This is a genomic window from Streptococcus sp. S5, assembly GCF_034134805.1.
GTDB classification, from domain to species: Bacteria; Bacillota; Bacilli; order Lactobacillales; family Streptococcaceae; genus Streptococcus; species Streptococcus lingualis.
The window spans coordinates 286,859-344,529 of the sequence record NZ_CP139419.1 but is presented as its reverse complement, the minus strand read 5'-3'; the positions used below and the strand labels follow the sequence as shown (position 1 = coordinate 344,529).

The 57,671-nt window shown below is 42.6% G+C and carries 37 protein-coding genes, 1 other RNA gene and 2 pseudogenes (1 of these 40 cut by a window edge); 6 read left to right on the top strand and 34 right to left on the bottom strand.

Annotated features, from left to right (window positions below):
• Positions 1–101: 101 nt before the first annotated feature.
• The 6 genes and pseudogenes from SM123_RS01645 to SM123_RS10250 all read right to left on the bottom strand — a co-directional run.
• Positions 102–884: an alpha/beta hydrolase gene (locus SM123_RS01645; protein WP_320909677.1), complete on the bottom strand. Its 783-nt coding sequence runs from the start codon at positions 882–884 to the stop codon at positions 102–104.
• 70 nt (positions 885–954) lie between these two features.
• Positions 955–2,616, bottom strand: a complete 1,662-nt coding sequence (locus tag SM123_RS01640) for a ribonuclease J (RefSeq protein ID WP_320909676.1) — start codon at positions 2,614–2,616, stop codon at positions 955–957.
• Positions 2,617–2,819: 203 nt separating this feature from the next.
• The gene (locus SM123_RS01635) at positions 2,820–3,362 is read right to left on the bottom strand and encodes a hypothetical protein (protein WP_003003091.1); all 543 of its coding nucleotides are present in this window, start codon (positions 3,360–3,362) and stop codon (positions 2,820–2,822) included.
• 743 nt (positions 3,363–4,105) lie between these two features.
• Positions 4,106–4,870 (bottom strand): ABC transporter ATP-binding protein, encoded by a 765-nt coding sequence (locus SM123_RS01630; protein ID WP_070662224.1) that lies wholly within the window; start codon positions 4,868–4,870, stop codon positions 4,106–4,108.
• A complete protein-coding gene (locus SM123_RS01625; protein ID WP_003008955.1) occupies positions 4,867–5,733 on the bottom strand; it encodes an ABC transporter permease in 867 nt (288 codons plus the stop codon). The genes SM123_RS01630 and SM123_RS01625 overlap by 4 nt, the downstream gene beginning before the upstream one ends.
• Positions 5,734–5,895: 162 nt before the next feature.
• Positions 5,896–5,970, bottom strand: a pseudogene (locus tag SM123_RS10250) (LPXTG cell wall anchor domain-containing protein); the annotation flags it as partial.
• A 306-nt stretch (positions 5,971–6,276) separates the two neighbouring features.
• Here SM123_RS10250 and SM123_RS01620 point away from each other — a divergent pair.
• A complete protein-coding gene (locus SM123_RS01620; protein WP_320909675.1) occupies positions 6,277–10,164 on the top strand; it encodes a glycoside hydrolase family 66 protein in 3,888 nt (1,295 codons plus the stop codon).
• A gap of 435 nt (positions 10,165–10,599) precedes the next feature.
• On the opposite strand, the gene SM123_RS01615 is transcribed toward SM123_RS01620, so the two are convergent.
• The 5 genes from SM123_RS01615 to SM123_RS01595 form a co-directional block, all read right to left on the bottom strand.
• Positions 10,600–23,991: an SspB-related isopeptide-forming adhesin gene (locus SM123_RS01615; protein WP_320909674.1), complete on the bottom strand. Its 13,392-nt coding sequence runs from the start codon at positions 23,989–23,991 to the stop codon at positions 10,600–10,602.
• Positions 23,992–24,226: 235 nt separating this feature from the next.
• Positions 24,227–24,721, bottom strand: a complete 495-nt coding sequence (locus tag SM123_RS01610; protein WP_320909673.1) for a beta-class carbonic anhydrase — start codon at positions 24,719–24,721, stop codon at positions 24,227–24,229.
• Positions 24,722–25,007: 286 nt separating this feature from the next.
• On the bottom strand, positions 25,008–26,342 hold the full coding sequence (gene radA / locus SM123_RS01605) for a DNA repair protein RadA (RefSeq protein WP_320909990.1): 1,335 nt from the start codon (positions 26,340–26,342) through the stop codon (positions 25,008–25,010).
• Positions 26,343–26,362: 20 nt separating this feature from the next.
• Positions 26,363–26,830: an isochorismatase family protein gene (locus SM123_RS01600; protein WP_320909672.1), complete on the bottom strand. Its 468-nt coding sequence runs from the start codon at positions 26,828–26,830 to the stop codon at positions 26,363–26,365.
• A 9-nt stretch (positions 26,831–26,839) separates the two neighbouring features.
• A complete protein-coding gene (locus SM123_RS01595) occupies positions 26,840–27,286 on the bottom strand; it encodes a dUTP diphosphatase (protein ID WP_320909989.1) in 447 nt (148 codons plus the stop codon).
• Positions 27,287–27,713: 427 nt separating this feature from the next.
• On the opposite strand from SM123_RS01595, the gene SM123_RS01590 reads away from it, so the two are divergent.
• Positions 27,714–31,073 carry a SpaA isopeptide-forming pilin-related protein gene (locus SM123_RS01590; protein ID WP_320909671.1) on the top strand — a complete coding sequence of 1,120 codons (3,360 nt, stop codon included), beginning with the start codon at positions 27,714–27,716 and terminating at the stop codon, positions 31,071–31,073.
• Positions 31,074–31,233: 160 nt separating this feature from the next.
• Here the strand turns inward: SM123_RS01590 and SM123_RS01585 are convergent.
• Together SM123_RS01585 and SM123_RS01580 are read right to left on the bottom strand one after the other, a co-directional pair.
• A pseudogene (locus SM123_RS01585) lies at positions 31,234–32,581 on the bottom strand (IS3 family transposase).
• A 74-nt stretch (positions 32,582–32,655) separates the two neighbouring features.
• The gene (locus SM123_RS01580; RefSeq protein WP_320909670.1) at positions 32,656–33,345 is read right to left on the bottom strand and encodes a gamma-glutamyl-gamma-aminobutyrate hydrolase family protein; all 690 of its coding nucleotides are present in this window, start codon (positions 33,343–33,345) and stop codon (positions 32,656–32,658) included.
• Positions 33,346–33,617: 272 nt separating this feature from the next.
• Here SM123_RS01580 and SM123_RS01575 point away from each other — a divergent pair, with 272 nt between their 5' ends.
• Positions 33,618–34,634, top strand: coding sequence for an NAD(P)H-dependent glycerol-3-phosphate dehydrogenase (locus tag SM123_RS01575; protein WP_049516434.1), 1,017 nt, complete (start codon positions 33,618–33,620; stop codon positions 34,632–34,634).
• A 45-nt stretch (positions 34,635–34,679) separates the two neighbouring features.
• Positions 34,680–35,588, top strand: coding sequence for a UTP--glucose-1-phosphate uridylyltransferase GalU (galU, locus tag SM123_RS01570; RefSeq protein ID WP_049491186.1), 909 nt, complete (start codon positions 34,680–34,682; stop codon positions 35,586–35,588).
• Positions 35,589–35,749: 161 nt separating this feature from the next.
• Here galU and SM123_RS01565 read toward each other — a convergent pair whose 3' ends face one another.
• From SM123_RS01565 to SM123_RS01505, 13 genes are all read right to left on the bottom strand, one after another.
• The gene (locus SM123_RS01565; RefSeq protein ID WP_049486371.1) at positions 35,750–37,696 is read right to left on the bottom strand and encodes a C69 family dipeptidase; all 1,947 of its coding nucleotides are present in this window, start codon (positions 37,694–37,696) and stop codon (positions 35,750–35,752) included.
• A gap of 449 nt (positions 37,697–38,145) precedes the next feature.
• Positions 38,146–38,823, bottom strand: coding sequence for a rhomboid family intramembrane serine protease (locus tag SM123_RS01560; RefSeq protein ID WP_049486372.1), 678 nt, complete (start codon positions 38,821–38,823; stop codon positions 38,146–38,148).
• A complete protein-coding gene (locus SM123_RS01555; protein WP_049486373.1) occupies positions 38,807–39,346 on the bottom strand; it encodes a 5-formyltetrahydrofolate cyclo-ligase in 540 nt (179 codons plus the stop codon). The genes SM123_RS01560 and SM123_RS01555 overlap by 17 nt, the downstream gene beginning before the upstream one ends.
• A gap of 109 nt (positions 39,347–39,455) precedes the next feature.
• A complete protein-coding gene (locus SM123_RS01550; protein WP_320909669.1) occupies positions 39,456–40,589 on the bottom strand; it encodes an N-acetyldiaminopimelate deacetylase in 1,134 nt (377 codons plus the stop codon).
• Between the two features lie 52 nt (positions 40,590–40,641).
• Positions 40,642–41,340, bottom strand: coding sequence for a 2,3,4,5-tetrahydropyridine-2,6-dicarboxylate N-acetyltransferase (dapD, locus tag SM123_RS01545; protein WP_003016885.1), 699 nt, complete (start codon positions 41,338–41,340; stop codon positions 40,642–40,644).
• A gap of 65 nt (positions 41,341–41,405) precedes the next feature.
• A complete protein-coding gene (locus SM123_RS01540; protein WP_320909668.1) occupies positions 41,406–42,314 on the bottom strand; it encodes a hypothetical protein in 909 nt (302 codons plus the stop codon).
• A 14-nt stretch (positions 42,315–42,328) separates the two neighbouring features.
• The gene (locus SM123_RS01535) at positions 42,329–43,018 is read right to left on the bottom strand and encodes a hypothetical protein (RefSeq protein ID WP_320909667.1); all 690 of its coding nucleotides are present in this window, start codon (positions 43,016–43,018) and stop codon (positions 42,329–42,331) included.
• 5 nt (positions 43,019–43,023) lie between these two features.
• Positions 43,024–43,731 carry a hypothetical protein gene (locus SM123_RS01530; protein WP_320909666.1) on the bottom strand — a complete coding sequence of 236 codons (708 nt, stop codon included), beginning with the start codon at positions 43,729–43,731 and terminating at the stop codon, positions 43,024–43,026.
• 107 nt (positions 43,732–43,838) lie between these two features.
• Positions 43,839–44,927, bottom strand: coding sequence for a hypothetical protein (locus SM123_RS01525; protein WP_320909665.1), 1,089 nt, complete (start codon positions 44,925–44,927; stop codon positions 43,839–43,841).
• Positions 44,928–45,192: 265 nt separating this feature from the next.
• The gene (locus SM123_RS01520) at positions 45,193–46,542 is read right to left on the bottom strand and encodes a glucose-6-phosphate isomerase (protein ID WP_320909664.1); all 1,350 of its coding nucleotides are present in this window, start codon (positions 46,540–46,542) and stop codon (positions 45,193–45,195) included.
• Positions 46,543–46,967: 425 nt separating this feature from the next.
• Positions 46,968–47,053: signal recognition particle sRNA small type (ffs, locus tag SM123_RS01515), an RNA gene on the bottom strand.
• A gap of 41 nt (positions 47,054–47,094) precedes the next feature.
• The gene (gene tadA, locus SM123_RS01510; RefSeq protein WP_049474207.1) at positions 47,095–47,607 is read right to left on the bottom strand and encodes a tRNA adenosine(34) deaminase TadA; all 513 of its coding nucleotides are present in this window, start codon (positions 47,605–47,607) and stop codon (positions 47,095–47,097) included.
• 219 nt (positions 47,608–47,826) lie between these two features.
• Entirely contained in the window at positions 47,827–49,119 is a 1,293-nt protein-coding gene (locus SM123_RS01505) for an adenylosuccinate synthase (RefSeq protein WP_070665062.1), read from the bottom strand.
• A 319-nt stretch (positions 49,120–49,438) separates the two neighbouring features.
• On the opposite strand from SM123_RS01505, the gene hslO reads away from it, so the two are divergent.
• Together hslO and dusB are read left to right on the top strand one after the other, a co-directional pair.
• Positions 49,439–50,311, top strand: a complete 873-nt coding sequence (gene hslO, locus SM123_RS01500) for an Hsp33 family molecular chaperone HslO (RefSeq protein WP_014714025.1) — start codon at positions 49,439–49,441, stop codon at positions 50,309–50,311.
• On the top strand, positions 50,298–51,275 hold the full coding sequence (gene dusB / locus SM123_RS01495) for a tRNA dihydrouridine synthase DusB (protein WP_003012894.1): 978 nt from the start codon (positions 50,298–50,300) through the stop codon (positions 51,273–51,275). Before hslO ends, dusB begins: the two co-directional genes overlap by 14 nt.
• 477 nt (positions 51,276–51,752) lie before the next feature.
• Here dusB and SM123_RS01490 read toward each other — a convergent pair whose 3' ends face one another.
• From SM123_RS01490 to SM123_RS01455, 8 genes are all read right to left on the bottom strand, one after another.
• Positions 51,753–52,439, bottom strand: coding sequence for a YoaK family protein (locus tag SM123_RS01490; RefSeq protein WP_003015113.1), 687 nt, complete (start codon positions 52,437–52,439; stop codon positions 51,753–51,755).
• A gap of 129 nt (positions 52,440–52,568) precedes the next feature.
• Positions 52,569–53,345 carry an NUDIX hydrolase gene (locus SM123_RS01485; RefSeq protein WP_320909663.1) on the bottom strand — a complete coding sequence of 259 codons (777 nt, stop codon included), beginning with the start codon at positions 53,343–53,345 and terminating at the stop codon, positions 52,569–52,571.
• Positions 53,346–54,128 carry a nicotinamide riboside transporter PnuC gene (pnuC, locus tag SM123_RS01480; RefSeq protein WP_320909662.1) on the bottom strand — a complete coding sequence of 261 codons (783 nt, stop codon included), beginning with the start codon at positions 54,126–54,128 and terminating at the stop codon, positions 53,346–53,348.
• Positions 54,129–54,138: 10 nt separating this feature from the next.
• Positions 54,139–55,200 (bottom strand): AAA family ATPase, encoded by a 1,062-nt coding sequence (locus SM123_RS01475; protein ID WP_320909661.1) that lies wholly within the window; start codon positions 55,198–55,200, stop codon positions 54,139–54,141.
• A gap of 164 nt (positions 55,201–55,364) precedes the next feature.
• Positions 55,365–56,090, bottom strand: coding sequence for a hypothetical protein (locus SM123_RS01470; RefSeq protein WP_320909660.1), 726 nt, complete (start codon positions 56,088–56,090; stop codon positions 55,365–55,367).
• A gap of 319 nt (positions 56,091–56,409) precedes the next feature.
• Entirely contained in the window at positions 56,410–56,817 is a 408-nt protein-coding gene (locus tag SM123_RS01465; RefSeq protein ID WP_070587783.1) for a DUF4430 domain-containing protein, read from the bottom strand.
• Positions 56,795–57,283, bottom strand: a complete 489-nt coding sequence (locus SM123_RS01460; protein WP_118096111.1) for an ECF transporter S component — start codon at positions 57,281–57,283, stop codon at positions 56,795–56,797. The genes SM123_RS01465 and SM123_RS01460 overlap by 23 nt, the downstream gene beginning before the upstream one ends.
• 9 nt (positions 57,284–57,292) lie before the next feature.
• Positions 57,293–57,671 carry the final stretch of an ATP-dependent Clp protease ATP-binding subunit gene (locus tag SM123_RS01455; RefSeq protein ID WP_049485777.1) on the bottom strand. Its footprint extends 2,051 nt past the window's final position, so the window shows 379 of its 2,430 coding nt (coding positions 2,052–2,430); its start codon lies off the right edge, out of view; it ends in the stop codon at positions 57,293–57,295.

The following is a 57,671-nucleotide window of genomic DNA, read 5'->3' as shown; positions in this document are numbered from 1 at the left end:
AGCGGGACTGAAATGAATAAGTGACCTTTCTAGCCTTTCTTGCTATATATATGAAAAAAGCCAGAACAAATGCTCTGACTTATATCCAATCTATTTGTATCTTATTTTAGTCTTTCTTCTAATTCAAAGTCGATTGGTAGGGTTTGTAAAAAGTGCTCCAACTCACGTTCCCAATAAAACCATTCGTGCTTACCTGGGCTGTGGGTATAGGTGACATCCAAGCCTAACTTTTCTAGTTCCTTGACTTCAAAATTATTGGCTTCATAAAGGAAATCCTGCTCCCCACACCAGATCCATAGTTTGGTCTTCTTATCTGAAAACTTCTTGGCAGCAGTCTCTAGCGAATAGGAACTGGTCGTCCAATCCTCAATCTCTCCAAAAATTCCCTTCCAAAAAGCTGGTTGTTCCAAGTCATTGTTTTCAAAGTCTCTATCATGAAAACTCAAAGCCCCAGAAAAACTAGCCGCATGAGAGAAACGATTTGTCTTGAGAGCCAAGAGCATTGATCCATAGCCGCCCATGGATAAGCCGGCAATAAAGGTTTTCTCCCGTTTCTTAGTCATATTCGGGAAGAAGCGAGAAAGAGTCTCTGGCAATTCTTTCGCAATGGCCGTGTAGTAGTTGTAGCCATACTGGGTATCGGTGTAAAAGCCATTATTGGTGTTGGGTAGGACCACGATCAGATTGGTATTGCGCAGGATGCGCTCCACATTGGTCCGCTTCAACCAAGAGTGGTGGTTGCCATTCATCCCGTGTAAGAGATAGAGAACAGGAATATCCGTATCTGCTGGATCTTCCACGCGCGATGCATCTGGATAAAGGATAGACACGCCCCACTCCATCTTCAAGGCTTCTGAATAATACTCAATCTGCATAACTGCCATTTGATTTCCTCTTTCTACTGTTAAAAACACTCGGCAAGCCTTCGGCCGCCAAGCGTTTCCATTTCTTCTATTATTTCACTTCCATCACAACTGGTAGGATTGCTGGACGACGTTTGGTTTGTTCAAATAAGAACTTAGACAAGTTGTCACGAACCAGCCCTTTCAACTCACCCCAGTCAAAGCTATCTTGTGTCAAATAGTCTGCAACGCTTTGGTTGACCAAGTCGCAACTTTCACGAAGAATATCCCGGCTCTTCTTGACATAGACAAAACCACGGGTGTGCACGCGCGCTTTGGAAATAATTTTCTTCTCTTTGCGATTCACCGTGATCGCCACGATAAAGATCCCGTCTTCTGACAAGACCTTGCGGTCACGAAGGACAATATTGCCCACATCACCAATGGCATTCCCATCGATCATGACATCTCCTGCTGAGACGCTACCGGCAGGAACGAAGTCACCTTTTTCATACTCCATTACCGTTCCGCGTTTTGGAATAAAGATGTTTTCAGGCAAGATACCGACTTCCATCGCTACTCGCGCATGGGCATCCAATTCGCGGTATTCCCCTTGGATCGGGAAGAGGTATTTAGGACGAAGAAGGTTGATCATCAACTGCAAGTCCCGTGCGTTTCCGTGACCAGACACGCGCAAGCTAGACGTGATCAATTTGACAATGCCACCTGCTTGGTAGACCATGTTTTCCACACGAGCCACCACAGCTTCTTTGGCAATTGATGGCGTTGTAACGATGTAGACCAAGTCTCCATCTTTGATTTCCACATAGCGGTGACGACCAATCGACATCTTGCGCAAACCGTTGATCGGCTCACCCATCCGGCCTGTTTCCAAGATGATCAATTCATGATCTTCAAAACGGCTCATTTCTTTTGGCTTGATCAAGAGTTTTTCGTTGGCAAGAGACAATTTGTTCAAGCGAATAGCTGTGCGGACGATGTTTTCCACATCAAACCCTGTCAAGACCACTCGACGGCCAGTCTCAGCCGCAGCATCAAAGACCTGCTGGATACGAGAAAGGTTGCTGGCTACCGCCGCTACGATGACACGACCATCCCAGTCTGCAATCGTATCTAAGATAGCATCGCCCACTTCTTGCTCACTGGCAACTTGAATATTACTATCCGCATTAGCCGAATCACTCAAGAGGGCAAGCACACCTTCGCGTCCAATCTCAGCTAGGCGAGCAAAGTCTGTCGCGTACGACTCGCTGGCAGTTTGGTCAAATTTAAAGTCTCCTGTGTAGACGATATTGCCCTCAGGAGTGCCAATCACAATCCCGATACTTTCAGGGATGGAGTGGGTTGTTTGAAAGAAAGAGACGACGGCATCGCCAAAATCAATCTCAGAATTTTGATCAATAACATGGAAGTCGTTGAATTTCTTCACACTGTCATTGCTTTTGACAAAGAGTTTAGCCAACTCAATGGTCAATTCTGTCCCGAATACAGGAACTTTGGCTTCGGCCAAAAGATAAGGCAAGGCCCCAATGGCATCCGCGTGACCATGGGTCAAGAAAACACCCGCAATGCGGTCCTTGTTTTCAAATAGATAATCCATGTTGGGGATAACGACATCCACCCCAAGTTGCTCATTTTCTGGATACTTCAAACCTGCATCCAAGACAAAAATTGAATCGTTCACTTCGGCAACGTAGAGATTTTTCCCATTTTCTCGAACACCGCCAAGAGTGACTAATTTAATACTACTCACTGTTGTCTCCTTTAGTGTGTTTATTTTAATACTTACGGTCCTTGGTCGCCCAAGTCGAATTACAGCTTTGCAAATACTTGCATATCCACTCTATTATACAATTTTTTTCTCTTTTTTTCAAAAAGCTTTCCACAGCAAAAAAGTCCTCTCATCTGAAGTAGATGAGAGGGCTTCTAGGCGCCTATTTTTAGGGGGAAAAGACCCTAAAGATGGTAATCTCCCCGTTTATTTTCAATGATCCGCATGGCTGCCTTGATCACATGAAACTTGCCTAACAATTCCTCTAGGCGCCTACTATTTCGCTCGCTCAATTGGCCGTTCTTGACTGCTTGGGACAGGCGATAAAAATCATCCAAGTCCTCCCCAATGTTTTCAAACAGCTCTTTGGCTTCCTTGAGTCGGTAGCGATTGACTAGGTGGTTCACATCTTTTTTGAAGGAAGCGACATTGTTTTCGTGAATGTCCGTATAGGCTTCCTCTTCTTCCTTAGATTCTTGGTAATTAACCGCCTTAAAGCAAGTGATGAACTCCCGACTTTTGATATTGCAGACAAAGATGACGCCATCACTGGCTACATAGGCTTCTGTGTTGGCGGGTTGAACCACATTACTATCATAAGGAGAGAGGGAGGAGAGGTGTTGGTTGATCCACTTATTCAAGTGCTGATCATCTACGCCAAAGCGCTCAAAAGCTCTTTGCCGAAAATGGTCCCGACAACTATATTCTTGCGCATACGACAATCCCATACTCTCACCTCCTCCTGAGTATTTTATAAAAATGGCCTCCAGTCTTACGGGACTAGAGGCCTGGTCTGCTTCACTGACTTGGTGCAATTAACCTTTTGGCTAACAAAACAATGTTTATGATGTTGATTTCATTTAATAGTATTTGTGTAAAATACCAGAGGTTTTCTTTGCTATCCTAAATCCAAATGATTAGTTTTCGACTGGACGCATCGAAGTTTGAAAACCTTTACAAAAAGCTTCTACCTACTATTTCCACGTTTTCTTATGTCTCCGGACAAACTAAGCAGGTTTGCCCGACCGTCCAACCGATCCGACACACACGACATGACTGCTCTTTTACGATAAGAGCATGAACAGATATCAGCAAAACAGGCCTAAAACGAAGTAACCTAAATTTTAACTCGATAAGGCATTGGTATCAATCCCTTCTTTATCTTTCTAACTATATTATACTCACCTACCTAAGTGATTGCAAGCGATTTCAGCTGAAACTAGTTCCTATTTTTATGCGGTTTTATAGATGATTTAAGGAAAAGAGGCTGGGACAAAAGTCCTAGCCTCTCAATTATTTTTGGATTGTCGAGCAAGACGCAGTGGTTGAGTGGGCTCTACTACGCTGATTTCATCAGCTTTTACAGCCCTACTCAACTGTGCGGAGGTGGGACGACGAAATCGAATTCTAACGAATTACCGATTTCTGTCCCACTCTCTATTTTCACTTTGCATTTTACGGGCTTTGTATCTTATTCTTTCTCAAATAATTGATAATAATCTGCGATGGTCATTTGGGATTTTTCTTCTTGATTGAGGTCTTGGACGATGTGTCCGTCTTTCATCACAATCAAGCGATTTCCATATTTCAAAGCATCTTCCATATGGTGGGTGATCATAAGAGCTGTGAGGGCATCTTGTTTCACAAACTCATCCGTTAAGGTCATGAGGGCCTGACTGGTTTTGGGATCCAAGGCAGCAGTGTGTTCATCTAAAAGCAAGAGTTCTGGACGTTTCAGTGTCGCCATCAACAGACTCAAGGCTTGTCGTTGCCCACCTGATAGAAACTCAACGGCTGTGTCGATATGATTTTCCAAGCCATTGCCGATCTTAGCAAGGACTGTTTGAAACTCTTCTTTATAGCTGGCCAAGTGACGCGGAATCAAGCCACGTTTCTCTCCGCGAAACTTCGCTACCAAGAGGTTTTCCGCTACTGTCATGCGAGGCGCCGTCCCCATTTTAGGATCTTGAAAGACCCGCGATAGGTACTTGGCTCTTTTTTCAGGAGAATAGTTGGTTACATCTTCCCCCAAAATATAAATCTTCCCACTGCTCACCGGAAGCGTCCCAGCAATGGTATTAAAGAGGGTTGATTTTCCAGCTCCATTCCCCCCCAAAATTGTGATAAAATCATGCTCTCGAATTTCCAAGGAAACATCATCCAGAATGACTTTTTCTTCGTTCATCCCATTGCTCACGGCTTTGGTTACATTTTTTAATTCTACAATTGCTGTCATTTACTGAGTTTCGCTCCTTTCATGATTTTTCCCTTAAAGGTTGGAATCATCAGGCAGATAGCCAAGATCAAGGCACTGAAGATTCGAATATAGCTGGTATTGATACCAAGCGCAATCACGGCCCAAATCAAAAATTGGTAGGCGATCGATCCGATCGCAATACTGAGCAAGCGCTCTGTCAAGGTGACATTTGAAAAGAGAACCTCTCCAATAATGAGGCTGGCAAGCCCAATAACGATGACACCAATCCCGCGTGAAGCATCCGCATAGCCTTCTTGCTGGGCCATCAGTGCACCAGAAAGAGCAATAATCCCATTTGAAATGACCAAGCCCATCAATTCCATCCGGTCTGTGTTGATCCCAAAGCTCTTGGCCATATCTGGATTGTCCCCTGTCGCAATATAGGCTTGCCCCAAGCGTGTATCCAAGAAGAAGATCAAACCAAGGATCACAAGCGTGACGAAAATCAAGCCAATCAGAATCTCATTGAACCCACTGGCAAAAGGAAGAAATTCCTGAATTTTTTTATAGCCCAGAAGTCCCAAATTAGCCCGCTGCATGACAAAGAGAATAACCGAGTTACAAGACGTCATTACAAGGATCCCTGACAAGAGTGTCGGGATTCTTCCTTTTGTGTAGAGAAGACCCGTCGCAAGTCCTGCCAAGCACCCTGCTCCAATAGCAGCCAGCGTCGCAAGTAGTGGATTGACCCCTTTGGTAATCAAGGTCACCGCCACCGCTCCTCCAAGCGGGAAAGAACCTTCTGTCGTCATATCTGGAAAATCTAGAATTCGGAAGGTCATAAAGATTCCTAACCCTAAAATGGCCCAAATCAAACCTTGTGAAACAATTGAATTAATCATAGTTTCTCCCTTCGATAATAGTAGTTTAATTGTATCACAAATATGGAGGAGAACCTATAGGAAATTGTCATCAATTCCCTTTTCATGCATTATAAAAAAACCAAAAGGTTGTGCCTTCTGGTTTTTAATCGTGATATTTTTTTAAAGGATTAAAAGAAAATCTTAGTCTTCTTTTTTCTTTCGAGTAAGACCAAAGCCTGTTGCGATCACACCAAGTAAGCCAAGGCTCGTAAGAGCTGTTGCTGATTCCCTTTAGTAATAAGGTTTGTACAAGCATTTCTCCTCTATTTACTTTTATCACTAATTTGTACCTTTTTTTAAATGCGAGGAAATTTTGTGTCAAACGTTTTCCGTTTGTTCATTTTTCTGAATCAAAAACCTTTATTTAGTGCGGTTTTCTAATAATTTCATGAAAGTTTACATGCTAGCTTTCATTCTTAAATTGACACTATCTAGTGAAATGTCGTATACTTATTGGCATCGATAGAACAATTTACTTTAAACTGTTCAACGAACTATACAAACAGTATGTGGGAGAAAAAAATGAATCAACAAAAAAATAGTGTCTCTGAAAAAGGGCACGGCTATTTCCGCAAACGCAACAAGGCATTGGTCTCTATGATTACCCTTTTTGGAGCCTTGATGGTAAGCTCTGTTGCCATGGCTGACGAGGTCAACAGCAATCCGACTTCTGAGATTTCAGCAACCGCTCAACCAGTAGCAACCAACACCAGTACTCCTACCACTACTAGTGAGGAAGTTGCTACGACGGAAGCAACTTCTTCTCCATCGGAATCAACACCAACTGTAACTGCCACTCAACCGGTCAGTGCAGCTCCAGCAACTACTTATAATACTCCAAAAATCACCAACGACGTCACCTTTGATAAAGCGACTTATAAAAGTGGGGAAGACGTCCGGATCTCCATCAACAACCCTGAAGTGGTTTCTTCTGATGTCACTGTCTCTCATTTAGATCAGGTCATTTATGAAAAGAAAAACGTTGAAGGTAGCGAGCTGACGATTCCAAGTACGGTCTTTTCACCTAATGCTGGATTTATCGTAGATGTCCTTGGTAAGAAAGCAGATGGCTCCCAAGCCTTTCATAAGGCAGCGGGTCTTGCTGTTGAAGATGACTGGACGATCTACCCACGTTATGGGGTGGTTGCCGGCTCAAAAGACAATCACAACTCCATCACCAATGATCAGGTAGAAGGCTACAAGAATAGTATTGACCAATTGGCCAATATGCACATCAACAACTACTTCTTCTACGACGTTTACAATACACCTGCCAACCCATTCCCAGCAAATGTTGAACGTTTCACTCAAGACTGGGCGACTTTCTTGATTCCAAATAGCGAAACAGATCCTGACAAGCGCAAGTCCTACTTACCTGTCATCGATACAGAAGCAGTCAAAGAGCTGGTGGCTCATGTCCATACAACTGGTGCCAAAGCCATGCTCTATAACATGATTTACGCAGTTTCCCTCGAAGAAGGGGTCCCAAATGAAGTGAAAAGTGCCATTGTTCGCAATCTACAAGACCATTTCAACTTCGGTAAAAAGGGTGATGTCACAGCGACTGATATCCAACAATTTCTCGATCCGGGTGATCCAAATTGGCAAAAATTTATCATTGAAGTCATGACCAAAGCCATGAAAGAAGGGAATTTTGATGGATGGCAAGGGGATACCATGGGCTCTAACTGGGTGGAAAAAGTCAGTGAACCTGGAAAAGGCTTCTCTTTGAGCGAACACTATCCAGAACTAGCCACAGCTGCAACTGAGGCCCTCAAAAAAGAAGGCTATGACTTCATGATCAACGATATCTCTACTGGAGATGCTGATCGACTAGGTAAGACCAATGTCTCTGCACCTTATGCGGAAGTTTGGGGAGATAGCATTGCCTATGACTCTACCTACCAAGCCTTGACGCGTCTTACCGAACGGATGCGTGATTTATACAAGGGGAAATCTCCTATCATCGCAGCCTATACCCATCGTGGTAAAAATGCATCAGCCCTCAGCAAAGACAACGAATTGCTGACAGATGCTATTATCGCAGCGAGCGGTGGTTACCATATGACGACTGCAGCCCTCAATACTTCTCAAGATGCTAAAGGTTTTGGGGTGATCCAAGCAGAATGGTATCTCAATCAAAACCTACCAGTCAATGCTGACTTTGCCAATGCAGAATTCAACTACCAAGAATTCATCGTTGCTTACCAAGAACTTCTCCGCGGTCGCGACACCTTAGCACATGATACTCGTCGGATTGTAGACAATACAAATGTACTGGTAAACGGCAACTTCATCGGATCCAACCTGGATAATGCTGACGGGGTTCAACCTGGAACCGTTTATACCATTACAAAAGAAACCAAGACAGGTGATCGGATTGCTCACTTGATCAATTTGGTCGGCATCACTGAAAACAAATGGAACAGCGCTGTGAATACAACCGAAAAATTGACCAATATTCAAGCTTTTGTTCCACTCGGAAAAATCACAAAAGACCAGGCTGAACACGCCAGCATTTACTGGGCAACACCTGATGCTGTTGAAGGAAAATACAACATCAACCTCCGGGAAACAAGCGCAAATGTTTATTATGACGGAAGAGCTGGCCAATGGATGGCTGCTATCGATGTTCCGAGTCTAGATGTATGGGATATGCTCTACGTCAAACTCAATGAAGCCGCTCATGTTCTTTATCAAGACGAAAACGGAGTTGAGCTAGAGCGTTCCAGTGATTTAGTTGGTCATACAGGTGAAAAGATCAACTACTCGACAAAAGAAACCATTGCCAACTATTTGAAGAAAGGCTATGAACTAGTAGAGAATGGCTTCGATGCAGACGGACAACCAAACTTTGACCGCGACGCTAACAATACCAATGAAGATGGAGTTCAAGAGTTTATTGTCCGCTTGGCACCAAAAATTGTAGAATTTTCTGCAACACAGCCTATCCAAGCCGGTCAAGTTGTTCCAGGAGATAGCGAGGATCGTGTCTATCCAACTCCTCTAGCTCCAGCTGGTCAAACAACGGCTGATCTGGATCATTTATCTGAAACAGTGACCCGTACAGTGACCTATGTAACAGAGTACCAGGATGGATCTAACCGCCAGCCTGCAGGAATAGCTGATCAGACTGACAGCCTTCATTTCACTCGCAAAGGTACCATCAATTTGGTGACGGGCGAGACAAGTCTTGAAGACTGGACAGCTCAAGACGGCACAAGCTTTGCAGCTCTTGAAAATCCCGTCAAAAAAGGCTATGTTGTCGTAGCAGAAGAATCGACTGATGCCACCTCTTCTGATCTGACAAAAGCAGGAGAACATACTGGCATTCATGCTGATGCAGCAGACATCACAGATACGGTCATCTATCGCCCAGTCGGTGCCTATAGGATCAGCTATGCTACTGGTAAAGAACCAGCCCATGCTCAAAAAGAGATCACTTATCTAAATGATCCCACAAATCCAACCGCCATTGCATCTCCTACCGCTACCCTTCCTTACGTGGAAGGATTAGAGCCAAAAGATGCTCGTGGACAAGTCTTAAATCTTGTGGATCCTCTTGACGAGACCAAAGGCTATCTTCTTCCAAGCCCTGAGTCTCCAACAGCTGATACTGCTATTACCTATGCCATCACCAAAGGATCTGTCAGAATACGATTCCTCACTGAGGGAAGTGACACTGATCTGCAAGAGGCGCAAGACCTTGCTATAGAGGTAGATTTCGGCACCAAGTACACCAGTGAGGCCCCAACAGAAATCACAAAAGATGGTCGTATCTACCATCTAGTTGGACACCGTGCTGATTCTGCTGATCCAAGTGGCACAGTCACTAAGGGAATAAAAACTGTCATCTATGATTACAAGTTAGCTACGGGAACGGTCACCGCGCGATTTGTCATCCAAGATACTAGCACTGAATTGCAACCAGAGCTTGCTGTTGCAACAAATGTGGACAATGGAACCCATTACGTCGCTAGCGCACCAGATGAGATCTCCTACGACGGCCACATCTATGAACGGATCGGTGCAGCTGAACAAACTGGGAACGTAGAAGTGGGAACAACCATCTTGATCTTTGCCTACAAGGTCAAAGAAATCCCTACTCCACAACCATCCCAAGAAACAGAAAATGAAGAAACAGTCAGCCCTCTTCCTTCCGTGACAAAAGCAAATACGACTGATGCTCATGAAGAAAAGGGATCACCACTTCTCTCTAACAAAGAAGAGGAGAAACCTCTTGAAACAACAAGCCAAAAAGAGGAACTCCCTGAAGTTGTTCCTAACACCCCTCAAGAAGGAACTCATCTACCTGCAACAGGTGAAGAAACCTCTCAGCTAGCCCTACTTGGACTTGGCCTCTTAGCAGGTTTGGCCAGTCTTATCCCTTACAAAAAGAAACAAGAGTAGATCCCAAACACAAAGAAACTTCCTATGGAATTCTGTTCCAAGGAAGTTTTTTTATATTTATACAACTCATTCAGAGTCTAGATCCCTTTTATGAGGGTGACTGACGACAATAAGGGTGTGAAGTACTACCACTCCAAACCCTACTGTATTCCAATTCAAAGTGGATTCATTCCCCTTGTTGCCGGCAGTTTGAAAGATCAAATTGCTTTACTAGTATACTGTTTTCTCTACTTCAAGTCAATGGAATTTTACTGAAACTAGTAACCGAATGAAATGAATATATAGAATTTTACTGAAACTTTTTCATCACATTTATGCATGTTTTTCTAAGTTTCCAATACCAAACAAAGAGGCCTTGCTCTTTCGAGCAAAGCCTCTTCCTGTTGGATCTAAAATTGTCACCTCATCAACAAGTTTGCTGATGTCACCTCAATTTTAGTCTTCGCGTTTTTTGCGTTTTGCAAGTCCCGCAAGGCCAACCATACCAAGTGCAGCACCTAACAATGCAGCAGATGCTGATTGTTCTTCACCAGTTTCAGGAAGTGCTGGAGCTGGAGGAGTTGTAGGTGTTGGTGGCGTTGGTGGTGTTGGCGGTGTTGTTGGTGGTGTTGGTGGTGTTGGTGGTGTTGGTGGCGTTGTCGGCGGTGTTGTCGGTGGTGTATTCGGTGGTGTTGTTGGTGGTGTATTTGGCGGTGTTGTTGGCGGAATAACAGTATTGTTAAACTCTGTATCTTCTGGCAACTGAGTAATAGCCGTCAATACTTTACCGTCTTTGTTAATCATAATACCCACAGTGGCAACCATCTTATCGTATTCAACGCTAGAATCTGTGCCACGGATTTCTTCTACATGGTAGAGATGAGTTCCTTCTTCACCACGTTTGAATTCAAGATTTGAGAAGGTGATCTTACCAGCCGCATCATTGGTTACGGTTTCGATCACATTTCCTTTTTCGTCCTTAAGAACGAAGCTGAATTCACCAGCCTTCAATGCCCGACCTTCCAATTTCTTAGTGAATTGGAATTGAACCTTAACTGGAATGTTGACTACACGTTTTTCAGTTGGTTTTTCTGGTTTTTCTACAGTCTTCTTAGTTGGATCGTATTGGTGTACGATTTGTGAAGCTGTATTTTCAATGTCCACACCATCTTGAGCAGATTGTTTAATTTCTGCAGGAATTTCAAACTTGTAGTAACGTCCAAAGGCCAACTTAGTTGTGTCGATAACTTGTGTATTTTCTGCGTCTCCAAGTGACTTAGTCAAGTCTGCTTTAGATGTTGCAGTAATCACACCGTTTTCAACCTTGATATCAAACTTAGCTGTTACATCTTCTCCTGTTACAGAGTCGTATGCCTTAATATCAGCTCCGTTGACAGTCAAGTTTGCACTGTCATATTTATCTGTCACACCAACAGATTGAATATTGTGTGCTTCAGTGAATTTAGTTGTATCCAACCATACTTGGTAGTATACTTTATCACCTTTCTTGAGTGTCTTCGTATTGATATTTTGAGCTTCGTTGTTATCAGTCTTATCAACGTAAGGATTTGCATTTGTGTCCGCAACCTTATCCTTCAACTCTTTATCATCGTCGAGAAGTTTCACACCTGTAAGATCGAATTTAGATTCGTTCAAGATGTATTTCTCTGGGTTGAATTCTGGAGTTTCAGGTGGGCGAACAGTGTTATTGAATTCTTTGTCTGATGGATCCGTTACCTTAGTAAGGAGAGCTTTCGCTGTTCCATCATGAGAAACTTTAACTGTCACAACTGCTTTCATCGTGTCATAAGTAACGGTTGTATCAGTTCCTTTGACTTCTTCTACAGTGTAGTTGTAAGTTCCTTCTTGACCTTTCTTGAATTCAAGAGCTGAGAACTTAACGTTACCAGATGCATCGTTCTTCACAGTTTCAAGAGTCTTACCATCTTTATCCTTAAGAACGAAGCTGAATTCGTTAGCTTTAAGCTCACGGCCTTCCAAGCGTTTCGTGAAGTTGAATTCTACTGAAACAGGGATGTTCACAACACGTTTTTCAGTTGGTTTGTTTGGTTTCTTCACTGTCTTGCTTGTTGGATCGTATTGGTGAACGATTTGAGCTGCAGTGTTTTCAATATCCGCACCACCCTTAACAGTATCTTTCACTGTTGCTGGGATGTCGAACTTGTAGTAACGTCCAAACGCAAACTTAGTTGTGTCGATCACTGGAGTATTTTCTGCGTCTCCAAGTGACTTAGTCAAGTCCGCTTTAGAAGTTGCAGAGATCACACCGTTTTCAACCTTGATATCAAATTTAGCAGTCACATCTTCGCCTGTTACAGAGTCGTAAGCTTTGATGTTTGCAACATTGATGTCAAGCTTGTCTTCTTCGTAGTCATCAGTAACACCAACAGATTGGATGTTGTGCGCTTCAGTGAACTTAGTTGTATCCAACCATACTTGGTAAACAACCTTATCGCCACGTTTCACAGTCTTAGTATTGATGTTTGCTGCTTCATTATTGTCAGCCTTATCAGCGTAAGGATTTGCGTTTGTTTCCGCAACCTTGTCTGCCAATTCTTTATCATCATCAAGAAGTGATTTACCAGTAAGGTCGAATTTCTCAGCGTTCAAGATGTATTTCTCTGGGTTGAACTCTGGAGTTTCTGGAGGAGTCACCTTGTTGTTAAATTCTTTATCCGCAATGTCGCCAACTTTCGCGATCAGAACTTTAGCTTTTCCGTCGTGTGAAACTGTGACTGTTACATTCGCTTTCATAGTGTCGTATGTAACGGTTGCGTCTGTTCCTTTAACTTCTTCTACTGTGTAGTTGTGAACGCCTTCTTGACCTTTCTTGAATTCAAGTTTAGAGAACTTAACGTTACCTGAGGCATCGTTCTTAACAGTTTCAAGAGTCTTACCTTCTGAATCTTTAAGCACGAAGCTGAATTCATTGGCTTTAAGCTCACGGCCTTCCATACGTTTAGTAAAGTTGAATTCCACTTCAACTGGTACGCTGTTTACACGTTTTTCAGTTGGTTTGTTTGGTTTTTCAACTTTCTTAGTAGTTGGGTTGTAGTAGTTTACAACTTGAGCCGCAGTGTTTTCGATGTCTACTCCGCCTTTAACGTCAGCTTTCACTGTAGCTGGGATATCAAACTTGTAGTAACGTCCGAATTCGAATTTAGTTGTGTCGATGACTTGTGTGTTTTCCGCATCGCCAAGTGACTTAGTAAAGCCATCTTTAAGGGTTGCAGTAATCACACCGTTGTTCACAGTAATATCGAATTTAGCTGTTACATCCGCACCAGTCTTACCGTCATAAGCTTTGATTGCTGAACCATCAACATCAACTTTAGCCTCATCGTAGTCATCTGAGATTCCTACTGATTGGATATGGTCTTTGTTGTTTGCATCAAATTTAGTTGTATCCAACCATACTTGGTAAACAAGTTTTTGACCTGGTTTAACTGATTTAGTATTGATATTCGCTTTTTCGTTATTAGATGCATCGTCCGCATATGGGTTTGCATTGGTATCTGCGTACTTGTCTGCCAACTCTTTATCATCATCTAATAATGAAGTTCCAGTCAAATCAAATTCTTTTTCGTTTAGAACATATTTTTCTGGATTGAATTCTGGAGTTTCAGGAGGTGTTACACGGTTGTTAAATTCTTTATCCGCAATTTTGCCTACAGTCGCTACGAGAATCTTAGCTGTTCCGTCGTGTGAAACTGTGACTGTTACATTCGCTTTCATAGTGTCGTATGTAACGGTTGCGTCAGATCCTTTAACTTCTTCTACTGTGTAGTTGTGTACGCCTTCTTGACCTTTCTTGAATTCAAGAGCTGAGAACTTAACGTTACCAGATGCATCGTTCTTCACAGTTTCAAGAGTCTTACCTTCTGAATCTTTAAGAACGAAGCTGAATTCGTTAGCTTTAAGCTCACGGCCTTCCAAGCGTTTCGTGAAGTTGAATTCCACTTCAACTGGAACGTTGTTGACACGTTTTTCAGTTGGTTTGCTTGGTTTTTCAACTTTCTTAGTTGTTGGGTTGTAGTAGTTTACTACTTGAGCCGCAGTGTTTTCGATGTCTACACCACCAGGTACATCAGCTTTCACTGTTGTTGGGATGTCGAACTTGTAGTAACGTCCGAATTCGAATTTAGTTGTGTCGATCACTTGTGTGTTTTCTGCGTCGCCAAGTGACTTAGTGAAGCCATCTTTAAGGGTTGCAGTGATCACACCGTTGTTCACAGTAATATCGAATTTATCTGTTACTTCTGCGCCTGTTACTGAGTCGTAAGCTTTGATCTTAGTAGAATCAAGTTCCAACTTCGCTTCATCGTAGTCATCTGAGATTCCTACTGATTGGATGTTGTCCTTGTTGTTTGCGTCAAATTTAGTTGTATCCAACCATACTTGATAAACCAACTTATCGCCACGTTTCACAGTCTTGGTGTTCAAGTTTTCTTTTTCGTTGTTTGATGCATCGTCCGCATATGGGTCCGCATTGGTATCTGCGTACTTGTCTGCCAACTCTTTATCATCATCAACGAGCTTGTCGCCTGTGATATCGTATTTCTCTTTAGAAACAACGTATTTCTCTGGTTGGAACTTAGGTTCTTCTGGAGGTGTTACACGGTTGTTAAATTCTTTATCCGCAATTTCGCCAACAGTCGCGATCAGAACTTTAGCTGTTCCATCGTGTTTCACTGTGACTGTCACATTCGCTTTCATAGTGTCGTATGTAACGGTTGCGTCAGATCCTTTAACTTCTTCTACTGTGTAGTTGTGTACGCCTTCTTGGCCTTTCTTGAATTCAAGAGCTGAGAACTTGACGTTACCAGCCGCATCATTGCTTACAGTTTCAAGAGTCTTACCTTCTGAATCTTTAAGAACGAAGCTGAATTCGTTAGCTTTAAGCTCACGACCTTCCAAACGTTTTGTGAAGTTGAATTCCACTTCAACTGGAACGTTGTTAACACGTTTTTCAGTTGGTTTTTCAGGTTTTTCAACTTTCTTAGTCGTTGGGTTGTAGTAGTTAACTACTTGAGTCGCAGTATTTTCAATATCCGCACCGCCAGGAACATCTGCGTTCACAGTTGCTGGAATATCAAATTTATAGTAGCGTCCAAACTCGAACTTAGTAGTGTCAATGATTTGAGTGTTTTCAGCGTCGCCAAGTGACTTAGTGAAGCCATCTTTGAGGTTAGCTGTGATTACACCGTTAGCGATTGAGATGTCAAACTTAGATGTAACATCCGCACCTGATACTGAATCGTATGCCTTGATGTCTGAAGCATTCACAGTCAACTTAGTTTCATCGAAGTCATCTGTGATACCAACTGTTTGGATGTTATCCTTGTTAGCTGCATCAAATTGAGTCGTGTCAAGCCATACTTGGTAATAAAGTTTTTGGCCACGTTTCACAGTCTTGGTGTTCAAGTTTTCTGCTTCGTTGTTTGATGCATCGTCCGCATATGGGTTAGCGTTTGTATCCGCAACCTTGTTAGCCAATTCTTTGTCATCATCAACGAGTTTCGTACCTGTTACATCAAATTTCGCTTCAGAAACAACATATTTTTCAGGATTGAACTTAGGTTCTTCTGGAGGAGTCACACGGTTGTTAAATTCTTTATCCGCAATGTCGCCTACAGTCGCGATAAGAACTTTAGCAGTACCATCGTGTTTCACTGTGACTGTTACATTCGCTTTCATTGTGTCGTATGTAACGGTTGCGTCGCTTCCTTTAACTTCTTCTACTGTGTAGTTGTGTACGCCTTCTTGACCTTTCTTGAATTCAAGAGCTGAGAACTTAACGTTACCAGATGCATCGTTCTTCACAGTTTCAAGAGTATTACCTTCTGAATCTTTAAGAACGAAGCTGAATTCGTTAGCTTTAAGCTCACGGCCTTCCAAGCGTTTCGTGAAGTTGAATTCCACTTCAACTGGAACGTTGTTTACACGTTTTTCAGTTGGTTTGCTTGGTTTTTCAACTTTCTTAGTTGTTGGGTTGTAGTAGTTTACTACTTGAGCTGCAGTATTTTCGATATCTACACCACCAGGTACATCAGCTTTCACTGTTGTTGGGATGTCGAACTTGTAGTAACGTCCGAATTCGAATTTAGTTGTGTCGATCACTTGTGTGTTTTCTGCGTCGCCAAGTGACTTAGTGAAGCCATCTTTAAGAGTTGCAGTGATCACACCGTTGTTCACAGTGATATCGAATTTATCTGTTACTTCTGCGCCTGTTACTGAATCGTAAGCTTTGATCTTAGTAGAATCAAGTTCCAATTTAGCTTCATCGTAGTCATCTGAGATTCCTACTGATTGGATGTTGTCCTTGTTAGCTGCGTCAAATTTAGTTGTATCCAACCATACTTGGTAAACCAACTTGTCGCCACGTTTCACAGTCTTAGTGTTCAAGTTTTCTTTTTCGTTGTTTGATGCATCGTCCGCATATGGGTCCGCATTGGTATCTGCGTACTTGTCTGCCAACTCTTTATCATCATCAACGAGTTTGTCGCCTGTGATATCGTATTTCTCTTCAGAAACAACATATTTCTCTGGTTGGAACTTAGGTTCTTCTGGAGGACGAACTGTGTTATTGAATTCTTTATCAGCTGGTTCTGTCACGTTTGTGATCAAGGCTTTCGCTGTACCATCATGACGAACTTCAACTGTTACAACAGCTTTCATTGTGTCATAAGTTACGGTTGCGTCAGTTCCTTTAACCTCTTCTACTGTGTACTTGTAAGTACCTTCTTGACCCTTCTTGTATTTAAGGGCAGTAACAGTTTCACCAGCTTTATTAGTGTAATCTACTGGAGCAAACTTGATCTTACCAGCTGCATCGTTGGTTGCAGTTGCAATCACAACATTGTCGCTGTCTTTCAACTCGAAAGTGAATTCGCCAGCTTTCAGTTCACGGCCTTCCAATTTCTTAGTGAAGTTGAATTCTACTGAGATTGGAACGCTGTTGACACGTTTTTCAGTTGGTTTGTTTGGTTTTTCAACAGTCTTGCTTACTGGGTTGTAGTAGTTAACGACTTGTGCTGCCTTGTTTTCGATATCTGCACCAGCTACGACATCGTCTTTCACTGTTGCTGGGATATCAAATTTATAGTAGCGTCCAAATTCGAACTTAGTAGTATCAATGATTTGAGTATTTTCAGCGTCGCCAAGTGACTTAGTGAAGCCATCCTTAAGGTTAGCTGTCAGAACACCATTGTTATCAGAGATATCAAATTTAGTCGTAACATCCGCACCAGTAACTGAATCGTAAACCTTGATATCTGAAGCATTAACAGTCAATTTATCCTTGTCGTAGTTATCTGTGATTCCTACTGTTTGGATATTGTCTTTGTTGTTTGCGTCAAATTTAGTTGTATCCAACCATACTTGGTAGTAAAGTTTTTGACCACGTTCAACTGGTTTCGTATTCAAGTTTTCATCTTCGTTGTTGGCAGTTGTATCGACATATGGGTTTGTATTTGTTTCACCATATTTATCTGTCAATTCAGAATCGTCATCAACGAGCTTCGTACCTGTGATATCGAATTTCGCTTTAGAAACAACGTATTTCTCTGGTTGGAACTTAGGTTCTGTTGGTGGAGTGACACGGTTGTTGAACTCTTTATCAGCAGGTTCTGTCACGTTTGTGATCAAGGCTTTGGCAGTACCGTCATGAGACACAGTAACGGTTACAACTGCAGACATTTCATCATAAGTGACAGTTGAGTCTGTACCCTTAACCTCTGTTACAGTGTAAGTGTAAGTACCTTCTTGACCCTTCTGGTATTTAAGGGCAGTGACAGTTTTACCAGCTTTATTTGTGTAATCAACTGGAGTGAACTTGAAGTTACCAGCTGCATCGTTGGTTGCAGTCGCAATCACAACATTGTCGCTATCTTTCAACTCGAATGTGAATTCGTTAGCTTTAAGATCACGACCTTCCAATTTCTTAGTGAAGTTAAATTCTACTGAGATTGGAACATTGTTTACACGTTTTTCAGTTGGTTTGTTTGGTTTTTCAACTTTCTTAGTCGTTGGGTTGTAATAGTTTACAACTTGAGCCGCAGTATTTTCGATATCTGCACCAGCTACCACATCGTCTTTCACTGTTGTTGGGATATCAAATTTATAGTAACGTCCAAATGCGAATTTAGTTGTATCGATGACTTGTGTGTTTTCTGCATCGCCAAGTGACTTCGTGAAGCCAGCTTTCAAGTTAGCAGTGATCACACCGTTGTTGACAGCGATATCGAATTTATCTGTTACTTCTGCGCCTGTTACAGAGTCATAAGCTTTGATGTCAGCTTTATTAAGATTTAATTTAGCTTCATCATAGTTATCTGAGATACCAACTGTTTGGATGTTGTCCTTGTTAGCTGCATCAAATTTAGTTGTATCCAACCATACTTGGTAAACCAATTTAGAACCACGTTCAACAGTCTTGGTATTCAAGTTTTCTGCTTCGTTGTTTGATGCATCGTCTGCATATGGGTTCGCATTTGTATCTGCGTACTTGTCTGCCAACTCTCTATCATCGTCAACGAGCTTGTCACCAGTGATATCATATTTCTCTTTAGAAACAACATATTTCTCTGGTTGGAACTTAGGTTCTTCTGGAGGTGTTACACGGTTGTTAAATTCTTTATCAGCTGCATCTGTTACGTTGGCAACGATTGCTTTAGCTGTACCATCGTGTGAAACAACCACTTTAACAGTAGCAACCATTGTATCGTATTTGACAGTTGCATCTGTACCAGGAGTTTCTTCTACTGTGTAGTTGTAAGTCTTACCAAGATCATCACGACCGAATTCAAGAGTCTTGAAGACAATCTTACCAGCAGCGTCATTCTTCACGCGCTCAACTTCAACGCCGTCTTTCTTCAATACGAATTCGAATTCCTTGGCTTGAAGTTCACGACCTTCCAAACGTTTCGTGAAGTTCATTTCCACTGGAACTGGAACGCTGTTGACACGTTTTTGTGTTGGTTTTTCAGGTTTTTCAACTGTCTTGCTTACTGGGTTGTAAACGTGAACTGTTTGGTTGGCTGTATTTTCAATATCAGCACCAGCTTTAACAGATTCTTTCACAGTTGCTGGAATATCAAATTTATAGTAACGTCCAAATTCGAACTTAGTTGTGTCGATAACAGGAGCATTGACTTTATCTTTGATAAATTCATCTTTAGAAGTTGCAGTGATTGTACCATTTTCAACTTTGATGTCGAATTTATTGGTTACTTCTGCACCAGTTACTGAATCATATGCTTTGATGTCCGCTGCATTAACGTCCAATTTTTCTGCATCGTATGTATCAGATACACCAACGTATTGGATGTTGTTCGCTTCAGTAAATTTCGTAGTATCAAGCCATACTTGGTAAACCAATTTAGAACCACGTTTAACTGTCTTGGTATTCAAGTTTTCTGGTTCGTTGTTAGTTGTCTTGTCTACATATGGATCCGCATTTGTTTCAGTGTACTCATTTGTCAACTCATTGTCGTCATCCATCAACTTCTTACCAGTGATGTCATATTTCTCTTTAGAAACGACAAATTTTTCTGGTTGGAATTCTGGAGTTTCTGGAGGAGTAACTTTGTTGTTGAATTCTTTATCTGCAGTACCATCAGTAGCGTTACCATTGGCATCTTTACCACCAGTTGATGTCACGTTTGTAACAGTTGTCAATGAATGACCGTTCTTGGCAACTTCAACAGTCACTGTAGCCTTCATTTGGTCGTAAGTCATTCCAAATTCTTTGTTTGCCGGAATCACTTCTTCTACAGTATATGTGTGGGTACCAACTTTTGTATTGTCAAATGACAATTCTGAGAAGGTTACGTTACCGTCAGCATCATTTTTCACAGTTTCAACTTCTCTACCAGTTGAATCTTTCAATACGAAGCTGAATTCGCCTGCAGCCAATTTACGACCAGCCAATTTCTTAGTGAAGTCAAACTTGGTCACAACTGGTGAAACCACATAGTTGTTGAATTCCGTGTCTTCAGGCATTGTAACAGCTGCGCTCAAGAGACCTGTAGCTGCATTTTTGGTTACATTAACGGTTACGACTGCGTTCATTGGATCGTAATCGATGTTTGTATCGTTACCAGCTTTTTCACGCACAGTGTAAGTGTGTTCACCTACAGCGTTGTATTCAATCGCATCAAATGTAATAGATCCGTCAGCTTTGTTTTTCTTAGTTTGGATCACATTGCCATTTTCAAGCAATTCGAATGTGAAGGCATCCTTTGTAAGCTCTTTCCCTTCAAGACGTTTAGTGAACTTGAATTGAGCTTGAGCTGCAGCAGGTGTGAAGGTGTTGTTGAACTCTGTATCTGCAGGAAGTGTGTTTGTTGCTTTAAGAACGTGACCTTCTTTCGTAACAGTAATTGTTACTTCAGCTTTCATTGGGTCGTAAGTCATTCCTGCTTCAGAACCTTGGACTTCTTCTACAGTATACTTGTGAACACCTACTTGTGTATTGTCAAAGGTCAAATTATCAAAGGCTACAACACCTTGTTTAGTATTGGTCTTGGTTTGAAGAGTCTTACCATTTGCATCTTTCAATACAAATGTAAATTCGCCTTCTTTCAACTCACGGCCTGCAAGGGCTTTGCTGAAGTCGAAACGAGTCTTAACTGGAGCTACTGCAAAGTTGTTAAACTCTGTATCTTCAGGCATTGTCACCTTAGCAGTCAAGACACCAGATGCAGCATCTTTCGTAACGTTAACTTTTACGACTGCATTCATATCATCGTAGTCGATGTTTGTATCTGTTCCAGCTACTTCACGTACAGTATAAGTGTGTGAACCTTCTTTATCGTAAGAAATCGCGTCGAATTGGATGGTTCCATCAGCCGCATTTTTCTTCGTTTGGATGACATTACCATTTTCAACCAATTCAAATGTGAAGGCATCCTTCGTGAGCTCTTTCCCTTCCAATTTCTTAGTGAACTTGAATTGAGCTTGTGTAGCAACAGGTGTGAAGGTATTGTTGAACTCTGTATCTGCAGGAAGTGTATTTGTTGCTTTAAGAACGTGACCTTCCTTAGTAACAGTAATTGTCACTTCAGCCTTCATCGTATCATATTGCATTCCTGCTTCAGAACCTTGAACTTCTTCTACAGTATACTTGTGAGTACCAATTTGCGTATTATCAAAGGTTAAGTCATCAAAAGCTACAACACCTTGTTTAGTATTGGTCTTGGTTTGAAGAGTCTTACCACTTGAATCTTTCAATACAAAGCTGAATTCGCCGTCTTTCAACTCACGACCTGCAAGAGCCTTGCTGAAGTCAAAACGAGTCTTAACTGGTGCTACAACATAGTTGTTGAAGATCTTATCATCATCGCTTGATTTGAAGCCACCTTCAGAACTGTATTTAACAGATGCTTGCAAATCACCATTAGCATCTTTCGTAACCTCTACAGTCATGGTTACTTTCATAGCATCATAGTCGATATCCTTATCTCTGCCAGCTAATTCAGTGATAGTATATGTATAAGTACCTTCTTTTGTAAATGACAATTCTGGGAAGGTTGCCTTACCATCTTTATTTGTGACAGTTTCTTCATAACCAGGAAGCGATTTGTTTTGTTGATTTTCTTTAATCTTGAAGTTGAATGCACCATCAACAAGCACACGGCCTTCCAATTGTTTTTCAACTTCTGGTTTTACCTTGATGGTTTCTGTCTTATCGTAGTAGTAAATTGGTTGTTTGTAAGGAACTAAGGAGTTGAGCAAGTCAACGTTGGTACCAATACCATTTACCCCACGAACCAATTGTTCATTTGGAGAAAGGTGACCAATATTATCTCCCAAGAAAGGAACAAAGACTGTCTTATACGGAGTATAGGCAGCATCCCATTGGAAATCAAATGGAACTTCTTTACCATTTGGATAGTTTACACCTTTACTATCAGTGAAAGCAATGGTGTGAAGAGGAGTTTTCTTAACAACTAATTCTTCTTTGTTATAGTCACCAGGCTTAATTGGTTTCGTTTCTGCTAGCAACATGTAGCCATCAGTGCTCAAGGTGCCATCAGAACGCTTGCTTTGTTGTTTAGGATCTAGAAGATAAACACGAACAACTACTGACCCATCTTCCCCTACGATTTCTTTAATCCGTTTAATTCCTGCACGCTCAGCATCCATGAATTTCGTACCAACGGTGTAAGGACGGCTTACATAACCAGAAGTTGTATCTGGATCAGCTGTTTGATAGAGTTTATAAGCTGTTTCTCTAGTAATTTTATCTGTGAGTTTTTCAGTCTTTGTAAATTGACGTTCCCCAGAAGCTGTGAAGTTTTGACCCTCCATAGCTTTCAGAGTATATTTAGCTAACTCAGTTTCACTACCATCTTCTTTATAGTCCTGAGTTGTAACAGACTTACCAGTTTCTTTGTAAGTAGGGTTATTATGATTAACAAGTTTATAGTAAGTAGTTTTTTCAACAAAGATAGGAATCTTAAAGTTTGTATCCGTAACTCGACGACCATTGTAAGTAGGTTCAACCGCATTGATGATATCGTTTGAGTTACGTGCTGCGTAAACTGCATCAAAACGAGCTTGCTCAGCCGGAGTCAGATTATGACCAGCAGCAACCAAAGCTTGAATCGCTGGACCAACTTCAAATCCCATTTGAATGAATGGTTGATCTGTTTTACCAGGACCTTGACCAGCACCTGCTTGATAATCCACTTGCAGCGTCAACTCATTATTAGACTTTGGAGTGGTTTTAGTGAATTTTTGAACACCACTGGTTGCAGTGACTGTGTGTGTTTCAACTACATTACCCGTATTCTTATCAATCAATTCAACCGTAGTATCTGTTGAAGTGTCAAAACTCTTGTAAGCACGTGCATAGTAGTTTGTATTATAACGGTTATTGTATTCTGTAAGATTCCAGATACCAAAAGTATAGAAATCCCCTTCTTTAGCTTGGTAACCAGCTGGAATTGTTTGAGAGTGTACAGATGCTCCGTTAGGATCTGTCATGCCTGGATTAGCTTTAACATCTGTAGCTATTGTCGTTACAACATCAATCGGCGTTACATTATGGTCTGTCAAAGCACGACGGCTACGACGGCTACGACTTGTTGCCAAAGCACCAGCATTCGTCAAATCAGTTGCAGCTCGATCAAGTGTTGCACTACGATCTGTTGCTGTTGGATCTGATTGCTCAGCTGGTTTGGTACCAGTGATTGGAGCTGCTGGATTTACAGTAGCTGAAAAAGTAGCAGGCGTTACTTGAGCCGCTTCACTGGTAGCCATTGATTCTGAGCTTTCACTAGTTGCAGCACGAGTTGAAGTTGTTGATGCTGTAGTTGGTGCTGTTGTAGAAGCTGGTTTAGCGCTTAACTCTGCCTTATTTGTAACTGGTAGAGTGATTTTTGGTAATGAACCAACGTTTAGCGGTTTTGAAGCTTCTTCAGATTTTTTAGTTTCTGCTTTTTCTTCTTTTTTAGATTCAGCTTTCGCTTCCTTGTTTTCTGTAGCAGCTGGTGTTTCAGCTACTTCAGCTTTTTCGGTTGCTAGAGCTGGTGTTTCTGAAGTTGCAGCAGTAGTTCCAGAAAGGTCAATTTTTGGAACTGATGCCCCTTCCCCGTATACCTTAGAAGCAGTTGGTGCTTCTGTTTGACTTGACTCTGTTGTAGCAGGTTGTGCTGCTTCTGAAGCTGCTGTTCCCGCAGATTCAGAGGCTGCTGTTGCTTCATCCGCTGACGCAGATTGAGCTCCTGCAGCAAAGAGTGCTGTCCCTAAGAGAACAGAACAAACCCCAACGCTATACTTTCGCAATGAAAAGCGCTGGCGCTTATTAAATACATCCTTCATTTATAGGATCTCCTTTTTCATATTTCATGATTCCATGATACAAATAAAATTGTAACATGATCGACATAGATAATCAATGTGTCGAAATAAATATGTCATATTTCTGTAAAAATGTCATAATTTACACCGATTTTTTAATCATTTTGTCACATTTTTTCCTAGACGGTTCAATTTTTTCACACCAATAAAAAAGAGTTCAAGAAAACAAAGTCGTTTTGTTTTCTTGAACTCTTTTTTATTTCACTTCGGAGATCACTCCAGTATCCACATCATACACAGCTCCTGAGATAATGACATCCTCTGGAATCAAAGGGGAAGCCTTGAGAAGCTCCATATCCTCGCGGACACTCTCTTCAATGTCTTGAAAGGGGAGGAAGTCACGCTCTCCGACATCTACTCCCAATTCTTTCTTTAGATGCTGCCGGAAACTTTCGTTATCAAAGGTTTGTGCACCACAGTCCGTATGATGCAAGACGACGATTTCTCGAGTTCCCATTTGCTGCTGGGAAATGACCAAGGAGCGGATCATGTCATCGGTCACGCGCCCTCCAGCATTCCGCAAAATATGGGCATCTCCAAGAGCTAGACCCAATGCTGGTGCCACGTGAAGGCGAGAATCCATACAGGTCACGATGGCAACTTGTGTTTTGGGCTTAATCGGTAGATGGAGGTCTCCATGTAGACCCACATAAGCTTGGTTGGCTGTTAAAAAATTATCAAAATAAGACATGGTCTCTCCTTCATTCCTTTGAAATTCAAATCATCTATTATTTTATCATATCTACTCCTTTCTGTCAGGTGCTTTCTACTCGTATTTGTCACATCGGAAAAAGAGAGTGGGACAGAAATCGGAAATTCGTTAGAATTCGATTTCGTCGTCCCACCTCCGCACAGTTGAGTAGGGCTGTAAAAGCTGATGAAATCAGCGTAATAGAGTCCACTCAACCACTGCGTCTTGCTCGACAATCCAAAAAAATTGAGAGGCTAGGACTTTTGTCCCAGCCTCTTTTCTTCTATTAAAATACTTTTTTTAAGACTTCACTTAGTGTCGTCACACCGATGACCTGGATCCCCGATGGCGTCGTGATCCCAGTCAGAGAATTTTTCGGAACATAAATCTTGGTAAAACCAAGCTTAGCCGCTTCATTGATCCGTTGTTCGATCCGATTGACTCGGCGGACTTCTCCGGTCAAGCCCAACTCTCCAACGAAACACTCTTGCGGGTTGGTTGGCTTGTCCTTGTAGCTGGAAGCAATGGCTACGGCTACGGCTAGGTCGATAGCCGGCTCATCCAACTTGACACCACCTGCAGACTTGAGGTAGGCATCCTGATTTTGAAGGAGCAAACCCGCTCGTTTTTCTAGCACTGCCATGATGAGACTAGCTCGGTTAAAATCAAGCCCCGTTGTCGTCCGCTTGGCATTCCCAAACATAGTCGGAGTCACCAAGGCCTGTACTTCAGCAAGAATTGGACGCGTCCCTTCCATGGTCACTACGATGGACGAACCAGTCGCACCGTCTAAACGCTCTTCTAGGAAAACTTGACTCGGATTGAGAACTTCAACCAAGCCACCTGATTGCATCTCAAAGATCCCAATCTCATTGGTCGAACCAAAGCGGTTTTTTACTGCCCTCAGAATCCGGAAGGTGTGGTGACGTTCTCCTTCAAAGTAGAGGACCGTATCCACCATGTGCTCCAACATACGCGGGCCCGCCAAGGTTCCTTCCTTGGTCACATGGCCGACGATAAAGATGGCAATGTTGTTGGTTTTGGCCAGCTGCATAAGCTCAGCGGTTACCTCCCGTACTTGAGAAACTGACCCTTGAACTCCTGAAATCTCAGGAGACATAATAGTCTGGATAGAGTCGATGATGAGAAAGTTAGGCTGGATGCGCTCCACTTCTGCTCGCACGCTCTGCATATTGGTCTCAGCATAGAGGTAAAACTCGCTATCGATATCACCCAAGCGCTCTGCTCGTAACTTAATCTGCTGGGCTGACTCCTCTCCACTGACATAGAGAACCGTTCCCACTTGAGATAGCTGGGTCGACACTTGAAGGAGAAGGGTCGATTTCCCAATCCCAGGATCCCCACCGATGAGGACGAGACTTCCTGGTACCACTCCGCCTCCAAGGACGCGGTTAAACTCCTCCATCTCCGTCTTGGTCCGGTGAACATTGATAGAGGTCACGTCCGCTAATTTCATGGGTTTGGTCTTTTCACCCGTCAAGGACACACGCGCATTCTTAACCTCGGTGACCTCAACTTCCTCGACAAAAGAAGACCAAGATCCACAGTTTGGACAGCGGCCTAGATACTTGGGTGAATTGTAGGCACAATTTTGACAAATAAAAGTCGTTTTTTTCTTAGCTATGATGATTCTCCTTCTACTGCAACTCCTATAGAGTGCCACTTATACAATGTATTTTGAAATTTCTTCTGGTTGGCAACTCCGACAGCAGACAAATCGACAGAAACCTGATAATTCTCCTTAACAGCTGCCAAAATGGAAGCCTTGACACATCCATTGCCATCTACCCCTATAAACTCTATGCTTTTAGCACCGTTTCCCTCTAAAAAATCTTTTAAATCTGGATTAGTAAAGCAAGAAGCCCGACGCTTCTCAAAAATACGAGAAGATACAACCAGCAAGCCGGTCGCAAATTTCTTCTTTCTATCTTTTCTCTCCCAGAAAAAACGATTGAGAATATAGATAACTCGGTCGCTAGGATAGGTAGCAATTTTGTCATTTACAGCTGCAGTCAGTTCTTCATGATATGCTTTTCCTACAGCAACATAATCTGACTGCATGTCTACAACTAATAAATAGTCTGCCATTTTATTCCTCTATTTCCCTGTTGACCCAAATCCACCAGTCCGCACGCCGTCTGCCTCATCCCCATCTGCAATTAAGAAAGGAGCAAAGACAGCCTGAACTATACGTTCGCCAACTTCAAGGACGACTTCCTGGTCGGTAATGTTTTTCATCTGAGCAAAGATATGGCCTTCATTTCCTGGATTGCCATAGTAGTCTCCATCAATGACCCCCACAGAGTTGATCAAGACCAGACCTTTTTTACGAGGGTTAGAGGAACGGTCATAGAGATAGAGCACCTCAGTCGGTTGCATATAGGCCTTGACCCCAGTTGGAACGAGGACGATTTCCCCAGGAGCAATCACCGTGCGTTCTGCCACTTTTAAGTCATAGCCGGCCGCATGCGCTGTCTCCCGCTTTGGCAGCAAGTCCAGATTAGTATAGGTTGATACAAGTTCAAATCCACGAATTTTTGTCATCATAATTCCTCTTTTATCTAAATAGTTTCCATCTCTTCTATTATACCATCACTTTGCCCTAGCGTCTCCCCTATACTACTATTCGTATTTTTTGAGTAAAAACCTCCTTTTTCACCTTCATTATTTGTAAATTATATGATGATTTCATGGTTGTTTTCTAAAAGAAAGTGAAAATTAATGAAACAGCTTAAAAACACCTAATTTCACCGATTTTAGCTTGAAGCCAATTATTATTTTTGCTATAATTCCCTGTGTAGGGAATAATTTTAAAAGTAAAATATTTTACCCTATAAAATTATTTAATGGAGGTCGTGTCTCAGCACTCGATTCTAATTACCAACAGATAGGATTTGAAAGATCCATATCGTTAAAAGTAATCAGGTATTGATGATTAGGCACTAATTTTTTTATGAAAAGGGAAGATAAGATGAAGAATAGGAATATCAAAATTTTCTCATTTGTCCTTTGTTTAGTGGCCATGCTTTTCGCTTTAGGTCTGAATCGCACTTCAGCAGAAACTCCTGGAGTGACAGTAAGCGGAAAATGGGTCGATACAATTTCAAACATACAAGTTTCCAATAATGAAGGCGGCAACCTTGATTGGGAATTAGGACAATGGGCAACGTTCCGTATTAATGCAACATATAATTTAGCAGGTAAAAATGTTAAAGCAGGTGACCAAACTACAGTTACCGTACCAGATGCATTAATTATCACATCCGATAGTTTTGAAATTCGCGATATTAACACAAATGAAATTATCGCTCATGCTACTGTTGATGCTGAAAATAAAAAATTAACATTAACGTATACAGACTATGTTGAAAAACATTCCGATACAAATGGATCGTTCTTCTTCTATGCCCGTATCGACTTCAAAAAGCACCCTCAACAAGGAGAAATTCCGGTTGAAGTGACGGTTAACAACAAAACAATTATTGCAGGTAAAGTTACCTTTAAAGGGGTTGGTGATGGTGATCCAAACCTTTTAAAGAAAACAAGTTGGGTTCACAAAGATGACCCTAAGACTATTTCCTATACCATTTCTGTGAACCAACTAAAGCAAAATATTAAAGAGGTTACAGTAGAAGACACATTGCAATTTACCAATGCTTCTTATGTTAAAGATAGTTTTCGTGTGACAAAAGGTGAGATGTCTTATGTCGATGGTGGATGGCAATTTAATAATACTAAGGATGTAACCAATGAACATCCTGTAACTGTTGGTGAAAATGGTCAATCATTTGTTGTGAATCTTGGAGATATCAGTGAGACGGATCAATACCGTATTACGTATGATGTCCACTTAAATTACTCACCAGCCGATGGGGAAGTCTTAAATAACCAGGCTACTTTAAAAGGTAAGAACATTAAGACTAAAGAAGCAGTAAATAAAGCTGCCGTTCAAATTGCTGGTGGTTCTGGTATTGGTTATGTCTTTACCATTCATATCCATAAGGTGGGCGACGAAAATCAACCACTTGCTGGAGCTAAATTCAAAGTGGTACGTCAAGCCAACAACCAAGTAATCGGTGAATATGTGACCGATAAAGATGGGAATATCACAGTCAATGGTCTTTTAAAAGATAAATACATCTTAACGGAATCTGAAGCACCAGCTGGATATGTGATTACTGTTGCGGATACAGTTGTAAATGCTGAAGACTTTAGTGAAACTGATAAATCAGTAACGAAGACAATCGTCAATCCAAAAGCAAAACCTAAAGCAACTCAAGCTACCATCGAATTAGATAAAACTCTGACAGGACGTGATCTAACAGATGGCGAATTCAGCTTTGAATTGTACGAGGGAGCTAACAAGCTTCAAACTGTTACAAACAAAAACGGAAAAGTAACATTTGCACCAATTGAGTACACCGAAGAAGGTGAACACACATACACTGTTAAGGAAGTAGCTGGAAATATACCAGGTATTACTTATGACAAGACTGATAAACAAGTAACTGTTAAGGTGAAAAAAGATGGCGACACCCTGAAAGCAGATGTGGCTTATCCAGAAAATAAAACCTTCTCAAATACTTATACGGCTCCAAAACCAACAAAAGCTAAAATTGAAGCCAGCAAGATTTTAGAAGGCGGCGAATTAAAAGCGAATGAATTCAGCTTTAACTTATTGGATGAAGCTGGTAAAGTCCTTCAAACAAAACAAAATGACGCAGATGGTACTGTAGCCTTTGATGAACTTTCTTATTCACCAGAGGATGCAGGAAAAACTTTCCACTATACAATTAAAGAAGTTATTCCTGAATCAAAAGTAAAAGGAATGACCTACGATCAAGGAAACATTGATGTGACTGTAACTGTCACAAAAGATGATGCAAGCAATACGCTTAAGGCTACTGTAGCATATGGTGATAAGAAATCCTTCACCAACAAATTGGTAACCACTTCAATTCCACCAACTCCTCCAGTGGTTGAAAAACCTGAATTGAAATTGTACAACATTCAATTACACAAAGCTAACGCAGAAGGAAATGCTCTTGCAGGTGCTGTATTTGGTCTCTTTGAAGCCGATGGTACTACTCCTGTAGCGAATCCTTATGGTGCAGGTCAAGCGACTGCAACTTCTGATGCAAATGGTCTTGTAACCTTTACAGGATTTGAAGCAAAAGATTATGTGGTGAAGGAATTGACTGCTCCAGATGGTTATCAACTATCAACAGATGTAATTAAAGTTTCTGCTAGCGAGTTAAAAGATGCGACTAACCTCGTCGTAGACAAAGGAACAGTAGTCAACAAACCATTCACTTCAATTCCACCAACTCCTCCAGTTGTTGAAAAACCTGAATTGAAACTCTACAGCATCCAATTGCACAAAGTGAACCAAGAAGGGAAAGCTCTTGTTGGTGCCGTATTCGGTCTCTTTGAAGCTGATGGCACTACTCCTGTAGCGAATCCTTACGGTGCAGGACAAGCAACTGCTACTTCTGATGCGAACGGTCTTGTAACCTTTACAGGATTGGAAGCAAAAGATTATGTGGTGAAAGAATTGACTGCTCCAGACGGTTACCAATTATCAGATGAAGTTATCAAAATCGCAGCTGGTGATTTGGTTGCTTCAAATAGTGTAGTGGATAAAGGAAATGTCGTTAACAAACCATTTACTTATATCCCTCCAACTCCTCCAACTGTTGACAAACCCGAGTTAAAACTTTACAACATCCAATTGCATAAAGTGAATCTAGTAGGTCAAGACCTTGCAGGTGCTGTATTTGGTCTCTATGAGGCAGATGGTGTGACACCAGTTGCCAACCCATATGGCGAAGGTCAAGCGACTGCTACATCCGATACCAATGGTCTTGTTTCCTTCACTGGATTGGAAGCAAGAGATTATGTTATTAAGGAGTTGACAGCGCCAGCTGGCTACCAATTATTAACGGATGTTATTACTGTATCTGCTAGCGAATTAAAAGCTGCACCTAACCTTGTAGTAGACAAGGGGACCGTCATAAACTATCTAACTCCACCAAACACTCCTCCTACTACACCACCAAACACACCACCAAACACACCACCAAACACACCACCAAACACACCACCAACACCGCCTACTACACCACCAACACCACCAACACCACCAACACCGCCTACTACTCCATCAACAGACAAACCAAAAGGAGATAAGCCTTCTGGAAGTCAACCAAAAGAAGATAAGAAACATACCCTTCCTTCTACAGGTGAAACAGTAAGCGAAGGACTAGTAGTTGCAGGACTTGCGCTTGCAGGAGCTGGAAGCATGCTCGTTGCCAAAAAACGCCACGAATAATTCTTTAAACAGGTTTTCATCTAGCAATGCTAGATGGACCTGTTTTTTTTGAACGACTATCCTGTTTTCTGACCTTATTTCCAGTATTTTTTCGTCTTTTCTCAGACACAAAAAGAGGTAGGCTCAAGGTGTACTGACCCCAAAAAGTTAGACAATTAATTTATCCAAAGGATTTAGTTCTGTATTGCACAGGACTGAGTCCTTTTAATTTTACCTTAATGCGTTTATTGTTGTAGTAATCAATATAGTTTACAATAGCTTGTTCCAATTGGTTAAGTGACTGAAACGTATTCTCATAACCATAAAACATTTCGGACTTAAGAATGCCAAAGAAGGATTCATCATGCCATTGTCTGGGCTATTACCCTTACGTGACATAGATGGCTTGATTCCTTTATCCTCTAAAAAATGATGATAAAAATCGTGTTGATATTGCCATCCTTGATCACTATGAAGAATGGTATTCTCGTAATGTTCCTCACCGAAGGCCTGGTCTAACATAGCTTTCACTTGTTCTAAGTTCGGCGATGTAGAAAGATTATAGGCGATAATTTCGCTATTAAAGCCATCTAAAATTGGCGATAAATAGAGTTTTTGAGTGCTTGCTGGAATGGCAAATTCTGTCACGTCCGTATAGCACTTTTCCATTGGTTTGGATGCTTCAAACTGGCGTTGAATAAGGTTATCTGCTTTCTTGCCAACTTCTCCTTGGTAGGAAGAATACTTGCGTTTACGACGAATTCGGGCACTTAAACCAAGGATCTTCATCAGACGTTGGACCTTCTTATGGTTTACTATATAACCACGATTCCTCAATTCTAGAGTCATTCGGCGATAACCATAATTTCCTTTATGCTCAGTATAAATTGACTGAATTTCAGCTTTAATATCATGATTTTTATCGCCTTTATCTAACTGCTTTAGCTGGTAATAATAGGTTGAACGAGCTAACTTAATAATCTTTAGAAGAGTTTCTAAAGCAAACTCTGTTACCAATCCTCGAACAATTTTCGTTTTTCTTCTTGCTCTTTCTCGTCCCTCAATCGGAGTTCTCTCAACTTTTTTAGAATGGCATTCTCCGCTCTCAGGTACTCATTTTCTGCTTGAAGCCGTTCTAACTCTGTCATCTCTTCGGGTTTCTTCTTTGGTTTACGTCCCATTTTAGGTGCTCTCCCTCTTGTTTTCTCAACAATAGTATACCCGTTTTTCTTATATTGTGCTATCCAATTAGGCAACATTCCAACACTTAGAAGAGCATAATCTAGAGACACCCTTATTTGAGAACGACCTTCAAGTAGAACTTTATCAATGATCTCTTGTTTTAGTTCAGGTGAATAGTAACAATTCTTTCCTTTTTTGACGATTTCTATTCCATAACGATCAATCAATTTAATCATGTACTGAAGATTGGGAATTGTTATCCCAAATATATTTGAAATCTCTTTGAAGGTTCGCCCTTGTTTTCTAAGTTCATAGATCTGAACTTTATCTTTATAAGTTAATTTCATAATAAAAACACCCCAAAAGTTAGATTTTTCTGTCTAACTTTTGGGGTGCAGTTCAAGGCCAACCTCTCACTTCATTATAACTCCTGCAACAAATAGCGAAACAGTTCTAAATTCCCTTTTTCTTCATTGACCAAGTATTCTGGGTGCCACTGCAAGCCCATAATGCGATGACCATCTACAGCTTCAATGGCTTCGATGGTGTGATCGCGCGGATCAAAGGCGGTCACACGAAAATTCGGTGCGAGATCCTTGATACATTGACGGTGCACGGAATTAATCCGACTGGCCTGTCCAAAAAGCTGCTCTACCACACTGCCTTTTTTAGTCTGGATAGAATGGGAAGTCCCAAACGGAAGTCCTTGCCAATGCCCTTCGATCTCTTGGTTGAGTGTTCCTCCAAAAGCCACATTGATCAACTGAACCCCACGGCAAATTCCTAGAACCGGTTTGTTTTGGCGTACTGCTTCCTTCAGTAGGGCAAGCTCAAATTGATCCCGTTCGATATTGTAATCATCGCTCTCGATGGTTTTTTCTTCGCCATAGAGACTAGGATCGACATTTTGGCCTCCACTTAAGATCAATTTATCAATCGTTTCAACATAGTCCTTAACTAAGGAAGGATCTCCCATCGGGATGACCATTGGAAGTCCACCTGCTTGACGAATCCCTTCCGCAAACTGACTAGATACAGAGGAATGAAGGTTTTTCCCTTCCGGGTCCACCGGACAGAGATTAGCGGATACTCCAACAATTGTTCTGCACATATTCATTCCTCCTTCATTTTAACTACTACTTATCTTACCACCCATTAGTGATAGTGTCTAATATGTATTTTTTAAAACCGTGATAGATTTTATTTATCACTCTCACCTTCCTCACAAAACAATTGATGATCATACAAGTTTTTTTACCTATATTATGTTAAAATAGAGAGGAAAAAAGAATCGTCCTTCAAGGCACACATTTGGCCGTTTCGAAGGCGCAAGCGCTAGATTTCTAGCCTTGTTGAAAAATAGACATAGAAATGGAAGATACAATGGAAAAACAAACCGTTGCAGTATTGGGTCCTGGTTCATGGGGAACAGCCCTTTCACAAGTCCTCAATGATAACGGCCATGAAGTCCGTCTCTGGGGAAATATCCAAGAACAAATCGATGAAATCAATACCGCTCATACCAATCAACGCTATTTCAAAGACATCGTTATTAGCGAAGAGATTACTGCTACGACCGATCTGAAAGCAGCTTTGGACGGCGTGGATGCTATCCTTTTTGTCGTTCCTACAAAGGTGACCCGCTTGGTCGCTAAACAAGTCGCTGAAACACTGGATCACCCTGTCACAGTCATGCACGCTTCTAAAGGGCTCGAACCTGGTACACACGATCGGATTTCTCAAATCCTTGAAGAAGAAATCCCTGCTTCTCTTCGCAGTGAAGTAGTGGTCGTTTCTGGACCGAGTCATGCAGAGGAGACCATCGTACGGGACATCACCCTCATTACAGCAGCTTCAAAAGATTTAGAAGCTGCACGCTATGTTCAAGAACTCTTTAGCAATCACTACTTCCGTCTCTATACCAATACAGATGTTATCGGAGTGGAAACTGCTGGAGCCTTGAAGAATATCATCGCAGTCGGAGCTGGAGCCCTGCACGGTCTTGGTTATGGGGACAATGCCAAAGCAGCCATCATCACGCGCGGTCTCGCTGAAATCACGCGCCTTGGCGTTAAGCTCGGAGCTAGCCCATTGACCTATAGCGGTTTGTCTGGGGTTGGTGATCTGATCGTTACCGGAACTTCTGTCCATTCCCGCAACTGGCGAGCTGGGGATGCTCTCGGACGTGGCGAAAAATTGGAAGATATCGAAGCCAACATGGGTATGATCATTGAAGGGATCTCTACGACCAAAGTCGCCCACGAGCTGGCCCAAGAATTGGATGTCTACATGCCGATTACACAAGCCATTTACCAAGTCATCTATGAAGGAAAAGATATCCGCGAAGCCATCCACCACATGATGAGCAATGAATTTAAAGAAGAAAATGAGTGGAAATAAGTCAACCACCCTAACATCAATCCTACCTTTTAGAAAGGAAACTATATGACTAAAGTTAGAAAAGCAGTCATTCCTGCGGCTGGTTTGGGGACACGCTTCCTCCCAGCTACCAAAGCTTTGGCAAAGGAAATGTTGCCAATCGTTGACAAACCTACGATCCAATTTATCGTAGAAGAGGCTCTGAAATCTGGGATTGAGGAAATCCTTGTCGTAACAGGGAAGGCCAAACGTTCGATCGAAGACCATTTCGATTCTAACTTCGAATTGGAATACAATCTCGAGCAAAAAGGCAAGACTGACTTACTCAAGTTGGTCAATGATACAACAGCGATCAATCTTCATTTCATCCGCCAAAGTCACCCTCGAGGTTTAGGGGACGCTGTTCTTCAAGCCAAAGCCTTTGTTGGAAACGAGCCTTTTGTCGTTATGTTGGGAGATGATCTCATGGACATCACTAATGATGATGCCTTGCCATTGACCAAACAATTGATGAACGACTACGATGAAACCCATGCATCCACTATCGCTGTGATGGAAGTCCCTCACGAAGAGGTTTCTTCTTACGGTGTGATCGCACCTCAAGGAGAAGGTATTAACGGTCTTTATAGCGTTGAAACTTTTGTCGAAAAACCAAACCCAGAGGATGCTCCAAGTGATCTCGCCATTATCGGACGCTACCTCTTGACTCCTGAAATCTTTGATATTCTTGCAAATCAAGAACCAGGTGCTGGCAATGAAATTCAATTGACGGATGCGATCGACACCCTCAATAAGACCCAACGAGTCTTTGCCCGTGAATTTAAAGGCCAACGCTACGATGTAGGTGATAAATTCGGCTTCATGAAAACTTCGATCGACTATGCCTTGAAACACCCTCAAGTCAAAGATGATCTTAAACAATATATTATTGACCTTGGAAAAAAATTAGAAGCAACTGAACAAACTGCAGACTAATCATTTTCAAATCTACAGAATACAAAAGAGACTGGCCATATCATGTAAGAGCTTTGCTGCCCTACAATGGTCAGTCTTTTTTTATAAAAAAGAGGCTGGATAAAAATCCGGCCTCTTTCGTTTCATTGGACTTGGTCCAATTTACTTTTTATTCTTATTGTTTAAGGATGAACATTGTAAGAATAATTTGTATTTGGGAAAGTTTCAATTTCGCCTGGATTAAAGTTAGAACCGAAGCGATTATTGTTGTTTACACTGTTTCCTACTACAGGAGCTTCAACCGGAGATTGAACTTTTTCTTCTGGCTTCACAGGCGTTTCTACTTTCGAAGATACAGCAGGTTGTTTATCCTTGTTAGCAGCATAGCCAAAGCGATTATTTGGATTTCCTTCTGCATTTGCTGGAATGTCTTTATTAGAAGGTGTTGCTACATAATCTGGAGCCGGAATTTTAATTTTGTTCACATCTTCATTGATTTGTGGTTTTTCTGGAACTTTTGGTGTATCTGGTTTCTTAGGTTCTTCAGGATCTTTATAATTATCTGGTTGAGAAGCACGATATGGATCAGATTTACGTCCAGCTGCCTCTAATTGTTTTTCCATTAATTTTTCATAATCTTTGAAGTGTTGGAAAAGACGATCAGACAATTCCAGTGCATCTTTTGTCACCTTATCTTCGGCAGCTTTTGCAGCTTCCGGTTGATCTTTCAACGCATAATATTCAATATCTTTCTTTTCTTGATCAACAATAAATTGTTTTTCAAGAGCTTTCCAGTGATCTTGGACTGATTTTCCAAAGACATCTTGGTTATTGATCGCCATATTGTCAATGTGCCATACTGTCCAATACCATGAATTTGGATCATAAGTTGCTGTTTGAGGTTTGAAAGCTTCGTAAGTATCTTTTAGATTACCATAGAATGGAACATAAGGAGTGTTCCGAGATGGTCCCATACCAAGCCATAACGTACCACCAAATGATTTTGGAAGTTTTGGATTGATTTGGTAGACATGGGCATCAATAACGTTTTCGTTTCCTAAAGCATACTTGTATTGGTCTTTACGAACAGCATCATTGCTACCATTATCCCCTTGTTTCTTGACACCAATTTGATCGTCTGGAACAAAACGACCATTCAAATGTTCAAAACGGTTGCGTTGGAGAGCAAAGGCATCTTCCAAAGTAAATTTCTTGTTTGGATCTGTTGGTGAGCGGAAGAGTTCGTATTCATCATCTTCATAAGTCACTTTTGATTTTGGATCCAAAAGAGTGATTCCTGCGTAAGTACGTGAACGGTCTCCTTCAGCATATTTTTCTGGTCCATAAGATTTAGCGATATGGAAGTTACCATCTTTGTCTGTCTTGTAGTTACCAGATTCTTTGGCTACTTTTTCGACATCTTTCGAAGCGATCACATTTTCCTTGTCATTCAAATCCACATGACCAAGGTAGTAGGTATTTGCAAAGACTGCATATTTGTCTTCTGGGACTTTTACTGCTACATATTGGTGACCAGAAAGAATTTCCATGTACCAAGTTTCTTTCTGGTCCGCAATAACAACTGTATTCCCCTCAGCTGAACCTTTTTCTTCAATGACTTTCGCAAGTAATTCGATTCCTTCGCGAGCAGATTTTGCACGAGGTAAAATTACATCAAGCATGGCAGCTTCTGGAATTCCCTTTTCTGTCAATGGGTCAGTCTTCAAGACTTTTTTGTTTGGAATGGCTGTAACAGTTGAGGTCATAGAAACGCCGGCTTCGTTAAATCCATGTTCACCAAAAGCACCGTTACTACCATCTCCACGAGCAGAGTCATAAGTCGCTGTGTATTTCATTTCACTAGCAGCATGTGGATAGGTAAAACCATTAGATTCGTCTTCCAGTTGATCCCCTTCCTTATAGTTCTTCGCATCAACAACTACAAAGTTTTTGTTGTGCTTTCCACCATTTGGATAGTAAGGGTAGTCTTCTGTCCGACCAAAGAGAGTGGTCCCATCCTTGGTCAATTGGCGACCAATGATAAAACCGCAACAGGCTTGAACAGCTTGAATTGGTAGGAGTAAAAGTGTCATCGCTACCAATGAGAGTTTTAACAACCATTTTTTCATGGCAAATCTCCTTTGTTTTTGCACTACTTTTGACAAAATAGCACTATTTTTGGTTTTTATATCTCCAGTTTACACCTTTCTCAACCCTTTTGCAAGCGCTTTCTATTTTGCATTTTTATACTTTTTTACCCATGATTACCTTCTCTATGGACCTAGCAATAGAAGGCTCATTTAGCCTCTACAAATATATTATAATAAATATATACAATCCTTTGCATTTCAAACAATTTTCTGTTAGTTTACGATTTTGCTACATTTTTTAGGAAAAAAAGAGAGTGGGACAGAAATCGGTAATTCGTTAGAATTCGATTTCGTCGTCCCACCTCCGCACAGTTGAGTAGGGCTGTAAAAGCTGATGAAATCAGCGTAGTAGAGCCCACTCAACCACTGCGTCTTGCTCGACAATCCAAAAACAATTAAGAGGCTAGGACTTTTGTCCTAGCCTCTTCTTAAAATAGATTCAAGATTTTACCTAAGAAATAAAGCAAAAGCAAGAGATAAGAGAGGGCTGCACTCATCTGATAGGTTCGGTTCATAAAACGAGCTTCCCCTCTTACTGGAAAGACATAAGCCAACATGACCCCAGCTACTAAGCCACCGATGTGCCCCGCCATACTGATTCCTGGCATGAAGCTAAAGATCAAATTGACCACAATCAAGCTGGTATAGGACTGACTCAAGTGGCGAATATAGGGACTTTGGACAATAAAGCGCAGCGCACCAATGGTCCCAAACAGTCCAAAGAGGGCTGTAGAAGCTCCTGCTGCAATCACATCTGGCGTAAAAATAGCAACAAAGACATTACCCATCATGCCTGATAAGAGATAAAGAGCTAAGAAAGCCTTCGATCCAAAGAGATCTTCTGCCAAACGTCCTAAGTAATAGAGGGTGATCATATTGAGCACAAAATGTTCTAGGCCGATATGAACAAATGTAGCTGTCACTATTCGCCATAACTGGCTAGGATCGACTTTCACAACCTCTCCAATAATACCACCGCTATAGTAAATAGCAGCACCTGTTTGGTAGTCGCCTCCAAATCGGATAAACATGGAAAGAAAGACTGCCGTTGTGACGAGCAACAAGAGGCTGGTCACAGGATAACGACGATCAAAGAGTAACTTCATAGACTAGCACCTCCTGAACTGCCTGATCAAACGTATCTGGCTGGAAATCCTTCTGCTGGATGGAATAAATCGTACTAACCGTTTTTCCAGTAAAATCTGCTAAATAACGATCATAATAGCCACCACCATAGCCAATTCGGTAGCCTTTTGACTGGAAGACCACGCCTGGTACATGGATCAGATCAATCTCTGACTGTTCCACAAGCTTTCCTTTTTCATTGGGCTCCAGCAAACCAAAGCGTGTCTTTTCCAAAATATTAGGATCGTATTCCACAAATTCCATTCGCCCTTGTGGATAGGTACGGGGAACACAGACGCGTTTTCCAAGTTGAAGAGCTGCTTGGATCAAGCTAGCTGTGGAAACTTCATGGTCAAAAGACAGATAGGTCGCAAGGGTCTTTGCCTCCTGAAAAGCTGGCAGCTCCAAGAGGCGCTGAGTCAGCTCTTCATCTGCTTGAGTTTTCACGGATTCTGGCAACTGTTTCATGGCTGCAATGGTTTCTTTTCGTAGTGTTTTCTTCATTCCCTACTCCTTTTGTCTAGCTTTAATTGTATCATTTTTTAGGAAAGATCCGAACAGTTTTTATACAACAAAATAAAAATCCAACTCCAGACGGAGTTGAATCATTCCTTTATTGGTTAGCTTTCATTTTCAAAAATTTACCAATGTTTTCCACAGCAAAGGGAAGGGCTGCTTCATTTGGGCTCATCTTCGGATGGTGCAGGGCATAAGGGGTATCAATTCCTAGCCAGAACATGACACCCGGGACCTTGCTCAAGAGAAAGCCAAAGTCTTCTCCTGTCATCGCTGGCAAGATATCAATCAGGTTCACGTCTTCCTCAGCTGTGAAAAAGTCCATGAGTTCTTTGGCCAACTCTGGTTGGTTTTCCACAGGCAGGTAACCTCCTTGCTTGAGTTCCAGATCTAATTCTACATCAAAAGCGGCTGCAACCCCTTCCGCAATCGTTTTGACCCGTTTTTGAGTCAGTAGGTTCATCTCCATGGTCAAGGTCCGGATGGTCCCATGAAGGAAGGCGGTCTCAGCAATCACATTGTTGGTGGTTCCTGCATGCATGGAACCAAAAGTGACCACTGCCCCTTCAATCGGATCGACATTTCGACTCACGACCGATTGGACTTGGGTAATGAAGTAAGAAGCTGCTACAAGAGCATCATTGGCTTCATGTGGAAAGGCGGCATGCCCTCCCTTTCCTGTAAAGGTAATCTTGACTTCACAGGTCCCTGCAAAAAGGGTACCGGTATTGGTCGCAATGTCTCCCACCTTCAAATCAGGGCGTACATGCAGACCATAGAATTCATCAGGGATCCAGTCGCCAAAAGCATTGTCCTTATACATGAGCATCCCACCAGCCTCATTTTCTTCAGCTGGTTGGAAGAGAAAGAGCAGGTTATTCTTTGGTTGCACTTGGACCAGTTGATCCAAAAGCCCGAGGGCTGTTGTCATGTGCATATCATGACCACAAGCGTGCATCCGTCCTTCGTGCTTAGAGGCAAAATCAAGGCCCGTTTGTTCCACAATCGGTAAACCATCTATATCTGTCCGCCAGCCAATGGTTTTTTCAGGTGCAGTCCCATGAAGATAAACCAGGATCCCGGTCCGCCAAGTCCGTTGCTCTACAAAGTCCTTGCCTGCTGTGATCTCTGCGATCCGGTCCAAGAGATAAGCTTGGGTTTCAAATTCTTCCAATCCAATTTCAGGTATTTGGTGCAAATCCCGCCTGATTTTGATTAAGTCCAATGTCATCGTTGTCTTCTTTCTATTAGAATAGAGGCCTTGCGGCCTCTATATTTCTATCTTACAAATTACGCAAGGCGTCTTCGAGTGCTGTTTTTTGTTGTGTTTTTTCGTCAATTTCCTTGATGATGCGAGCTGGGACACCAGCTACAACCACATTTTCAGGGACATCTTGAGTAACGATCGCTCCAGCGGCAACGACTGAACCGTTTCCAACTTGAACTCCTTCAATCACAACAGCGTTGGCACCGACCAAGACATTGTCACCGATCCGAACAGGCTCAGCAGAAGCTGGCTCAATGACTCCCGCAAGAACGGCACCCGCACCGATGTGGCTGTTTTTACCAACAGTAGCACGACCACCAAGAATAGCCCCCATATCAATCATGGTTCCTGCACCGATTTCAGCACCGATATTGATGACAGCACCCATCATCACGACAGCATTGTCTTCGATGGTTACTTGGTCACGGATAATAGCGCCTGGTTCAATACGCGCATTTAGGTAGCGTTTATCCAGTAATGGGACAGCTGAGTTACGGCCATCTTGTTCTACCACATAATCCTTGTTTTCAGTCAAGTTAGCAAGAAGGGGCTCGATATCTTTCCAGTCACCGAACAAAACATTGCCAAGCTTGGTAACAGAAGCAGGAACAGCTGTTGCCAATTCCCCTTCAAAGGTTACTTTCACATTGGTTTTCTTTTCTGCATTTCCAATAAAAGCGATAATTTCTTGTGCAGACATTTTTTGTGCAGTCATGAGATTCTCCATTCATTTCAATTAAAGGTATTCATATTATACCACAATCCTAGTGAGATGAACACCTAAGGCGATGTGGAAGTTGATGTCGCTGGATCTTCTAGACCCTTGATTTCACTGATGGTACGATTGCTGCCAAAGTGAATAATGACGGAGCGCGAATCAGAAAGCTTATAGTAAAAGGTTAAGAAGGATTCTGACCCTAGCATACTCGACCAAGAAACACTGCTAGGAATTCCTACTGTATTCACAAGATCTGAATAGCTCGTTCCTATTTTCATATTGGCAAAATCTTCTCTGTTTAAGCTACCATTTTTATTGGCTAATCGCTCACTGTTTAAGTTTTTAAAATCAAGAGAAGATAAACGATCAACACCAATATTTGAAAGTAAAACTGTTACGGAAGAAGGAGAGCCTTCAGACTGATACTCCAATTGTGTCATAAAAGGACTGACACCACCTTCTTGGTAGGTTTCTTCTCCACTGCTAGCCTTCCCCAGTACAGCTACCACATCCTGTGGAGACAGAGAAGTTGAAGAGTAACGTCCTTGATCTCCCTCACTTAAACCAGGAATCAGGGAAATGGCCTTCTCATAGGTCACTTGAAACTGAAATTCCCCCTCCGGAGCAATCAAGGTACTCGTACCACCCTTCAAGGTTTCCTTTCTTGTTCCATAAGATAGACCAGTGCTTCCATATTCACTAGTAGTAGAAGAACTATGAATACCTCCTGAAGCCAGATAGGCAAATAATCCCAGCATGGCCAATAAACCAAAAAAGGCGGCTAGCGAAGACCCTTCACTCTTAGAGGAAGGACGATAGGTTTTCTCTCTATCCGATTGGAAGTCTAGTACAGTTTGTCTTGGTTCTGAATGCCTGCTTCCCCCTAATGAAGCCAGATCGGCTTCTGAAATCAAGCGACTCCCACCCTGGTGAGAGGAAGCTGCCTTGATGTCTGTCCGTTGATCGTCCAATGATGTCTCCCTTCTTATACCAACACTAATTTCTTGCCTTTTTTCTTGAATTCCATCACCACTTCTGACTGACCTGGTAGCTGGTAAGTCGCGCGATACCCCATTCCGCCATCTGACACTTCCCCCCAGATTAAGCGTTGAGGATTTCCTAGTTTCTTAATAAGCTGGGCGAATTCTGCACCTTTGTGCTCTTTTTCAGTAATGATTTCTTTCTCACTGCTTGTCTTCTCTTTTGCGTCCAACAAATTCGTCGCATCCACCATCATCAAGCGATACCCCTGGTCTTTTTCCTGTTCAAACCACAAGGTCACACTTTTCTTACCCTGATCGGTTTGCTTAGCTGCATAAGTCAAGACGAGAACCATTTTATCTCCTTGATCTGTCTTTGTGTAGCGAACTTTTTGGGCTTTTCCCCATTCCGTCACAACTGTTTCCAAGCGGGTTCCTGGTTGCTGACTCTGCTTGAGACGAACTTTTAAATTCGCCACAGCTTCGATGGTCCATTTAAACTGTTTGATTTCTTGTTCCTTGCTGACCAAATTCTTGTAATCCTTTGGCTGGAAATGAGTCAGTGTTTGGTCCTCCTTGGTATCGGTTCCCTGCTCCTGCACCTGGATGCTTGCAATCGCAAGTAACAATCCTAAAACAAAACACAAAAACGGCAGCAAGAGCTCTTTTCGATTCTTTTTCATCCACTCGATCATCTGCTTCACCCCTTCTTCGTCAAACGATACTGACCACTATGGTCACGTTCAAAGGTTAAAGAGACCAGTCCATCTGTCACCTGATAAGACAGGGCTAGGACTTGCTTGTCCTTTTCAGAGGTCAAACTAAGAGAATTGGGAAGACCTGATTTTTTCAAGACATCTTCTACTGCTGTCCCCTTTTCCTTTTTTCCATCTAGTGTCTGATAGCCTGTAAAATCTGCCAGTTTTAAGTTCTTTTTGCTCTGATAGTGAGCCGACTTGGGCGCAAAGCCTTGAATCGAGCTCAAATAAAAGGTATCATCCTGCTTTTGAAATTCTATGGTATAAGGATGAATCCCCTGCACAGGAGTCCCATAGCCTAGCTGGACTTGCGCTCCAAAAGTCGTATCTTCTTGTGTAAAACTCGCTGCTTTTCCAAATTTTTTGACAAATGCAGACAAAGTCACCCAATTTTTTTGCGTCTTTCCTTCATCCCTTGCAAGGTCCAATGACAACAAGTCCTCTAAAGCCGGCTCTTTGGAAGAAGACGCAACAAATTGCCGGCTGTCTTCTTGCATGCGAGACAAACTCAACAAGCGATCTTTGGGCAAAGTTTTCACTGGATGAATCATAAACACCAAGCAAACACCAACCATAAAAGCCAGTAAAGCACTCGCAGCTTTTTGGAGGATCCGCTTATGATGTTCTATCCACTGTTTCATTTCTTCCATCCTTCATGCTCTTTCTATTCAAACTCTTTCTATTGTATAGAAAATTAGCGTATTTGTCTCGTCTTATCCCAAAAAAGAGGCGCTTGCCTCTTTCTTGTCTGATCCTTTTAGTAGCTGTCTTTACTGCTCAAGAGAAAATCTCCATTTTCTTGGCGAATAAAGGTCAAATCCACGTAGTCCCCATTTTTCTTTTGGAAGTCCATGACCAATTCTATCTCGTCTGAATCATCAGATGAACTCACCGTCAGATTGACTGCATCACCGTATTTTTCTAAAAGCTCTTTGTAAGAGGTCCCTCCAGCACCGGTTTCACTATCTCCAACCTTGAACCCATCTGCAAAGTTATCCTCAACCGTAAGATTTTTCCCAAATTGATTAAATTCAAATTTGACAAGCTGGAATTCTTTCCCTTTCTTAGAGTAAGTCGCTTTGACCTCTTTATTATAAGAGTTATCATCCCAAAATAATTTCAATTCTCCACTTTCAAATTGAACGGAGCTAGCTTTCCCATAAGCTTCAATCATTTCCTCAGGAGTCTCCCCAGCATCACTTCCTGTTAAAAACTGAAGTTGCTCGATATCAGACTGTTTCCAGCTAAAATCAACTTCCGCGTCTTCTGCGGTCAATTGATCCAAATCGATATTGGAAGACGAACCAGACTGGTTGCCTGACCAAGAAGTCTGCTTTCTAGATGATGACGTACTAGGGTTAACATGACCAATCAAATAGCCACTGACACCACCGATAAGGAGACCCACTAAAATCCCAAGGGCAAAACGAATCGCCTTCTTGTCAGCAGTATCCATCGGTCTTCCAACAGGAGAAAGAGGAGCTTGTGGAATAGGTATGCCAGGAATAGGTGCTGTTTGCGGACTAACTGGTTGAGCTGCTATGTTTTGAGGAGCTTGAGGCGCAGGCTGGAATGGAGGAGTCGGTTGGGGAGCAGCAACTACATCTGGATGTTCTCCAACAGTTGCTTCATCCACCTTTGGAAGCTCCACTGCTTCTGAAATAGCTGGCTTGTCTGCCTCTTCTTTCATTGCTTCCGTCTCCGTCACTGAAAGGCCACTAGCTTCTGGAACGACCAAGTCTTCGGCTTCTTCTTTTGGGACAAAGGCTGGCGCAGCCACATCAAATTGAGGCGCACCCTCTACGGGAGTATGTTTCATAAATTGTTCTTGATCTTTCTCGGACATTTCGAATTCTCCTTTTTATTCTTCTCTTCTACTATAACATAAAACCAAGCAAGGACCAACTCCTGTCTGTTTAGACTGAAAAAGATCGGACCTTTTAGAAACTTCTATTAAAATTTCTTTCGAAGGGTGACAATCGCAATCAGATTACCATATGATCGAGAAACATAACTAGATCGTGTTTTTATAATTAATTCCAGGGGACAAAAATATGAGTTTGTTTAGCAAATAAAAAAACGATCTTTTTCAAGATCGTTTTGTCTATTGATTAAAGACGAGCGTTGAGTTCTGCTCCAAGTTCTTCAAATCCTGGTTTACCAAGAAGGGCAAACATATTTTTCTTGTAGGCTTCAACACCTGGTTGGTCAAATGGGTTGATCGCATTCAAGTAACCTGAAAGGGCGATAGCCAATTCGAAGAAGTAGATGGCATAACCAAGAGTGAAGGCATCTTGCTCAGGAAGAGTCACGTACATGTTTGGCACGTCACCGTCAGTGTGGGCAAGAAGAACACCGTCAGTTGCTTTTTTGTTTACGAAGTCAACGTCTTTTCCTTGAAGGTAACCAAGTCCATCAAGGTCTTCTTCCAATGTAGGGATGATCACGTTCTTACGTGGTTTGTCCACACGGACAACTGTTTCAAACATGATACGAGTTCCTTCTTGGATAAACTGACCCAATGAGTGCAAGTCTGTTGAGAAGTTAGCTGAAGTTGGGTAAATACCTTTTTGGTCTTTTCCTTCTGACTCACCAGCCAATTGTTTCCACCATTCTGAGAAGTATTGAAGAGATGGCTCGTAGTTTACCAAGATTTCAGTAGCATAACCTTTACGGTAAAGGATGTTACGAACTGCTGCGTATTGGTAAGCTTCGTTTTCTGAAAGTTTGTCTGAAGTGTAGTCTTTACGGGCAGCGTTCGCACCTTCCATAAGGGCTTTGATGTCTGCACCTGATGCAGCGATTGGAAGCAAACCAACTGCTGTCAATACTGAGAAGCGTCCACCGATATCATCTGGAACCACAAATGTTTCCCAACCGTTAGCATCTGCTTCAACCTTAACAGCACCTTTTTGGCGGTCAGTTGTAGCATAGATCCGTTTGTTAGCTTCTTCTTGACCGTATTTCTTAACCAAAAGTTCTTTGAAGACACGGAAAGCGATGGCTGGCTCAGTTGTTGTACCTGATTTAGAAATCACGTTGACTGAGAAGTCTTTATCTGCAACATACTCTACTAAGTCAGCAAGGTAAGTTGATGAGATTGAGTTTCCAGCATAAAGGATTTGTGGAGCTTTGCGTTCTTCTTTTGTTTGCAAGTTTGCAAAGTGGTGGTTCAAGAAGTCAATGGCAGCTTTCGCTCCAAGGTATGATCCACCAATACCGATAACGACCAAAACATCGCTGTCAGCTTTGATTTGTTCAGCAGCTTTCAAGATGCGGTCAAATTCTTCGCGGTCGTAGTTTTCAGGAAGGTCCAACCAACCCAAGAAGTCGCTACCAGCACCAGTTCCTTTACGGATCAATTCGTCTGCTGCTGTAACTTGTGCTTGCATGTAGTCCACTTCATGTGGGGCAACAAATTTACCCAAAACTTTTGAGTAGTCAAATTTAATATGAGACATGTTATTCCTCCAAAATTTCTTCTTCTCTATGATATCGCTTTACTGGGATTTAATCAAGGGAAACCATCCTGTAAAACGTTTTCATTTGCTAATTTTTTTATTTTCACAAATCAAGCAACGACGCAATAGCAATCGTTTGCATGTAGGGCCTTATTTTGAACGGAACAGACAAAAAAAGGGGCCTCTTCCGAAGCTCCATTTTCACGCTATTTTTCTTTGAATCCACTAATGAATTTTGGGATGATGCTGGTGAGTGATAGCTCTCACTTCGCAAAGCTCCTCAGAATCAATATCTCTAAACTCATCTGCGATTTGCAGGCTTGTTTCACTACGTTCATTTATCGGAACGTAGTTCTCGCTTTGCTCGAACTGCGTCAATGTACCTAAGTTCATCTGCGTCCCTTGGACTTGATTCACTAAGGTACATAGAAAAAGAGCACACAGTTCACTTCGCTTAGGGCTGCTGGATTCCTCCCCTGACCCGCTTCACGCAGAACTGTTGCTCCGATAGGTATTATATCATAATTTGTGGATTTTGCAAAGGTCCGGTTTTTATTCTTGTGTTTCGGCCTTGGCTGCTAGTTTAGCTTGTTTTTTTCGTTCCCGGCCTTGGCGGAAAAAGGTCTGCATGATGGCTGCACATTCTGCTTCCAAGATTCCTGTTTCTACTTCCACTCGGTGATTGAGACGTTCATCTGTCAAAATGTCATAGAGACTCCCTGCTCCACCGAACTTCTGATTGGTCGCGCCATAGACTACCTGAGGGATCCGGGCCAGTCCAATGGCACCACTACACATGACACAGGGTTCAATGGTCACAAAAAGAGTCGTATCCAGCAAGCGCCAACTCTCTTCGTGCTGATTGGCTTCTTCGATTGCCATTACCTCCGCATGCATGACCGCTCGCTGCAATTCCTCTCGCGCGTTGTGACCACGTCCAATGATCTCACCGTCTTTGACAATGACACAGCCAATCGGGATTTCCTCATGGGCCAAGGCGATTTCTGCCTCTTTTAAAGCCTCTCGCATAAAAGCTTCTTTCTCTTCTAGGGTATAGTCTCTCACTTGTACACTCACTTACTTTTTATGTTCTTGTTCTATTATATGATGAAGCCACAAAAAAAGCCACCAATGGGTGACTTCTTATAGGGAGATATTATGAAAAAAGTTAAGAGTGCTAAACAAAGTTGGGAGGTCTTTGTTTATGGTCTTAGTATATCCCCCAGATCTTAAAGTAATCTTAAGACTCAAAAAAGTTGAGAGAGACTCCCAACTTTTATTGAATTATTTACTTGACCAGACACTTTCAAGGATATTGGTTTGATCACGATCTGGTCCGACTGAGAAGGTTGAAATGCGCACACCAACCAATTCGCCGATCCGGCGGACATAGTTGCGGGCATTTTCTGGAAGCTCATCCAAGTGACGGACACCGGTGATGTCTTCTGACCAGCCTGGCAATTCTTCATAGATCGGTTTGCAACGTTTGAGTTGCTCCAAGCTTGCTGGGTAGTGGTCAATGCGTTCTCCATCCAAGTCGTAAGCCACACAGATTTTCACTGTATCCAAACCTGACAGAACGTCGATGGAGTTCAAGCTGAGGTTGGTAATTCCTGACACACGACGGCTATGGCGCATGACAACTGAGTCAAACCAACCGACACGACGTGGACGACCGGTTGTTGTCCCATACTCATGGCCGACTTCACGGATCCGATCACCCACTTCATCAAAGAGCTCCGTAGGGAATGGGCCATCTCCAACACGGCTGGTATAGGCTTTACATACACCGACAACCTTATCGATCTTACTTGGGCCGACACCTGATCCGATGGTCACCCCACCTGCAACAGGGTTTGAGGAAGTTACAAATGGATAGGTTCCTTGGTCGATATCCAACATAACCCCTTGGGCTCCTTCAAAGAGCACGCGCTTGCCGTTATCCAAAGCATCGTTCAAGATAACAGAAGTATCGGTTACATATTGTTTGATTTGTTGACCATATTCATAGTATTCTTCGAAGATATCGTCAAATGACAAAGCCTCTGCATCATAGAGTTTGGTAAATTGACGGTTCTTTTCTTCCAAATTGATGCGAAGGCGTTCCGCAAAGACGTCACGGTCCAAAAGATCCGCAATCCGAATTCCTACACGTGCAGCCTTGTCCATATAGGCTGGTCCAATCCCTTTGATGGTCGTTCCGATTTTGTTGTCCCCTTTAGACTCTTCTTGGAGACGGTCCAATTCGATGTGGTAAGGAAGTATGACATGGGCACGGTCAGAAATGCGAAGGCTGTCTGTTGATACCCCTTCTTCATGGAGATAAGCCAACTCTTTGACCAATGATTTCGGGTTGACCACCACCCCATTTCCAATCACAGAGATCTTTTCAGGGAAGAAGATACCAGAAGGAATCAAGTGCAACTTGAACTTTTTGCCGTCAATCACGATGGTGTGACCGGCATTGTCCCCACCTTGGTAGCGAGCAATGACTTCTGCATTGGCTGATAGGAAGTCTGTAATCTTCCCTTTTCCTTCATCTCCCCACTGGGTTCCTACAACAACTACTGATGTCATAATTCTTTTTCATATACCATAGATAGGATGCTATCTATGCCTTTCTTCAAACTAAGGGCAGGAGTCTCACCTGCAAGTTTGTCTTACACTCTATTATAAGCAATTTTTGATGTTTTTTCAAGATCCACTCAGCTATCGTTTATTTTTCTCCTTCCTTTTTAAACTAACTTCTCTATGAAACTCGTCTTTTACTTGGAAATTGCTTCTTTCTAGAAATAACGTTCGGAATTTTCTTTTCTTCTTGCCCTTCTTCTGAAACGACTGATTTTCGGAATTCTCCTTGTCCCCACTTTGCTTGATTTGTGCTAAAATAGTAGGTATGGACAAAATTATTAAAACTATCTCAGAAAGCGGCGCTTTTCGTGCCTATGTACTAGACAGTACAGAAACCGTACGAACAGCCCAAGAAAAACATCATACACAAGCTAGCTCCACGGTCGCACTTGGCCGTACCCTCATTGCCAGTCAAATCTTAGCAGCAAACGAGAAAGGAGATACTAAAATTACGGTCAAGGTCCTTGGGACTAGCTCACTCGGAGCCATCATCACCGTGGCAGATACCAAGGGAAATGTTAAGGGCTACGTGCAAAATCCTGGAGTGGATATCAAGAAGACGGCAACTGGTGAAGTCCTGGTGGGACCATTTGTCGGAAACGGAGAATTCCTGGTCATCACTGACTATGGTACGGGAAATCCTTATAACTCCATGACCCCTCTTGTCACCGGTGAAATCGGAGAAGACCTGGCCTTTTATCTGACGGAAAGCCAACAAACACCTTCTGCAGTTGGACTCAATGTCCTGTTGGATGACGAAGACAAGGTCAAGGTGGCTGGTGGTTTCTTGCTCCAGGTTTTGCCAAATGCCAAGGAAGAAGAAATCGCGCGCTTTGAAAAACGCATCCAAGAAATGCCTGCCATCTCCACACTTTTGGAATCTGAAGACCATATTGAAGCTCTTCTTGCCGCTATCTATGGGGATGAACCTTTCAAACGTCTCTCTGAAGAAGAACTTCGCTTCCAGTGCGACTGTAGCCGTGAGCGTTTCTTGAACGCTTTAGCAAGTCTGCCAGCTAGTGATCTAAAAGAGATGAAAGATGAAGATCACGGTGCAGAGATTACCTGCCAATTCTGCCAAACACACTACCACTTTGACGAAAATGACTTGGAGGAACTCATTCGTGACAAATCTTAATACGCCATTTATGATCGGGGATGTCGAAATCCCTAACCGTACCGTCCTAGCCCCAATGGCCGGAGTGACCAACTCAGCTTTCCGGACCATTGCCAAAGAACTGGGGGCAGGGCTCGTTGTGATGGAAATGGTCTCTGACAAGGGAATCCAGTACAACAATGAAAAGACGCTTCACATGCTCCATATCGATGAAGGAGAAAATCCTGTATCGATCCAACTCTTTGGAAGTGACGAAGATAGCCTCGCACGCGCAGCTGAATTTATCCAAGAAAATACCAAGACCGATATCGTTGATATCAACATGGGTTGCCCGGTGAATAAAATCGTCAAGAACGAGGCTGGTGCGATGTGGCTCAAGGATCCAGACAAGATCTACTCCATCATCAATAAGGTTCAATCTGTCCTTGATATCCCCCTCACTGTTAAAATGCGGACGGGTTGGTCGGATCCTTCCCTAGCAGTTGAGAATGCGCTCGCTGCTGAAGCTGCAGGTGTCTCTGCCCTTGCCATGCATGGACGGACTCGGGAGCAAATGTATACGGGTCATGCGGACCTTGAGACCCTTCACAAGGTTGCACAGGCCCTGACCAAGATTCCTTTCATCGCAAATGGAGATATCCGTACGGTTCAAGACGCCAAACAACGGATCGAAGAAGTCGGTGCTGATGCGGTCATGATTGGTCGCGCTGCTATGGGGAATCCTTATCTCTTCAACCAAATCAACCACTACTTTGAAACAGGAGAAATCCTGCCTGATTTGACTTTTGAAGACAAGATGAAGATCGCTTACGAACACTTGAAACGCTTGATCGATCTCAAAGGTGAGCACATTGCCGTTCGTGAATTCCGTGGCCTCGCCCCTCACTACCTCCGTGGTACCTCAGGCGCAGCCAAACTCCGTGGCGCCATCTCGCAAGCTAGCACCCTAGCAGAGATTGAAGAACTCTTACAATTAAAAGCATAGAAACACAAAAAGCGAGAGTGGGACAGAAATCGGTAATTCGTTAGAATTCGATTTCGTCGTCCCACCTCCGCACAGTTGAGTAGGGCTGTAAAAGCTGATGAAATTAGCGTAGTAGAGCCCACTCAACCACTGCGTCTTGCTCGACAATCCAAAAATAATTGAGAGGCTAGGACTTTTGTCCCAGCCTCTGTTTTAGATTAATGACAAAGTCATCTTAGAAACTTTCCTTAGGTGAGTACGGACGTCAGCGAACTTCGAAGAAGTTCCATGACTTAGTTTTGAGCCTAAGGTCTCAAAACTCCCGAGTGCCTGAAACAATCGTGTTTCAGGCACTTTTCTCACGGCGGAAAGTTTCAGTGTGTTTGTGAACGAGCTCTATAGTATATATCAGTTTAATTTTTTAGTATCTTCTAGATTACTTAATATAAAAAAACAATTTGTCTACATTCTAATAGAATCTCACACGGGGGCCTATTTTTATAGATTATCTGTCTGTAATCCGAGTTGTTTGACTCTGGCGGTGTAGTAGGTCATGATCAAAAAGAGGTTCACTGTGATCAGCCAGATGGCCCATTGGTGAATGAAATGCATGAGGATGGCTACACTAATAGCTCCCGCAACAAAGCTTCCAACGACAATCCCGTAATTCATAGCCTGCCTGCGATACTCGTCCAAATCTCCCTTTCCTCGAGTGATTCGGTACAAGGCCGTCAGCATCTTGCGGTAATTTCCGGAAGTCATAAAGATCACATAAGGGTGATTTTCGATGAGGCTCCCTGTAAAGGTCAACATCATCATCCCTGTTCCAAAAGCAATAAAGGGAACTTCTACAGGTGGTATGACAGACACCAAGGGAATCAGGAGTGTCACCACAAACAAAGGAATCAACATCTTGGTCCGCCAAAAGGCTGTCTTGCGATATTCTTTGATATGGAGGGCAACCAGAAAGCCGATCGAGAAAAATAAAATAGATGAAAAACGCATGATGGTATTTTCGACACGGGGATCGTGCCAATCAGCGATGAGAAGCAGGAGGTTCCCAGTTTGAGTCGCGACCAAACTCCGGTAGTGCATGTGGCAAAAAACATCAAGGCCCCCTCCGATAAAACCAAGCAGAGCCCCCATCAGTCGTGTATTTTGTGGTAAAATTATTTTTTCTTCCATAGTCTTGTCTCTTTTGATTTCAATTATGATTATTATACCACTTTGCACACAAGTGGAGCAGGAAAAATCAGAAAAAGTCCTTCCGTTACTAAAAGTAAGGGAGGGCTGGTAGAATGAACCCCGCTCGATCTACTGTTTTAAGCGATAGGTCTTGCGTGGTTTTTTCTTAGGAACCCGCTTGACACCCACTTCTTCCACGAATTCTCCGAATTTTACGAGGAAGTTATTACTAACGATGGGACGTCCAGGATTGATCAGATTGACCAACTCAGTTGCTTCATAAACGGTGAAAGGCTCCTCTAACAGATAGAGGAAGGTTGGATTCCAGTCTAGACGCCCCTGAATCCGCTTGATCGATTCTTGAATGATTTGATAGTGGTCAAAGGCAAAATCAGAAGCAGCTAAGGGTTCTCCATCGAGCAAACACTGGGATTTTTTGAAATCGACATCGAGAAAAACGACTTCCTTGGCATCGTCACCTGCATGGGCTAAGTCTACTGCTTCTGCTGGCAGATAGACCAGATGGGCGATGGTAATGACCCAGCCTCTGGGGTCCCGCCCAGGGGTGGAAACTGTCAGGAGCTGCTCCACCTTATTCACTGGCAGATCGAGCCCAACTTCTTCTTTGACTTCTCGGATACAAGCATGAGTCGCATCTTCATCCTTGTTCACAAAGCCCCCAACTAAGGCTAGGCGGTGTTGATAAGGGTGGGCCTTGCGGCGAATAGCTAAAAGCTTGAGCTGGCCTTCAACAAAACAGTAAGCTACCATGTCCGCTGTGACACTTGGAGTTTCATAAGTCGGCAGGTCTTGCTCCCTGTACCACTTGAGAAAGTCCGCTTCACTAGCGACCGTCTCAAAATACTCTTTCTCCGTCATTCCTGCTGGAATCGAGAGACTTGCCATCTAAACCACCTCCTTCTTGAGGGCTTTGGTCCATTGGTACCAGCCTACTAAACTATTGAGCGTGTAAACCCAGTACATCCCTTGAATGTGAAGACTCTGATCCCACCAGAGATAGATACTAAAGACGTTGGTCGCAATCCAGAAGATCCATTGCTCCCGGTAAAGGCGGGTCATTAGGAGCTGGCCGACCCCGTTGGTCGCATCGGTGATACTATCACGGAAAGGGCGAGCGCTATGGATACTTTGATACGCGAAGCCCATACCGATCCAAATCACAGCACACAAGGCCAAATAGCGCATCCACTCGATTAAGTTCAATTTCTTGGCTTCAAAGTGAGATTCTTCGACCTTACCTTGATCATTGATCCGATTAGAGAGCCAAACATAAAGACCAATCGGTTGCATGATGAAGAAATAAAGTGTTGTCAGAACTTCCCCGTAGAAGTTTTTATTGAGGGCTAAAACAAGGTAGATAGCGGAATTCACTGCTCCAAAGAGGTAGTTACTAGCACGCCCTTCGGCAACCAGGATGACGCAGACAATGCCTGTCCAAGAGGCAAACAGTCCCAGCCAATCATGCTGTCCTGTCCGATTGGTCCATTCTAAGAAGAAGGGAACGCTGGAAAGAAGCAGGAGATAGATCCATTGAAAGGCTGTGCGTCCTACAAAAAGGTCCTTCCATAGAAGTTTCATAATATTGACAAAGCCTTGCTTTTTCGCTTCTTGGTGAACATTTCTAAAGTCTTGGCTAAAAGTTGCGAATTTTTCAGATAGGTTTTTCATAAGCTGCTCCTTAGTCGGCTTGGTAGATGGCATCGATCACCTTCTTGGCTTCTTCGTAGTTGCCGAGGTAGTCTGATGCGAGGAAAGTGGTCGGAATGTTTCCTAGGTATTGCTGGCGCAATTGGTCTAGGTAATTTGAAAAGCTGGTGCGGATGTCTTCGTCAGCCATGGTCATATCTCGGAAACCATCATTGACATAAGAGCCGATCGGCTGTACAAAGAGGATCAAATCCCATTTTTCTTTGGACAGAATACTGACAAAGAGGTTGTCGAAGGTATCGGTCATGCTGGTATCCTGGCCTTCGACTTCCATATAGTAATCGTAGTAACCCTTGGTCACCAGGGAATTAGTATCTGCGATGACAAGGCCTCGATTGGCACTACTATCGATGAGCTTAGAGGTTTGATCATACTGTCCTAAGAGTAGGTAATAGTAATCTTTTGGCGTGAGTTCATCATCCCGCACATTGTTCTTGATCTGGTATTCACGGGCATACTCAAGACTAACAGGTGCATCGTAAAAGCGAGCCAAGTCCTTTGCAAGGGTCGTTTTCCCGTTGCTGGCGCTCCCCATGATCAAGACTTTTTTCGTGAACTGGCGACGGAAGGGCTGGGCGATGTATTTCCAGTATTTGCTTGGATTTTCTCGGATCATGGTAGCAGAGATCCCGAAGCGACGCTCTTCTAAGTGAACTTCAAACCCTCTAGCTTCCAACTCTTCCTTGTAAGCTTTCTCCCCCACATAAAAGATCAACTCTTCTGTCTCTGTTTGATACTGGATGGTATTTAGGGCTGTTTGTAACCAAGGTTCCCAACCCAAGGGATAACGAGGAAGTTCTGTCTCATCTAACTTATAGACTTGGGTCAACTCATCATTTGAGAAGGCTTCGCGGATATAACGGAAGCGTTTTTGTAAGGTCAATCCCACTTCTTCACCACGGTCCCCTTCATAACCAGATACAATGACACGAACGCGATCACACTGACGCTTGGCCCGCTGGATCAGGTCAATATGCCCTTGATGAAGAGGCGCGAAGGTTCCAAACACCAGGGCAATTCTTTCTTTTTTCATACGAACCCCTTTTTTATAATTTTTTATAAATATATTTCTTTATGTTTTTATTATAAACTATATTTTCTATCTGTCAATAGTTTTTTATAAAAAAATATATTTTTCTTCAAACCAACAAAAAAAGATCTGAAAAGAGAAGCTTCTCCTTTCAGATCTTTCGAATTTTATTCACGAGTGAGGGAGTGGCTGACACCGTCTTTCAAAACCGTCACACTAGATACCGAGCCATCTTTTCCAACTACGATATCTAGAGTCGCTGCAGATCCATCGCCTGCTGAGAGATTAGCATGGTAATGACCATCATCCAAGGTATAGTTATAAGCGCTGATACCATAGGCTACGGGTTGGCCCCCAGGAAGTTGGATGGTTACTTGACCGCCTTGGCCAATAGTGACTCCAGTGTCGCGTTTGTCAGACCAATTCCCAGCTGCTGCGGAGAAATCCCCTGCTGCTACAGAATAGACTCCCTTGTATTGGGCATTCTCCGTCGCAGAAGCTTGCTTCTTAGCCTGAGCATGACCGTCTTCTAGACTTGGCAATTTTGCTTTCGCTGGTGTGGCTGGTGTGGCTACTTCTTTTGTTTCTTTTGTTACCGGTGCTGCTGGAGTCGCTGCTTTAGCTGGAGCTGGTGTTTGACTAGCTGCAGCTTGGGTATTTTTGCTACCAACAGTATGACTTTCCTCTGATTTGCTATCAGAGGATGAAGAGGCAATCGGATCCTTGCTAGTGATCACTTTTTTCTTAGAAGAAGAGCTGGTTTGTTTGACTTGACTGGTCTTTGAACTGCTTGCTTCTGTTGCCTTTTCTTCTTTATTCCCACCACAAGCTCCTAGGAAAAGACTAGCTGTAAGAGCTAGCGCTGCTAGGGAAATGATTTTTTTGTTTTTCATAACAGAACCTCTATTTGTAACATTTGTAATATTTTGTAACACTATTGTAACACTGTTATATGAGGCTGTCAATAGTTTCTCAAATATTTTTCTAATTTGAAAGAAGTTTTAAATAAGCTCCTAAACTTTAGCAAAAAAGAGGCTGGAACAAAAGTCCTAGCCTCTCAATTATTTTTGGATTGTCGAGCAAGACGCAGTGGTTGAGTGGGCTCTACTACGCTGACTTCATCAGCTTTTACAGCCCTACTCAACTGTGCGGAGGTGGGACGACGAAATCGAATTCTAACGAATTACCGATTTCTGTCCCACTCTCTTCTCATTATTTATACACTTCTTGATAGAATTCGATCTTGTCTCCTTTTTTAACGGTGGTTTCAGCAGCACCTTTTGGAGCCATTTCGCCATTGATCTTGTACATCCAGTAAAGACCTTTGGCTTCATCTTGGCTGTGACCGTCAATCGAGGTGATCATGCCATTTTTTTCTTCAATCTTGTAGTTGGCTTTGAGCACTTTCATGAGGTTGCTCTCTTCTGCTACTTTCAAGGTTTTTGATTGCGCTTTTTGACCTTCTGGCGTCACGCTAATCGTAATCGAAATTTCGTTTTTCTTGGCAACTTCTGTGCTAGAAGCTGTTGTTTGATGGTTTGTGCTATGAGACGAAGCGCAACTCGCTAAAAGAAGAGCTGCAAGTAAGGTCATCAAGCTAGAAATGGTTTTTTTCAACATAAAATCTCCTAAAGATTTGATAGATAATGGGATAGAAAATGATCGTCGACAGAGCATGGGCAAGGTTAAAACTAAAACCATTGACCAAAGCATAGGTCCACCAAGGAATATGGTATATCAAGGCATAAACACTATCGATCAAGACCCCATAAGCAAAGGACAGTAGGCCCACAAAAAGGATCTGAAGGACAAAGGGCAACCACTTGTAACTGATGCGCCAAATGAGCATCAAACAGCCAAAGGCGACAATCTGAAAGAACACAATCAGGCTCATCCCCAGGAAAAAGACGGAGACAAACATGGTGATCATCATCACAAGAAAAGCAAAGCTATACCCTTCAAATATCACCAAGAGAAAAAAGATGGCAGAAATAGGTTGGACATTTGGGAAAGGGGCAAAAGCCTGACGTAGAGCGACACAAAGGGCCGCCAAAAGCGAAATACGGGTTAATCGCTGAAGCGTCATGACATCCTCCTAGACAATCTCAAACTTGATCGTTCCGGCTGTCGTTCCAACCTTGATCGTTTGTCCTTCTTGGGCTTGGCCTTTCAGCAATAGCTCTGCTAGTTGATCTTCCACTTCGGTCTGCAAGACACGACGCAGTGGGCGAGCTCCCATTTCTGGATCGTAGCCTTTGGTTGCTAGCAACTTGAGCGCTGAAGGCTGGAATTTGAGGGTCATACCTTGTTCGGCCAAGGTCGCGATGAGCGGTTTGACCATGACTTTCACCACCTGCTGCATGTCCTCGCTGGATAGGCTATGGAATACCACCTTTTCATCAATCCGGTTGATAAACTCTGGACGATAGGTCTTCTTCAACTCTTCAAACATGCGTTTTTCCATATTAGCTTGA

Excerpts from the sequence above, each read along its gene's own strand:
- SM123_RS01630 (WP_070662224.1), bottom strand. The coding sequence starts at position 4,870 with ATGACAGCAATTGTAGAATTAAAAAATGTAACCAAAGCCGTGAGCAAT.
- SM123_RS01535 (WP_320909667.1), bottom strand. The coding sequence starts at position 43,018 with ATGATCGAGTGGATGAAAAAGAATCGAAAAGAGCTCTTGCTGCCGTTT.
- SM123_RS01620 (WP_320909675.1), top strand. The coding sequence starts at position 6,277 with ATGAATCAACAAAAAAATAGTGTCTCTGAAAAAGGGCACGGCTATTTC.
- SM123_RS01530 (WP_320909666.1), bottom strand. The coding sequence starts at position 43,731 with ATGGAAGAAATGAAACAGTGGATAGAACATCATAAGCGGATCCTCCAA.
- SM123_RS01575 (WP_049516434.1), top strand. The coding sequence starts at position 33,618 with ATGGAAAAACAAACCGTTGCAGTATTGGGTCCTGGTTCATGGGGAACA.
- SM123_RS01615 (WP_320909674.1), bottom strand. The coding sequence starts at position 23,991 with ATGAAGGATGTATTTAATAAGCGCCAGCGCTTTTCATTGCGAAAGTAT.
- hslO (WP_014714025.1), top strand. The coding sequence starts at position 49,439 with ATGGACAAAATTATTAAAACTATCTCAGAAAGCGGCGCTTTTCGTGCC.
- pnuC (WP_320909662.1), bottom strand. The coding sequence starts at position 54,128 with ATGAAAAACCTATCTGAAAAATTCGCAACTTTTAGCCAAGACTTTAGA.
- SM123_RS01505 (WP_070665062.1), bottom strand. The coding sequence starts at position 49,119 with ATGACATCAGTAGTTGTTGTAGGAACCCAGTGGGGAGATGAAGGAAAA.
- SM123_RS01590 (WP_320909671.1), top strand. The coding sequence starts at position 27,714 with ATGAAGAATAGGAATATCAAAATTTTCTCATTTGTCCTTTGTTTAGTG.
- SM123_RS01485 (WP_320909663.1), bottom strand. The coding sequence starts at position 53,345 with ATGGCAAGTCTCTCGATTCCAGCAGGAATGACGGAGAAAGAGTATTTT.
- SM123_RS01645 (WP_320909677.1), bottom strand. The coding sequence starts at position 884 with ATGGCAGTTATGCAGATTGAGTATTATTCAGAAGCCTTGAAGATGGAG.
- SM123_RS01465 (WP_070587783.1), bottom strand. The coding sequence starts at position 56,817 with ATGTTGAAAAAAACCATTTCTAGCTTGATGACCTTACTTGCAGCTCTT.
- dapD (WP_003016885.1), bottom strand. The coding sequence starts at position 41,340 with ATGACTGCACAAAAAATGTCTGCACAAGAAATTATCGCTTTTATTGGA.
- SM123_RS01555 (WP_049486373.1), bottom strand. The coding sequence starts at position 39,346 with ATGAAGAAAACACTACGAAAAGAAACCATTGCAGCCATGAAACAGTTG.
- SM123_RS01470 (WP_320909660.1), bottom strand. The coding sequence starts at position 56,090 with ATGAAAAACAAAAAAATCATTTCCCTAGCAGCGCTAGCTCTTACAGCT.
- galU (WP_049491186.1), top strand. The coding sequence starts at position 34,680 with ATGACTAAAGTTAGAAAAGCAGTCATTCCTGCGGCTGGTTTGGGGACA.
- SM123_RS01625 (WP_003008955.1), bottom strand. The coding sequence starts at position 5,733 with ATGATTAATTCAATTGTTTCACAAGGTTTGATTTGGGCCATTTTAGGG.
- SM123_RS01580 (WP_320909670.1), bottom strand. The coding sequence starts at position 33,345 with ATGTGCAGAACAATTGTTGGAGTATCCGCTAATCTCTGTCCGGTGGAC.
- SM123_RS01525 (WP_320909665.1), bottom strand. The coding sequence starts at position 44,927 with ATGTCCGAGAAAGATCAAGAACAATTTATGAAACATACTCCCGTAGAG.
- SM123_RS01610 (WP_320909673.1), bottom strand. The coding sequence starts at position 24,721 with ATGTCTTATTTTGATAATTTTTTAACAGCCAACCAAGCTTATGTGGGT.
- SM123_RS01600 (WP_320909672.1), bottom strand. The coding sequence starts at position 26,830 with ATGGCAGACTATTTATTAGTTGTAGACATGCAGTCAGATTATGTTGCT.
- SM123_RS01550 (WP_320909669.1), bottom strand. The coding sequence starts at position 40,589 with ATGACATTGGACTTAATCAAAATCAGGCGGGATTTGCACCAAATACCT.
- SM123_RS01635 (WP_003003091.1), bottom strand. The coding sequence starts at position 3,362 with ATGGGATTGTCGTATGCGCAAGAATATAGTTGTCGGGACCATTTTCGG.
- SM123_RS01460 (WP_118096111.1), bottom strand. The coding sequence starts at position 57,283 with ATGACGCTTCAGCGATTAACCCGTATTTCGCTTTTGGCGGCCCTTTGT.
- SM123_RS01560 (WP_049486372.1), bottom strand. The coding sequence starts at position 38,823 with ATGAAGTTACTCTTTGATCGTCGTTATCCTGTGACCAGCCTCTTGTTG.
- SM123_RS01565 (WP_049486371.1), bottom strand. The coding sequence starts at position 37,696 with ATGAAAAAATGGTTGTTAAAACTCTCATTGGTAGCGATGACACTTTTA.
- SM123_RS01520 (WP_320909664.1), bottom strand. The coding sequence starts at position 46,542 with ATGTCTCATATTAAATTTGACTACTCAAAAGTTTTGGGTAAATTTGTT.
- SM123_RS01595 (WP_320909989.1), bottom strand. The coding sequence starts at position 27,286 with ATGACAAAAATTCGTGGATTTGAACTTGTATCAACCTATACTAATCTG.
- SM123_RS01490 (WP_003015113.1), bottom strand. The coding sequence starts at position 52,439 with ATGGAAGAAAAAATAATTTTACCACAAAATACACGACTGATGGGGGCT.
- SM123_RS01475 (WP_320909661.1), bottom strand. The coding sequence starts at position 55,200 with ATGAAAAAAGAAAGAATTGCCCTGGTGTTTGGAACCTTCGCGCCTCTT.